Annotated in this window: 49 protein-coding genes (2 of these 49 only partly in view); 28 read left to right on the forward strand and 21 right to left on the reverse strand. The window is 68.4% G+C overall.

The features are described from left to right. Both MYA_RS10280 and MYA_RS10285 read left to right on the forward strand, forming a co-directional pair. Positions 1-4 carry the final stretch of an MFS transporter gene (locus MYA_RS10280; protein ID WP_014723394.1) on the forward strand. 1265 nt of this gene lie to the left of the window's left edge, so only the last 4 of its 1269 coding nucleotides appear in the window; its start codon lies beyond the left edge, outside the window; its stop codon occupies positions 2-4. A 37-nt stretch (positions 5-41) separates the two neighbouring features. Continuing rightward, positions 42-605: an FUSC family protein gene (locus tag MYA_RS10285; protein ID WP_014723395.1), complete on the forward strand. Its 564-nt coding sequence runs from the start codon at positions 42-44 to the stop codon at positions 603-605. Positions 606-679: 74 nt separating this feature from the next. Here the strand turns inward: MYA_RS10285 and MYA_RS10290 are convergent, their stop codons facing one another. Next, positions 680-1072 (reverse strand): RcnB family protein, encoded by a 393-nt coding sequence (locus MYA_RS10290; protein WP_011885591.1) that lies wholly within the window; start codon positions 1070-1072, stop codon positions 680-682. A gap of 101 nt (positions 1073-1173) precedes the next feature. Beyond that, positions 1174-2925 carry a lipid A export permease/ATP-binding protein MsbA gene (msbA, locus tag MYA_RS10295; protein WP_041493869.1) on the reverse strand — a complete coding sequence of 584 codons (1752 nt, stop codon included), beginning with the start codon at positions 2923-2925 and terminating at the stop codon, positions 1174-1176. Positions 2926-3132: 207 nt separating this feature from the next. Between msbA and MYA_RS10300 the strand changes: the two genes are divergently transcribed. The 3 genes from MYA_RS10300 to MYA_RS10310 all read left to right on the forward strand — a co-directional run bounded on the left by MYA_RS10300 (position 3133) and on the right by MYA_RS10310 (position 6279). Continuing rightward, entirely contained in the window at positions 3133-3885 is a 753-nt protein-coding gene (locus tag MYA_RS10300; RefSeq protein ID WP_011885593.1) for a glycosyltransferase family 2 protein, read from the forward strand. A gap of 136 nt (positions 3886-4021) precedes the next feature. Continuing rightward, the gene (locus MYA_RS10305) at positions 4022-4864 is read left to right on the forward strand and encodes a glycosyltransferase family 2 protein (RefSeq protein WP_011885594.1); all 843 of its coding nucleotides are present in this window, start codon (positions 4022-4024) and stop codon (positions 4862-4864) included. 131 nt (positions 4865-4995) lie between these two features. Then, entirely contained in the window at positions 4996-6279 is a 1284-nt protein-coding gene (locus tag MYA_RS10310; RefSeq protein WP_011885595.1) for an O-antigen ligase family protein, read from the forward strand. A gap of 228 nt (positions 6280-6507) precedes the next feature. Here the strand turns inward: MYA_RS10310 and MYA_RS10315 are convergent, their stop codons facing one another. The 3 genes from MYA_RS10315 to dnaE all read right to left on the reverse strand — a co-directional run bounded on the left by MYA_RS10315 (position 6508) and on the right by dnaE (position 12862). Beyond that, positions 6508-7686, reverse strand: a complete 1179-nt coding sequence (locus tag MYA_RS10315) for a glycosyltransferase family 9 protein (protein WP_014723397.1) — start codon at positions 7684-7686, stop codon at positions 6508-6510. Positions 7687-8011: 325 nt separating this feature from the next. Then, entirely contained in the window at positions 8012-9100 is a 1089-nt protein-coding gene (locus tag MYA_RS10320; protein ID WP_041493870.1) for a glycosyltransferase family 9 protein, read from the reverse strand. 228 nt (positions 9101-9328) lie between these two features. After that, positions 9329-12862, reverse strand: coding sequence for a DNA polymerase III subunit alpha (gene dnaE / locus MYA_RS10325; protein ID WP_014723399.1), 3534 nt, complete (start codon positions 12860-12862; stop codon positions 9329-9331). A 224-nt stretch (positions 12863-13086) separates the two neighbouring features. On the opposite strand from dnaE, the gene MYA_RS10330 reads away from it, so the two are divergent. Beyond that, on the forward strand, positions 13087-13941 hold the full coding sequence (locus tag MYA_RS10330; RefSeq protein ID WP_014723400.1) for a sulfurtransferase: 855 nt from the start codon (positions 13087-13089) through the stop codon (positions 13939-13941). A gap of 22 nt (positions 13942-13963) precedes the next feature. Further along, positions 13964-14857, forward strand: coding sequence for a tRNA glutamyl-Q(34) synthetase GluQRS (gene gluQRS, locus MYA_RS10335; protein WP_014723401.1), 894 nt, complete (start codon positions 13964-13966; stop codon positions 14855-14857). A gap of 316 nt (positions 14858-15173) precedes the next feature. Here the strand turns inward: gluQRS and MYA_RS10340 are convergent, their stop codons facing one another. From MYA_RS10340 to purT, 4 genes are all read right to left on the reverse strand, one after another. Further along, on the reverse strand, positions 15174-16721 hold the full coding sequence (locus MYA_RS10340) for a DEAD/DEAH box helicase (RefSeq protein WP_034194038.1): 1548 nt from the start codon (positions 16719-16721) through the stop codon (positions 15174-15176). A 645-nt stretch (positions 16722-17366) separates the two neighbouring features. Further along, positions 17367-17759 carry an MliC family protein gene (locus MYA_RS10345; RefSeq protein WP_014723404.1) on the reverse strand — a complete coding sequence of 131 codons (393 nt, stop codon included), beginning with the start codon at positions 17757-17759 and terminating at the stop codon, positions 17367-17369. 86 nt (positions 17760-17845) lie between these two features. After that, on the reverse strand, positions 17846-18040 hold the full coding sequence (locus MYA_RS10350) for a DUF6726 family protein (protein ID WP_011885603.1): 195 nt from the start codon (positions 18038-18040) through the stop codon (positions 17846-17848). A gap of 17 nt (positions 18041-18057) precedes the next feature. After that, positions 18058-19272 (reverse strand): formate-dependent phosphoribosylglycinamide formyltransferase, encoded by a 1215-nt coding sequence (gene purT, locus MYA_RS10355; protein WP_011885604.1) that lies wholly within the window; start codon positions 19270-19272, stop codon positions 18058-18060. 201 nt (positions 19273-19473) lie between these two features. On the opposite strand from purT, the gene MYA_RS10360 reads away from it, so the two are divergent. Continuing rightward, entirely contained in the window at positions 19474-20016 is a 543-nt protein-coding gene (locus MYA_RS10360) for an META domain-containing protein (RefSeq protein WP_014723405.1), read from the forward strand. 196 nt (positions 20017-20212) lie between these two features. Further along, positions 20213-25204, forward strand: coding sequence for a DNA translocase FtsK (locus MYA_RS32110; RefSeq protein WP_014723407.1), 4992 nt, complete (start codon positions 20213-20215; stop codon positions 25202-25204). A 131-nt stretch (positions 25205-25335) separates the two neighbouring features. Here MYA_RS32110 and MYA_RS10370 read toward each other — a convergent pair whose 3' ends face one another. Next, a complete protein-coding gene (locus MYA_RS10370; RefSeq protein ID WP_080938684.1) occupies positions 25336-26583 on the reverse strand; it encodes a lactonase family protein in 1248 nt (415 codons plus the stop codon). A 165-nt stretch (positions 26584-26748) separates the two neighbouring features. Between MYA_RS10370 and MYA_RS10375 the strand changes: the two genes are divergently transcribed. Beyond that, positions 26749-28578: a glycoside hydrolase family 15 protein gene (locus MYA_RS10375; RefSeq protein WP_014723409.1), complete on the forward strand. Its 1830-nt coding sequence runs from the start codon at positions 26749-26751 to the stop codon at positions 28576-28578. Between the two features lie 232 nt (positions 28579-28810). After that, positions 28811-30331 (forward strand): polyhydroxyalkanoate depolymerase, encoded by a 1521-nt coding sequence (locus tag MYA_RS10380; RefSeq protein WP_014723411.1) that lies wholly within the window; start codon positions 28811-28813, stop codon positions 30329-30331. Between the two features lie 102 nt (positions 30332-30433). On the opposite strand, the gene MYA_RS10385 is transcribed toward MYA_RS10380, so the two are convergent. After that, on the reverse strand, positions 30434-31066 hold the full coding sequence (locus MYA_RS10385) for a TetR family transcriptional regulator (protein WP_011885610.1): 633 nt from the start codon (positions 31064-31066) through the stop codon (positions 30434-30436). Positions 31067-31318: 252 nt separating this feature from the next. Between MYA_RS10385 and rsxB the strand changes: the two genes are divergently transcribed. Together rsxB and nth are read left to right on the forward strand one after the other, a co-directional pair. After that, positions 31319-32191: an electron transport complex subunit RsxB gene (gene rsxB, locus MYA_RS10390; RefSeq protein WP_041493871.1), complete on the forward strand. Its 873-nt coding sequence runs from the start codon at positions 31319-31321 to the stop codon at positions 32189-32191. Further along, entirely contained in the window at positions 32188-32832 is a 645-nt protein-coding gene (gene nth, locus MYA_RS10395) for an endonuclease III (protein WP_014723413.1), read from the forward strand. The genes rsxB and nth overlap by 4 nt, the downstream gene beginning before the upstream one ends. A 228-nt stretch (positions 32833-33060) precedes the next feature. Here the strand turns inward: nth and MYA_RS10400 are convergent, their stop codons facing one another. Further along, entirely contained in the window at positions 33061-33990 is a 930-nt protein-coding gene (locus tag MYA_RS10400; protein ID WP_011885613.1) for a DMT family transporter, read from the reverse strand. A gap of 135 nt (positions 33991-34125) precedes the next feature. Between MYA_RS10400 and MYA_RS10405 the strand changes: the two genes are divergently transcribed. Continuing rightward, a complete protein-coding gene (locus tag MYA_RS10405; RefSeq protein WP_374702171.1) occupies positions 34126-34674 on the forward strand; it encodes a DUF1841 family protein in 549 nt (182 codons plus the stop codon). Between the two features lie 97 nt (positions 34675-34771). Here the strand turns inward: MYA_RS10405 and MYA_RS10410 are convergent, their stop codons facing one another. Together MYA_RS10410 and MYA_RS10415 are read right to left on the reverse strand one after the other, a co-directional pair. Continuing rightward, on the reverse strand, positions 34772-35131 hold the full coding sequence (locus MYA_RS10410) for a c-type cytochrome (RefSeq protein WP_011885615.1): 360 nt from the start codon (positions 35129-35131) through the stop codon (positions 34772-34774). A 40-nt stretch (positions 35132-35171) separates the two neighbouring features. Then, positions 35172-35531: a c-type cytochrome gene (locus MYA_RS10415; RefSeq protein ID WP_011885616.1), complete on the reverse strand. Its 360-nt coding sequence runs from the start codon at positions 35529-35531 to the stop codon at positions 35172-35174. Between the two features lie 245 nt (positions 35532-35776). Between MYA_RS10415 and MYA_RS10420 the strand changes: the two genes are divergently transcribed. The 5 genes from MYA_RS10420 (at position 35777) to MYA_RS10440 (ending at position 40910) form a co-directional block, all read left to right on the forward strand. Continuing rightward, on the forward strand, positions 35777-36619 hold the full coding sequence (locus MYA_RS10420; protein ID WP_014723414.1) for an AAA family ATPase: 843 nt from the start codon (positions 35777-35779) through the stop codon (positions 36617-36619). A gap of 21 nt (positions 36620-36640) precedes the next feature. Further along, positions 36641-37816, forward strand: coding sequence for a vWA domain-containing protein (locus tag MYA_RS10425; RefSeq protein ID WP_011885618.1), 1176 nt, complete (start codon positions 36641-36643; stop codon positions 37814-37816). Positions 37817-37872: 56 nt separating this feature from the next. Continuing rightward, positions 37873-39084: a benzoate/H(+) symporter BenE family transporter gene (locus tag MYA_RS10430; RefSeq protein ID WP_014723415.1), complete on the forward strand. Its 1212-nt coding sequence runs from the start codon at positions 37873-37875 to the stop codon at positions 39082-39084. A 172-nt stretch (positions 39085-39256) separates the two neighbouring features. Further along, on the forward strand, positions 39257-40210 hold the full coding sequence (gene tal, locus MYA_RS10435) for a transaldolase (RefSeq protein WP_014723416.1): 954 nt from the start codon (positions 39257-39259) through the stop codon (positions 40208-40210). A 244-nt stretch (positions 40211-40454) separates the two neighbouring features. After that, complete coding sequence (locus MYA_RS10440) at positions 40455-40910, forward strand: VOC family protein (protein ID WP_011885621.1); 456 nt, start codon at positions 40455-40457, stop codon at positions 40908-40910. A 61-nt stretch (positions 40911-40971) separates the two neighbouring features. Here the strand turns inward: MYA_RS10440 and mctP are convergent, their stop codons facing one another. From mctP to MYA_RS10455, 3 genes are all read right to left on the reverse strand, one after another. Next, positions 40972-42522, reverse strand: a complete 1551-nt coding sequence (gene mctP, locus MYA_RS10445; protein WP_014723417.1) for a monocarboxylate uptake permease MctP — start codon at positions 42520-42522, stop codon at positions 40972-40974. Beyond that, complete coding sequence (locus tag MYA_RS10450; RefSeq protein WP_011885623.1) at positions 42519-42761, reverse strand: DUF3311 domain-containing protein; 243 nt, start codon at positions 42759-42761, stop codon at positions 42519-42521. The genes mctP and MYA_RS10450 overlap by 4 nt, the downstream gene beginning before the upstream one ends. Before the next feature lie 198 nt (positions 42762-42959). After that, positions 42960-43877, reverse strand: a complete 918-nt coding sequence (locus MYA_RS10455) for a spermidine synthase (protein ID WP_014723418.1) — start codon at positions 43875-43877, stop codon at positions 42960-42962. A gap of 167 nt (positions 43878-44044) precedes the next feature. On the opposite strand from MYA_RS10455, the gene MYA_RS10460 reads away from it, so the two are divergent. After that, positions 44045-44323, forward strand: coding sequence for a YlcI/YnfO family protein (locus tag MYA_RS10460; RefSeq protein ID WP_041493977.1), 279 nt, complete (start codon positions 44045-44047; stop codon positions 44321-44323). A gap of 5 nt (positions 44324-44328) precedes the next feature. Beyond that, entirely contained in the window at positions 44329-44628 is a 300-nt protein-coding gene (locus tag MYA_RS10465) for a type II toxin-antitoxin system RelE/ParE family toxin (protein WP_404842068.1), read from the forward strand. 24 nt (positions 44629-44652) lie between these two features. Here the strand turns inward: MYA_RS10465 and MYA_RS10470 are convergent, their stop codons facing one another. From MYA_RS10470 to MYA_RS10485, 4 genes are all read right to left on the reverse strand, one after another. After that, on the reverse strand, positions 44653-45129 hold the full coding sequence (locus MYA_RS10470; protein ID WP_014723420.1) for a DNA-deoxyinosine glycosylase: 477 nt from the start codon (positions 45127-45129) through the stop codon (positions 44653-44655). Next, positions 45129-45725 carry a chorismate--pyruvate lyase family protein gene (locus tag MYA_RS10475; protein WP_014723421.1) on the reverse strand — a complete coding sequence of 199 codons (597 nt, stop codon included), beginning with the start codon at positions 45723-45725 and terminating at the stop codon, positions 45129-45131. Before MYA_RS10475 ends, MYA_RS10470 begins: the two co-directional genes overlap by 1 nt. Positions 45726-45733: 8 nt before the next feature. Next, entirely contained in the window at positions 45734-47632 is a 1899-nt protein-coding gene (htpG, locus tag MYA_RS10480) for a molecular chaperone HtpG (RefSeq protein WP_014723422.1), read from the reverse strand. Between the two features lie 155 nt (positions 47633-47787). Next, positions 47788-49248, reverse strand: coding sequence for an aminotransferase-like domain-containing protein (locus MYA_RS10485; RefSeq protein ID WP_011885630.1), 1461 nt, complete (start codon positions 49246-49248; stop codon positions 47788-47790). 193 nt (positions 49249-49441) lie between these two features. Between MYA_RS10485 and MYA_RS10490 the strand changes: the two genes are divergently transcribed. The 7 genes from MYA_RS10490 to MYA_RS10520 form a co-directional block, all read left to right on the forward strand. Then, entirely contained in the window at positions 49442-50137 is a 696-nt protein-coding gene (locus tag MYA_RS10490) for a VOC family protein (RefSeq protein ID WP_014723424.1), read from the forward strand. 75 nt (positions 50138-50212) lie between these two features. After that, positions 50213-51121 carry a DMT family transporter gene (locus MYA_RS10495; protein ID WP_011885632.1) on the forward strand — a complete coding sequence of 303 codons (909 nt, stop codon included), beginning with the start codon at positions 50213-50215 and terminating at the stop codon, positions 51119-51121. 153 nt (positions 51122-51274) lie between these two features. Next, a complete protein-coding gene (locus MYA_RS10500; protein WP_011885633.1) occupies positions 51275-52456 on the forward strand; it encodes an aminotransferase-like domain-containing protein in 1182 nt (393 codons plus the stop codon). A 41-nt stretch (positions 52457-52497) separates the two neighbouring features. Further along, positions 52498-52956, forward strand: a complete 459-nt coding sequence (locus tag MYA_RS10505) for a RidA family protein (RefSeq protein ID WP_011885634.1) — start codon at positions 52498-52500, stop codon at positions 52954-52956. Between the two features lie 13 nt (positions 52957-52969). Further along, positions 52970-53851: a PhzF family phenazine biosynthesis protein gene (locus MYA_RS10510; protein ID WP_014723426.1), complete on the forward strand. Its 882-nt coding sequence runs from the start codon at positions 52970-52972 to the stop codon at positions 53849-53851. A gap of 220 nt (positions 53852-54071) precedes the next feature. Continuing rightward, a complete protein-coding gene (locus MYA_RS10515) occupies positions 54072-56411 on the forward strand; it encodes a bifunctional diguanylate cyclase/phosphodiesterase (protein ID WP_034194020.1) in 2340 nt (779 codons plus the stop codon). 194 nt (positions 56412-56605) lie between these two features. Next, positions 56606-57260 carry the 5' portion of a chromate transporter gene (locus MYA_RS10520; protein ID WP_014723428.1) on the forward strand. Its footprint extends 554 nt past the window's final position, so 655 of the gene's 1209 nt are visible here — the first part of the coding sequence; it begins with the start codon at positions 56606-56608; its stop codon lies off the right edge, out of view.

Here is a 57260-nt window from a genome sequence, read left to right on the forward strand (position 1 = left end):
CTGACGCCGCGCTGCTGTCCGCTGTTTCCCCGACCGACCAGATGAATACGATCAGGACATTCAACGAAGCCCGCCGGCAGATCCAGCAGTCGATCTTCGATCTGCTCAAGGGGCTGACCTTCGGCGAACGGCTCGCGCAAGGCGCGCTGATGGCGCTGCAGGCCGTCTGCAGCGCGTGCCTCGCCTTCGCGATCGGCCGCGCGCTGCACACCGAGCAGGCCGTGTGGGCCGCCATTACGGCGATCGCCGTCACGCAGCACAACTACTCGGACACGATGTCGCTGTCGCGCGACCAGTTCATCGGCGCGATGATCGGTGGCCTGACGGGCTTCGCGGGCGCCGCGCTCGGCGGCGACCGGCTGCTCGCGTATGCGATCACGGTCGCCGTTGCGATCGTCGTGTGCTGGTGTCTGAACGTGGGGAGCGCCGCACGGCTCGGCGGCGTGACCGCGACGATCGTGCTGCTGTTTCCGGGCAACGGCCCGCTGTGGGACATTCCGCTGATGCGGCTAGGCGAAGTGGCGCTGGGCACCGTGTGCGCGCTGGGCGTGTGCTGGGCGATGTCGCTGATCGAGCGACGCTGGTTTCGCCGCGCCGCGGGCTAGGTCCGGCCGCACGCGAGGCGATCGCCGGGGCGCCGGCCCCGGCAGCCTGGTGCGGCAGCGATCGGGCGAAACGGTTAGGGGCCGACCCGCAACACGATGCCCGAGCCGATCTGCACGAGCAGATAATCGCCGCCGACGCCGACCCACTGATAGCCGCGCGGTGGCGCGCTCAGATGGTAGCCGCGCCAATCGTCGACGACGTACTGGCGATCGCGGAATTCGGGCGGCAGCCGGTCGCCCCGGTGCCAGTCGCGGCGAGGCTGATCGGCCCAGCGCGGCGGTACGTCGTCGTCGCGATGCATCGCCTGACCGGGCGGCATGTGCTTCGGGCCGTGGCCGCGGTGCATGCCGGGGCCGCCGTGATCGCCGTAGTTGCCCTGGTTCCCGTGACCTTGCGCCATCGCGGCCGGCGCCGCGAAACCTGCCGCGACCAGCGCGGCCAGCATCATCCCGTGCATCTTCGTCATCGTTCTTCCCTCCGTGTCGTCATGCCGAACAGGAAACAACCGGGCCTGCACGATCAAGGCTAGCACATGGCACGCGGGGCGCACGGGGCATGTGTCGAACGTCAGGCCGCCTGCTGCTGATACTGGATTCGATGCAGATGCGCATAGAGCCCGCCGTGACGCAGCAATTCGTCGTGGCTGCCGGACTCGACGATCTTGCCGGCCTCGAGCACGAGGATGCGGTCCGCGCGTTCGATGGTCGACAGCCGGTGCGCGATCACGAGCGTCGTGCGGCCTTCCATCAGCCGTTCGAGCGCGGCCTGCACGTGACGCTCGGATTCGGAGTCGAGCGCGGAGGTCGCCTCGTCGAGGATCAGGATCGGCGCGTCCTTGTAGATCGCGCGCGCGATCGCGAGCCGCTGCCGCTGGCCGCCCGACAGGCGCATGCCGTTGCCGCCGACCAGCGTGTCGAGCCCGTCCGGCATCGCGGCGACCGCGTCGGCGAGGTTCGCGGCTTCGAGCGCGGCCTGGACGCGCGCGCGGTCCGGCGTCTGCCCGTACGCGACGTTCGCGGCGATCGTGTCGTTGAACAGCACCACGTCCTGGCTGACCATCGCCATCTGCCCGCGCAGCGCGTGGATGTCGAAGTCGCGGACCGGCACGCCGTCGACCAGGATCGTGCCGCCGGTCGGATCGAAGAAGCGCGGCAGCAGGTTCACGAGCGTCGTCTTGCCGCTGCCGGACGGCCCCGCGAGCGCGATCATCTCGCCCGGCGCGACCTTGAACGAAATGCGGTCGAGCGTCGGCCGCTCGGCCGCGCCGTAGTCGAACGACACGTCGCGGAATTCGATCTCACCGCGCGCATGCGGCAGCTCGCGGCCGCCGCCCTGCGGCTCGGCCGGCTCGTCGATCAGCCCGAAGATCAGCTCGGCGGCGGTCATGCCGCGCTGCAGCGGCTGGTTCACGTCGATCAGATGCTTGAGCGGCGAAATCACCAGCAGCATCGACGTGACGAACGCGACGAAGCCGCCGACCGTCGTCTGGTCGTTCGTCGACTGCACGACCGCGATCGTGATCACCACCGCGAGCGCGATCGACGCGAGGAATTGCGTGAGCGGCTGCGCGAGGCCGCCGGAGATCGTCATGCGCATCGCATAGCCGCGCAGGCGCTTGCTCATCGAGGTGAAGCGGTCGAGTTCGTACGCTTCGCCGTTGTGCACCTTGACGACCTTGTACCCGCCGACCGTCTCCTCGACGATGTACGACAGCTCGTTGGTCAGCGTCTGGTGCTCGCGGTTCAGGCGGCGCAGGCGGCGATTGATCTTGCTGACCAGCCAGCCGATGCCCGGCAGGATCACCGCGACGATCAGCGTGAGCCGCCAGTTCAGGATGAACAGGTAGCCGAGCAGGAACACGACGGTCAGCGAATCGCGCACGAGCGTGACCATCACGCCGGTCAGCACCGACAGGATCTGGTTGACCTCGAACACGATCGCGTTGATCACGGTGCTCGCGGTCTCGCGCTGGAAGAACGACGCGCCCGTGTGGATCATCCGCTGGAACATCTCGAGCCGCAGCTGCAGCAGGATGCGGTTCGATACGTAGTTGAGCAGGTAATTGGACGCGTACTGCGACACGCCGCGCACGAGCGCGAGCCCGATCACCGCGATCGGCACGTACCATTTCGCGCGATCGCTGCCGTGCGAACCGAACCCGTGGTCGAGCAGCGGCTTGAGCAGCGCCGGAATGCCGGCCTCGGTGGCGGCGACGACGCCCATCGTCATCACGGCGAGCACCACGATGCCGATCAGCGGCCGGATGTACGGCCACAGGCGCTTGAGGACCGTGACCGGCGACGTGCTGGCGCCGTCCATCGGTTTGCGAAGAGTGTTCTGGGTTTCCAAGGCAATCCTTCTTGAGCCGCGACGCGGCGCCCGGCGCGTCGGCGCCAGGGATTCGCCTCGTCCGGCGGGTGCCGAAAAAGGCCCAACATTATAGCTGCACCGCCCCCGCGGGCACGGCCGCTGCCGACGCGCGGGTATACTCCCGCTCACCGTTTTCTCCGCCCTTTCGACGATTTCATGGCAGAACCCACCCTCGGCGTCGCTCTCATCGCCCTCAACGCGGCCGCGCGGCTCGCGCAATGCCTCGACGCGTTGACCTTCGCCGACGACATCGTCGTGATCGACGGCGGCAGCACCGACGATACCGTCGCGATCGCCCGCGCGCACGGCGCGCGCGTGATCGTCGAGCGCGACTGGCCGGGCTTCGGTCCGCAGAAGAACCGCGCGCTCGATGCGCTCGACACCGACTGGATCCTGTCGCTCGACACCGACGAGGTGGTGAGCCCCGAACTCGCCGAATCGATCCGCGCGGCGATCCGCGCGCCAGCCGCCCAGGTCTACGCGCTCGACCGGCTGTCGAGCTTCTGCGGCCAGTGGATCCGCCACAGCGGCTGGTATCCGGACTGGGTGCCGCGGCTGTTCCGGCGCGGCACGGCGCGCTTTTCCGACGATCTGGTGCACGAACGGCTCGTGTTCGACACGCCCGCGCAGCGACTGGCCGGCAAGCTGATGCACTATTCGTACGAGGATTTCGAAACGGTCGTGCGCAAGCTCGATGCCTATTCGACCGCGGGTGCGCGCCAGCGCCGCGCGGCCGGCCAGCGCGGCGGCTTCGGCAAGGCGCTCGCGCGCGGCGCATGGGCGTTCGTGCGCACCTACGTGCTGCGGCGCGGCTTCCTCGATGGCCGAGCGGGCTTCATGATCGCCGTCTTCAACGCGGAAACGGTGTACTACCGGTTCCTGAAGCTCGGCCACGAAACGGCGCGCTGAGCGCTGCCGCACGCCGGCCGCCTGTGGCAGCCGGCGTGCGGGAATCGGGCCGACCCGGCGTTACAATGCCGGGCTGCCCGCGCGGCGCGAGCCCTGCCCCGCGCCGCCGACACGACGACCACCGACTCGACCTGCCATGTTCTCCATCATCATTCCGACCTGGAACAACCTGCCGTACCTCAAGCTCGTCGTCGACAGCCTGCGCCGCCATTCCGCGTTCGACCACCAGATCATCGTGCACGTGAACGACGGCTCGGACGGCACGCTCGACTGGGTGCGCAGCGAAGGCATCGAGCACACCGCGTCGCCGGCCAACATCGGCATCTGCCACGCAGTGAACCTCGCCGCCGCGCGCGCGACGCGCGACTACGTCGTCTACATGAACGACGACATGTACTGCTGCCCCGGCTGGGACGCCGCGCTCGTGCGCCGCATCGAGCAGATGCCGACCGATCTGTTCATGCTGTCCGGCACGATGGTCGAGCCGGTCGACACGCGCAATCCGTGCGTCGTCGTCAGCAATTTCGGCCGGGATGCCGAACATTTCGACGCGGCGGGGCTGGTCGCGGCCGCGCCGCGACTCGCCCGCGCCGACTGGCTCGGCTCGACGTGGCCGCCGACGCTCGTGCACCGCGACTGGTGGCACCGCATCGGCGGCTACAGCAGCGAGCTGTCGCCCGGGATGAGCAGCGACAACGACTTCTCGATGAAATTCTGGGATGCCGGCTGCCGGATCTTCCTCGGCGTCGGCGACAGCCTCGTCTATCACTTCCAGCAGAAGAGCACCGGCAAGATCGTCAAGAACGACGGGCGCCGTCAGTTCCTGAACAAATGGGGCATGACGCAGGCAACCTTCGACCGCTATTACCTGCATCGCGGCGAAGCCGCCGGCTCGCGCGTCGCCCTCGACACGCCGGCCGTCGAAGGGCGGCTCAAGCGTGCGCTGCTGCGCTCGCGGATCAAGCGCGCGTTCAGCTGAGTCGGCCCCGGCAACGATGCTGAGGCCCGGGCGGCTTCGCGTATACTGCGCGCTTCGCCCCCGGGTGCCGGCGTAGCGCGCGGCAACAGCGCGACGCCCGCACGCCGCATTCGTTCATTCGACAGGTTCCGATGCTTTCGTTTTCCGCCTCCGCCACGCGGCGCCTCACCGCCGCCCGCGCCTTCGCCGTCATCGCGCTCTGCATGGTGCCCGTGTCGACCGCGCTGACCAACGTGTTCTGCGGACTGTTCGCGGCCGCGCTCGTCATCTCTCCTGAATTCTGGCGCGAGCTGCGCTCGTTCGTCACCGAGCCGGCGTCGCTCGCGGCGCTGCTGATTCTTGCGGCGCTCGCCGCGAGCATCACGTACACGGTCGCGCCGCACCCGAAGGCGTGGAACTGGGTCGCGAAGTACGACAAGCTGCTGTTGCTGCCGTTTGCCGCGCTCGCGTTCCGCCACTCGAACTGGGCGCCGATCGTGCGCCGTGCGTGGTTCGGCACGCTGTGCGTGATCCTGGTGCTGTCGACGACCAACTATCTCGGGCTGACGTCGATCGGGCCCGCGCATTCGACCGAGCTGCCGCTGTCGCGCGCGTGGGTGTTCAAGAACCACATCGCGGCCGGGATGTTCGGCGCGCTGCTGTTCTACCAGGCCGCCGACCTCGCGCTGTCGGCGCGCAGCGCGCTCGCGCGCGCGGCCTACGCCGGCGTGGCCGCGTGGTCGCTGATCAACGTCTTCGTGATGCTTCAGGGCCGCACCGGGCAGGTGATCGCGCTGCTGCTGATCCTCGTCGTGGCCGTGCGGTTCGTGCTGGTGTTGCGCCGCCAGTCGCCGCTGCGCGCCAGCCTCGCCGCGGGCGCGCTGGTGCTGGCGGGCGCCGCGCTCGTCGCCGCTGCTTGTACCGTGCACAACGGCCGGCTCACGAAGGTCGTCTCCGAAGTGCAGCAGTACCGGCAGACCGACGCCGTGACGTCGACGGGGCTGCGTCTCGAGTGGTACAAGAAGGGCCTCGAGCTGTATCGGATGCGTCCGGTGATCGGTTACGGCGCCGGCGGCCTCGAGTTCGAATTCCAGAAGCTCGCGGCCGGCAAGACGGCCGCCGAAGGCCAGCTCACGTCGAATCCGCACAACGAGTACCTGTTGATGGCCGTGCAGCTCGGCACGATCGGCGTGCTGCTGTTCGTGAACCTGATCGTGCAGATCGCGCGCGGCAGCCGTGGGCTGGATCCGCGCTCGAAGCATCTGCTGCTCGCGTGGCTCGCGATTTTCACGATCGGCAGTCTCGCGAACTCGCTGCTGCTCGATTTCGCCGAAGGGCATCTGCTCGTGCTGCTCGCCGGCATCCTGCTCGGCTGCGGCGCGGCGCGCAGCGACACGCTGCCGCGCGAGACGGCGGCGCTGCGGCGCAGCGCCTGAGGCTGGGCGGTTGGCGGTTGGCGGTTGGCGACTGGCAACTGGCGACTGGCAACTGGCGACTGGCAACTGGCGACTGGCAACTGGCGACTGGCAACTGGCGACTGGCAACTGGCGACTGGCGACTGGCGACTGGCGGTCACAGAGTCGCCTGCCGCACCGTCTCGTGTACGGCGGCACGCGTGCGTCGCCACCCGTATTCAGCTCTGCAAACCGTGCGGCTGGTACGCGTCAGTCCCGACGCGCCCGATCGAGCCGCGACGTATCGATGATCACACCCGCCGGGTCCGGCGGATTCAGCCCAAGCATCTCGGCCGCCGCGGCCTTCACGCGCTGCGCGCCGAGATGGGCGAGGCAGTCGCTGCGGCTGTCGACGTGACGCTCGCAGCCCTCGTGCCGGCACGGCACGCAATCACCTTCGCCCTGCAGCAGCCACACGTTGCCGTGCCGGCCTGAGCCGCGCAACGCCCACGGATTTTCGGTCGGCGGCCAGTGCTGCGGCCACGGCCCCCAGCGCACCGGATCGGACGGGCCGAACAGCGCGATCGTGTCGGTTCCCGTCGCGGCCGCGACGTGCGTCGCGCCGGTATCGGGGCCGATGAACAGGCGTGCGCGCCGCACCAGCTCCGCGCTCTCGCCGAACGTGAGGCGGCCGACCAGATTCAGCACGTCGCCGCCCGCCTCGGCCGCGACCTGCTCCGCATATTCGCGCTCGCGATCGGCCGGGCCGCCCGACAGCGCGACCGCGAATCCCTGCCCGCGCAGCCAGTCGATCATCTCGACCCAGCCGTCGAGCCGCCATTGTTTGTAGCGGAACATCGGATACGGATGCAGCACGACGAGCGGCCTGCCGTCGCGAATCGCCGGCGATTCCGCGAGCCACGCATCGAAGCGCGCGCGCCGCGCCGGGTCGTCGCCGATTCCGGGCGCAACGACCTCCGACACCGGCTCGATGCCGATCACCGGCGCGAGCGCGAGCGTGCTGACGACCGTGTGCGCGGATTCGTGGTGATTGATCGCGATTCCGTCGAGCATCATCCGCGTGAGCCACGTGACGCGATTCGGGTCGACGAGGCCAACGCGCTTGCGGCCGGCAAACCAGCTGTAGAAGCGCGGGCGGTCCGAACTCAGTGCCGCGCAGGCGAGATCGTAGCGGCGCCAGATCGACAGCGCGTCGCGCAGCCGCTCGCTGAACCGCGCGCGCTGGGCGACGACGATCACACGCCGCACGTCCGGGTTGTGCTCCAGCACGCCTTCGGTGCCGCGAAACACCAGCATGTCGATTTGCGCGTCGGGCCAGCGCGCCTTCAGCGAACGCACGAGCGGCGTCGTCAGCAGCACGTCGCCGATCCGGCGCGGTGCGGCAACGAGAATGGTTCTGGGCGGGCGGGCGGAGGAAAACAGGGCCACGGCGATGGATCCGGCTAGCTGGCTGAACAAGGCTCGCAATGTACAGGATTTTGCGGCGGCAGGCGTGGCGTACTGGCGATGGACGGCGATCACATCTGGGCACGGTGCGGGCCTGCGGCACGCGGGCTTGGGGCTTGGGGCTTGGGGCTTGGGGCTTGGGGCTTGGGGCTTGGGGCTCGGGGCTCGCGACCCGGCGCATCCACGCCATGCCTCATCGAAGCTTCACAAGCCGCCCAAGGTGTTCCAAGTGCGGCAAGCAGCGCGATGCGCCGCACCGGCCAGCAAACGCGGCACCCGCAGCGACGCAACGCTGGCGCACCGCGAATTACGAAGCCGAGGCGCTGGCAAACTCAGCCGTTGCGCCACCCGGCGGCAGCGCACGCTCCGGCGCTGCATCAATCTGCACGGGCTGCGTCAACAGATGGCGCACCGCACGCTCCAGCGTGTCGACGCCGATCGCTTCCACCGTCGCACCGGCCCGCAGAATCATGTGCGGCACGCCGACCGGATGCCAGCGCAGATACTTCTCCGGACGGTCCTCGAACAGCGCGGCGACCGGCACACCGAGCGCCGACGCCAGATGCACCGGTGCGCTGTCGGCCGACACGATCACGTCGAGCAGGCTCGCCGCCGCCATCATCTCCGCGACCGACGGCGGCGCGACGTGCCGCGCGTCCACGTCTCGCCACGCGTGCGCATCGGCATCGTGGGCGGCCGACACGACCGGATCGCGGAACACGATCACATCGGCAATCGCGCCGAGCCGCCGCGCCAGCTCGCACCAGCGGTCGGCCGGCCAGCGGCGCTCCGCCGCCTTGTTCGACACGAACAGCCCGACACGCGGCTTGCCGCGCGGCCCGAGCAGTCGATGCCAGGTGTCTTGCAGCGCACGATCCGGATAAACGGACAGCGCGAGACCGTCGAGGTTGGTATGGCCGAGTTCCGGCACGAGCCGGAAGCCCGACAGTGCCTCATGGGCGATCGGCCGTGTCGCGACATGATCGGGCTTGCGATCGTCGAATTCGGAGTCCGCATCGTGCCAGCGGCAGTCCTTGGCGCCGAGCTGGCGCGCGAACTGGATGCTGCTGCGGTGCATGCCGCCATTGGGCACGACGACGAGGTCGAACCGCAAGCGGCGCAGCCGGCGCACGAGCCGCAGCCGGTCGACGAACGCGCGCATGCGCCCAGGACGATCGTTGCGCTCGCATTGCCGGCTATACACGTAGGTATGGACGGTATGCACATGCGGGTTGCCGGCGAGGACTGCCGCGTTGTAGCGGTTCGCGACCACGTGCAGTTCCGCTTCGGGCCAGCGCTGCTTCAAGGCACTCAGAAATGCGGTCGTGCAAAGCATGTCGCCCAGAAAATCAATCCGGATCACGAGGATCCGGCCCCTCGGCTTACCGTTGGCCATCGATGTAATGTAGCTGTCGTTTTTTATCGTTACGGCCGGAGGAAGCCCCCGCCCTACCTGCTGCCCCTGGCGCGGCGCAAAGGCTCGCGGCGCCGCCGCTGGGTGGCGAGCGACCGATTGTATAGCGTCCGGATGACGGCCCCAATCCCTGCCCCGAACAAAACGGCCCGCTGCACCGCGCGATCGCGATGCAGCGGGCCGCAGGCGATCAAGCCGGCAACAAGGCGTTCAGTACGTGATTTCGACGACGCTGCCGCCGAACGTCGCGCGCAGCTCCGCGAGCAACGCGTCGCTCGGCTTCACGCGCCACGCATCGCCCAGACGCATTTCGCCCTGCGCGCGCGCGTTGCTGTAGTGAATCTGCACCGCGAGCCCGTTCGGCAGCGGCGCCTGCGGGCGACGGCCGCCGTCGCGCCCGCCGCCGCGCGGCGCGGGGGCGTCGACCACGTTGGCGGCGCCCGGTTCATCCTTCGACACGTGCGGCTCGAGTACGCGGCGCAGCACCGCCGCATCGGCGTTGCCGTTCATCGTCAGCCGCACCGCCTGCGCATAGCGGCTGCGCGCGCGTTCGAGATCCATCACCGTGTCGGCCGTGAAGCGGATGCCGCCGGTGAACGCGTCGTTACGCGCCTGCCCCTGCACGATCAGCAGCTCGTCTTCCTTGAACAGCGCCTTGTTCGCCTCGAACTGCTCGTTGAAGATCGTGATTTCGCACTGCCCCGACCCATCGTCGAGCAACGCGATCAGCATCTTGCCGCGCTGCGTCATCTGCGTGCGCAGCGAAGCGATGATGCCCGCGACGAGCTTGTCGCGGCCTTCCTTCAAATCACCCACCTTCTGCCGCACGAACCGGCGCACTTCGTCGCGATACGCGTCGAACAGGTGGCCGGACAGGTAGAAGCCGAGCGCGCCCTTCTCTTCCTGCAGCCGGCGCTTGTCGTCCCACGCCGGTTCGTCGACGAGCGCATGCGCGTGCGGCGACTCGGCGCCCATGTCGAACAGGCCGGCCTGCATCGCGTTCGCAGCGGCCTGTTCGGCCGCCTCCATTGCAAGCGGAACCGACGCGAGCATCTGCGCGCGGTTCGGGTTCAGCGAATCGAACGCGCCCGCGCGGATCAGCGCCTCGACCGTGCGACGGTTGACGATGCGCCGGTCGACCCGCTCGCAGAAGTCGAACAGATCGGCAAACGGCTTCTCCTCGCGCGCGCGCAGGATTTCCTCGATCGCATTCTGGCCGCTGCCCTTCACCGCGCCGAGGCCGTAGCGGATCGTGCGCGAACGCGTGCCGTCGGCCTGCGCAACCGGCTCGAAGCGGTAATGCGACTGGTTGATGTCGGGCGGCAGCACCACGAGGTTGTTCGAGACGCAGTCGTCGAACAGGATCTTCACCTTGTCGGTGTCGTCCATCGCGAGCGTCATGTTGGCCGCCATGAATTCGGCCGGATGGTGCGCCTTCAGCCACGCGGTGTAATAGGCGAGCAGCGCGTACGCGGCCGCGTGCGACTTGTTGAAGCCGTAGCCCGCGAACTTCTCCATCAAGTCGAAGATCTCGTCGGACTTCTCGCGCGTGAGGCCGTTCTTCGCCGCACCTTCGGCGAAGATCTCGCGGTGCTTGGCCATCTCCTCGGGCTTCTTCTTGCCCATCGCGCGACGCAGCAAGTCCGCGCCGCCGAGCGAGTAGCCGCCGATGATCTGCGCCATCTGCATCACCTGCTCCTGATAGACCATGATCCCGTAGGTCTCTTTCAGGACGGGTTCGACGCGCGGATCCGGATAGTCGACCTTCTCGCGCCCGTGCTTGCGGGCGCAGAAGCTCGGGATCAGGTCCATCGGCCCCGGACGGTACAACGACACGAGCGCGATGATGTCTTCGAAGCGGTCGGGCTGCGCGTCCTTCAGCATGCCCTGCATGCCGCGGCTTTCCAGCTGGAACACCGCGACCGTGTTGGCCTTCTTGAGGAGCTGGAACGACGCCGGATCGTCGAGCGGCACCTGCGCGAGCGACCAGTCGGCCTTGGTCGGGTCGAGGCGACGGATGTAGCGCTCGGCCCAGTCGAGGATCGTCAGCGTCGTGAGGCCCAGAAAGTCGAACTTCACGAGGCCGACGGCTTCGACGTCGTCCTTGTCGTACTGGCTGACGACGCCGGCGTCGTCGCCCTGCGTGTACAACGGACAGAAATCGGTCAGCTTGCCCGGCGCGATCAGCACGCCGCCCGCGTGCATGCCGACGTTACGCGTGAGGCCCTCGACGCGCTGCGCGAGATCGAGCAGCTGATGTACCTCGTCCTCGTTGTCGTAGCGCTCCTGCAGTTGCGGCTCTTCCTTCATCGCGTCGGCGATCGTCACGTGCTTGCCCGGCTTGAACGGGATCAGCTTCGCAACGCCGTCGGTGAACATGTAGCCGAGATCGAGCACGCGGCCGATGTCGCGCACGGCCGCCTTCGCGGCCATCGTGCCGAACGTGGCGATCTGCGACACGGCGTCCGCACCGTATTTCTCCTTCACGTACTGGATCACGCGATCGCGGCCGTGCTGACAGAAGTCGATGTCGAAGTCGGGCATCGACACGCGTTCCGGATTCAGGAATCGCTCGAACAGCAGGTTGTAGCGCAGCGGATCCAGATCGGTGATGCCGAGCGCGTACGCGACCAGCGAGCCGGCGCCCGAGCCGCGGCCCGGACCGACCGGCACGCCGTTGTTCTTCGCCCAGTTGATGAAGTCGGCAACGATCAGGAAGTAGCCGGGAAAGCCCATCTTCGTGATGGTCCCGCACTCGAATTCGAGCCGCTTGTAGTAGGTGTCGCGCTGCGCATCGCGCTCGGCGACATCCGGGTACAGCTGCTCGAGGCGCTTCTCGAGCCCCTCCTTCGACAGCTGGACCAGGTAATCGTCGAGCGACATGCCGTCCGGCGTCGGGAACAGCGGCAGCTTCGGCTTGCCGAGCTCGAGCTTCAGGTTGCAGCGCTTCGCGATTTCCACCGTGTTCGCGACCGCCGACGGAATATCCGCGAACAGCGCGACCATGTCGTCCTGCGTGCGGAAGTACTGAGCGGTCGTGAAGCGCTTCTGGCGCCGCGGATTCGCGAGCATGTCGCCTTCGGAGATACACACGCGCGCTTCGTGCGCGGTGAAATCGTCCTCGGTCATGAACTGCATCGGATGCGTCGCGACGACCGGCAGCTGCAGCGACGCGGCGAGCGTCGCGGCCTGCTGGATGTAGGCCTCGGCGCCCGGCTGGCCGTAACGCTGCAACTCGATGTAGAAGCCGCCGGGAAACACCTCGGCCCAGCGCTGCGCGTGACGGCGCGCGGCTTCCTCGTTACCGGCCGCCAGCGCGAGCCCGATATCGCCTTGCTGCGCGCCCGACAGCGCGAGCAGCCCTTGCGACAACTCGCCGTCGAGCCAGCTCGCGTCGAGCTCCGCCCGGCCGCGGTACTGGTTCGTGAGCCACGCCTTCGACAGCAGCTCGCACAGATTCAGATAACCGGTCTTGTCCTTCACCAGCAGCAGCAGGCGCGACGGTTTGTCGCGATCGTCCGGATTCGTGATCCAGACGTCGCAGCCGGCAATCGGCTTGATGCCCTTGCCACGGGCTTCCTGGTAGAAACGGACGAGGCCGAACGCGTTGCCGAGATCGGTGAGGGCGAGCGCACCCTGACCGTCGGCGGCAGCGGCCTTGACGATGTCGTCGAGACGCACGATGCCGTCGGCAATCGAGAATTCGGAGTGAACGCGGAGATGGACGAAGCGGGGATCTGACATGGGCGATATTGTAGCCGCGTCGCCGCGACGGCTGCCCAAAAAATCCCCGTGCCTGGCCGTTCGGCCGATGCACGCGGCGCCATATCCGAACGGCCAGGTGTCGGAGCGCGACCGGTTTGCGGGATAATACGGGTTTTCGAATCACCGTCCCGGCTTCGCACCCTTTTTTGCGGGGCCGCCGTGCGTGCGCCGCACGGCCGCGGCCGTTTTCCCGTCGGACCATCATGACCATCGTCAACCTCGCCGCCTACCACTTCGTGTCGCTCGACGCGATCGAGCAATGGCGCCCGCTCGTCACCGCCCGCTGCAACGAACTCGGCCTGCGCGGCACGATCCTGCTCGCGCCGGAAGGCATCAACCTGTTCATCGCCGGCCCGCGCGAAGCGACCGACGCGTTCGTCGACTACCTCCGCCACGATCCGCTGTTCGAAGGCAAATTCGCGACGCTGCAGTTCAAGGAAAGCCTGTCCGACTCGCAGCCGTTCCGCCGCATGCTCGTGCGTCTGAAGCGCGAGATCATCACGATGAAGAAGCCCGCGATCAAGCCCGAACTCGGCCGCGCGCCGTCGGTCGACGCGCGCACGCTGAAGGCGTGGCTCGACCGCGGCCACGACGACGACGGCCGCCCGGTCGTGATGCTCGACACCCGCAATGCGTTCGAGGTCGACGTCGGCACGTTCGACGACGCGCTCGACTACCGGATCGACAAGTTCAGCCAGTTCCCCGAAGTGATCGACGCGAACCGCGCCGATCTCGAAGGCAAGACGGTCGTGTCGTTCTGCACCGGCGGCATCCGCTGCGAGAAGGCCGCGATCCACATGAAGGAAATCGGCATCGACCACGTGTACCAGCTCGAAGGCGGGATCCTCAAATACTTCGAGGAAGTCGGCGGCGCGCACTACCACGGCGACTGCTTCGTGTTCGATTACCGCACCGCGCTGAACCCGCAACTGCAGCCGACCGAGAACGTCACGTGCTTCGCTTGCCGCGCGGTCGTCACGCCGCAAGCGCAGCAATCGCCGGACTACGTGCCCGGCAAGTCGTGCCCGGCGTGCGCGCAGGCCGCAGCGGCCGCGTAAGCACGGGCCGCTGCGGCTCCCGATGAACGGCTACCGCGGCCGCTTCGCGCCGTCGCCGACCGGCCCCCTGCATTTCGGCTCGCTGGTCGGCGCGCTCGCGAGCTGGCTCGACGCGCGCGCACACGGCGGCGCATGGCTCGTGCGGATCGAGGACATCGACGGCCCGCGCACCGTGCCGGGCGCCGACGACGACATCCTCGCGACGCTCGCGCATTTCGGCATGACGCCCGACGAGCCGCCCGTATGGCAAAGCACGCGCGACGCGCGCTATGCGGCCGAGCTCGAGCGGCTGCGCGCCGCGGGCCTCGTCTACCCGTGCGGCTGCACGCGCAAGGAAATCGCCGATTCGCTGCGCGCCGCGCACGAGCGCCATACGACGCTCGCGTACCCGGGCACCTGCCGCATCGGGCTGCACGGCAAACCGGCGCGTGCCTGGCGGCTGCGCGTGCCCGACGGCGCCGACGCAATCATCCGGTTCGACGATCGCTGGCAGCACGAGCAACAGCAGAACCTCGCCACCGAAGTCGGCGATTTCGTGCTCAAGCGCGCCGACGGCCAATGGGCGTATCAGCTCGCAGTCGTGGTCGACGATGCCGACGCCCGCATCACCCACGTGGTGCGCGGCGCCGACCTGCTCGATTCGACCGCGCGCCAGATCTACCTGCAACGCTGTCTCGGCGTGCCGACGCCCGCATATCTGCACGTGCCGGTCGTCGTCGATGCGAACGGCGAAAAGCTCAGCAAACAGACGGGCGCGCTCGCGCTGGAACGCGACGATCCGTTGCCGGCGCTGCGTGCCGCCGCCGCACACCTCGGCCTCGCCGGCGACGGCGAGTTGGCGGGCGACACGCTCGAGTCGTTCTACGCGGCCGCAACCGCTGCGTGGGCACGGCGTTTCGGGCCGCGAAGCGCGTGATGCAAAGCGTGTCGGCGGCTCGCTGCGCGTAGGTCGCAGTCAGCGGCGGCTTGGTCCCTTCGAGCACGGCCTGCGGCGGACGTCGCAAGCCGCTTGTGGCATCGCGCGCCGACCCGAACGCCTCGCACACGGTTGGCAACCGCGCCGCCGTACGCCGCACTGCGGAGGACCGTCGGGAATTGTTGGGAACCGTTGCGCATCGCTGCGCCGCGCCGCCGCAAACCCTTGGCCCAATGAAAAACGGGTGCATGCGCGTCGCATGCACCCGTTGCTGCCACGGCGCTCGCGCGCCGCGGCGACTGCCTGAACCGACCGCTTATGCGGAAGGCTTGCGCGGCATTCCGAACCCGCCGAGCAGCGCGGCGACCTGCCGCTTCGGCCCTTTCTTCTCGGGCTGCTGGACGGACGTCGTCTCCTCGGGTTGCTGCGCCGGCGTCGACGGTTCGTACGGCTTCAGGAAAAAATCGTCGACCGGCGCGTCGTGGCGGCGATGATGACCACCGCGCTCGGCGCTGCCTGAACGACGCGCCGACGCACCGCGATGCTCGTCGCGGTCGCGACGGCCGCCGCGCTCGCTACGTTCGCCGCGCTCATTGCGCTCACCGCGCTCGTCGTGACGATGGCGGGCCGGCTTGTCGAGTGCGAGCGTCTGCACTTCGAGCGGACGCTTGATCAGCTTCTCGATATCGGCGAGCTGCTTGCGCTCGTTCGGGCTGCACAGCGACAGCGCGTCGCCCGTCGCCCCGGCGCGGCCCGTGCGGCCGATCCGGTGCACGTAGTCTTCCGCGTTGAACGGCAGGTCGAAGTTGATCACGGCCGGCAGTTCGGCGATGTCGAGCCCGCGCGCGGCCACGTCGGTCGCGACCAGCGCCTCGATCTCGCCGCGCTTGAACGCGTCGAGCGCCTGCATCCGCTCGATCTGCGACTTGTCGCCGTGGATCGCCGAGGCCACCACGCCGTCGCGCTCGAGATTGCGCGCGAGCCGGCTCGCGCCGATCTTGCTGTTGCAGAACACGATCACCTGCTTGAGCCCGCGCCCGCGCAGCAACTGCACGACGGCCGCCTGCTTGTCGCCTTCGGCGACGTCGTAGACGATCTGCGTGACGTTCGCGTTGGTCGAGTTGCTGCGCGCGACTTCGATCGTCTGCGGGTTGCGCAGGTAGGTCGACGCGAGCTTCTTGATTTCCGGCGAGAACGTCGCGGAGAACAGCAGCGTCTGACGCTCCTTCGGCAGCAGGTTCAGGATGCGCTGCAGGTCGGGCAGGAAGCCCATGTCGAGCATCCGGTCGGCTTCGTCGAGCACGAGCATCTGGACCTGGCCGAGGTTCGCCGTCTTTTGCTGAACGTGATCGAGCAGGCGGCCCGGCGTCGCGATCAGGATCTCGACGCCGCGGCGCAGCTCGGCCATCTGCGGATTCATGTCGACGCCGCCGAACACGACCGCGCTGCGCAGCGCCGTGTGCTTCGCGTACGCATGCACGTTCGCGGCGACCTGGTCGGCGAGCTCGCGCGTCGGCGTGAGGATCAGCGCGCGCACCGGATGGCGCGCCGGCGACGCGCTCGTGCTGGCGTGCGGCAGCAGCCGCTGGATGATCGGCAGCGAGAAACTCGCGGTCTTGCCGGTGCCCGTTTGCGCGGCGCCCATGACGTCGCGGCCGGCGAGCACGACCGGAATGGCCTGCGCCTGGATCGGCGTCGGCGTCGTATAGCCCTGCTCGACGATGGCTTTCAGGATATCGGGCGCGAGGCCGAATTGATCGAAGGTTGCGTCGGCAGGCTTGGCGACAGAATCGGACATGGTGGCGTTTCGCTCAAAAGGCGCGGCGGGGACATCGTGCGTCAGGCCGGCCGGGCCTGCGCTCATCACATTTCGGAAGTAGACGGAGCCGCGGCGCGCCGCGCGACGCCGCTCTGGCGCCCGGGGCCGGTTCACATCGAACATCGGGCGCCACAGGTCGTGCGGACTCCGTTCGGCGCGAATGCCGGCGGAAAGGGACATATTGTAGCACTGAGCCGGAATCTGTCCGTGACAACGCTGCGAATGGGCTCCCGCGCCGGTTTGTCATGTACGCCGACAAGGCGTCGCGCGGGCAAAACATTCCGATCGGGCGATGGATGAGATTCGGGGCCGTATGGGGCTCGGGGACTCGGGGACTCGGGGACTCGGGGGCTCGGGACTCTCGGGACTCTCGGGACTCTCGGGACTTTCGGGACTTTCGGGACTTTCGGGACTTTCGGGACTTTCGGGACTTTCGGGACTTTCGGGACTTTCGGGACTTTCGGGACTTTCGGGACTCTCGGGACTCTCGGGGGCGCTCCGGTCGCTGGGTCGCTGGGTCGCTGGGTCGCTGAGTCGCCGGGTCGCTGGTGGCGCTGGGATCGCTCGAACCCGCGCCGCTGCGGCCAGTCCCCGTCGCGCACCGCGCATGCCGCTGCGGTCACCTACCTTCGCGCACCGCGGCGCGCCAGGCCGATCAACCGCCCCCGCCGACCAGCAACCCCGCACCGTTCAACCCTTCTTCTTTTTCTTCTTGTCGACCTGCACGCAGTCGCCGAGCATCGGCGCGGCATTCGGATCGGCGATCTCGTCGCGCAACGTCGCCTCCCTGCCCTTCGTCCACCAGGTATAGCGGCCGGCCTGATAGCGCACGCCCGACCCCGAGACGGTGTCGACGAACAGCATCTGCTGCCCGTTGACCGGCACGAGCGCGAAGCTCTGGCCGTTGCCGGCGCGCCAATACGACACGCGCAGCGGCTGCTTCTCGTTCGCGCACTGGTACACGGTCGGCTGGCGCGCATCGGCGTCGATCTCCTCGACGGTCAGTTGCGCCGCATGCGCAGCCGAAGCAGCGGAAACGGCGGCGCCGGCCAGCGCCAGCGCGACGAAGGTTTGGCGAATCATGCTGGTCCTTGGATGAGACGGTGAGAACGCACGCACGCGGCGTGCGCTGGTCGGAGACGACGCGTCGACGCCCGACGCCCGGGCCATCATGGATCGATGACGTCGGCGCATGCGTCGGTCGGCGCGGCAGCCACATGACCGACCAGCGGGACGATCTTCAGCCCGGCCGATGCGATCCGGCACGGCGCGGCCGCGACGCCGCAGCCGGCCAGGCTCGCGAGCAGCGCGAGCGCGGCGCCGAGCGTCGCGATCCGACCGAGCCGTGACAATCTGGATGCCATCGCGCGCTCCCGGGCGGTCAGCGCGACGACACGGGCCGCACGGCCGCCGCCGCGCGCTTCGCGCGCTCGCGGGCTTCGTCGACGTTCGCCCCGGTCGCGAGCGCGACGCCCATGCGCCGCTTCACGAAGCTCTCGGGCTTGCCGAACAGGCGCAGGTCGGCGCCCGGCACGGCGAGCGCGTCGCGCACGCCTTCGAACGCGATGCCGCGCTCGTCGAGGCCGCCGTAGATCACCGCCGACGCAGCCGGCGAGCCGAGCGTCGGATCGACCGGCAGCCCGAGGATCGCGCGGGCGTGCAGCTCGAATTCCGACTGGCGTTGCGACGCGAGCGTGACGAGGCCCGTGTCGTGCGGCCGCGGGCTCACCTCGGAGAACCAGACGTCGTCGCCGCGCACGAACAGCTCGACGCCGAACAGCCCGCGCCCGCCGAGCGCCTCGGTCACCTTGTGCGCGATGTCGCGCGACTTCTGCAGCGCGGCCGCGCTCATCGGCTGCGGCTGCCACGATTCGACGTAGTCGCCCGCCACCTGCACGTGGCCGACCGGCTCGCAGAAGTAGGTGCGCGTCGCCAGCGTGGCCGGGTCGATCGCACGGACGGTCAGCTGCGTGATCTCGTAGTCGAAATCGATGAAGCCCTCGACGATCACGCGCCCGTGGTTCACGCGGCCGCCGGCCATCGCGTAGTCCCACGCGGCCTTCACGTCGGCCTCGCTGCGTACCACCGACTGCCCCTTGCCCGACGACGACATCACCGGCTTCACGACGCACGGCATCCCGATCTTCGCGACCGCTGCGCTGAAGGCGTCGAACGAATCGGCGAACGCGTACGGCGAGGTCGCGAGCCCGAGCTCCTCGGCGGCGAGCCGGCGGATGCCCTCGCGGTTCATCGTGAGCTGCGTCGCGCGCGCGGTGGGGATCACCTCGGCCAGGCCGGCCGCCTCGATGGCCGCGAGCGCGTCGGTCGCGATCGCCTCGATCTCGGGGACGATCAGATGCGGGCGCTCGGCCTCGACCAGCGCGCGCAGCGCAGCCGCGTCGGTCATGTCGATCACGTGGGCGCGATGCGCGACCTGATGGCCCGGCGCGTCCGGATAGCGGTCGACGGCGATGACTTCGACGCCGAGGCGCTGCAACGCGATGATGACTTCCTTGCCGAGTTCGCCCGCGCCGAGCAGCATGACGCGCGTGGCCGAAGGTGAAAGCGGCGTACCGAGCCGCTGACCGATCTGCATGTGATTTCCCGCTGGTTCTGTTGGAGGACGAAACGGCGTCGATGTTAACACGCGCACCGTCGGCGCTTCGGCCCGTTTCGTCGCCGCGTGGCCGGCCCGGGCGGGCGCGAACGTTTTCGCGCACGAAGTGTCGGCTCGCCTCGCGCGGGGCCGGTGCGTTACTCTTACGCCTTGATCAGAATCCGTAGAGGAACGAGGCTCATGTCCCACCTGTCCGCCGCCCGCGCACGCACCGGCCTGCTTCGCCCGTTGCGCGCGCCGCTCTGCGCGTTGACGCTTGCCACGCTTCTCGCCGCCTGTGCGATGCCGACCCACCCCGATTCCGCCGCCCCCGCGCCCGACCCGTACAATCCGGCCGCCGTCCAGCTGCTCGACGACACGAGTTGGGAACTCACGAGCTGGGCCGCCGCCGACGGCACGCCGCGCACGATTCCGCACGGCGACAACGGCGAGCCGATCAGGCTCGCGCTGTCGACCGAGTCGGGCGTGCGGCGCGCGAGCGGCTTTTCGGGCTGCAACCGCTATATGGGCACCTACGCGATCAAGAACGGGCTGCTCAGCTTCGGGCCGCTCGCCGGCACGCGCATGGCGTGTCCGAACGCGCTGGGCGGCCAGCTCGAGCATGCGTACCTCGATGCGCTCGCCCACGTGCAGAAGACCGGCGTGCAGATGCGCGAGCCGCAGCAATTGCAGATCGTGACCGAAGCCGGCGAGACGCTCACCTTCACGCGTCGGGGCGGCTGATGCGGCGCCCGAGCGCGGGCGGGCCATGCGCCGCCGCGTCGCGCGGCCTCGAATCCATGCGTCGCGCAGCCTGAACCGGCCTCGCCGTCTTCATGTTGCGCCGGCGCGCTGTCAGTCTCGTCAATCTCGTTCGTCGGCCGGTTAAACTCGGCGGATCGCGCACCGCGCCCCGCCCTTCTTCCTGTTTCATCAAAGCATGCACACGGTAGTCTTCGGCTGGTTCGGCATCTCCGCCGTCTGGTTCCTCCTTCTCTTCTGGCGTCTCGTTCAGGCGATGCTGCCCGGCGGCGGCGGCCTCGCCGGCCGCGGCTCGATTCGCCTCTGGATCGGCTTCGCGGCGGTGTTCGTCGCGAGCTGCGCGCTGACGAGCCCGTTGTCCGGCCCGGACACCAACGCGCTCGGCCATGCGCTCTCCGCCGGCTTCGCCCACGTGCTCGGCCCGATCGGCACGCCGGTCGCGATGGTCGTGCTGTTGCTCGCCGGCTTGCCGTGGCTGACCGGCATTCGCTGGCGCCAGTTCGCCGCGTGGGTCGACGCGTCGTTCGGCGTGAAGCTCGCGCGCGACGTCGCGGACGACGACGTGCGCAGCGTCGCCGACCTGCCGCGCGGCGCGCTGCATCGCGACGACGACATCGTGCAGCCGACGACCGCCCATACGGTCAATTCGATGGCGCCGCGCCAGAACGGGCGGTATTCGCGCCCGACGTTGTGGAAGCCCGATCCGCAGGCCCGGCCGAAACCGCGCAACAAGGCCGCGGCGCGCCCCCTGGCGGAGCCGGTCGCGCCGTCGGGATGGCTGAAGCCGACGCCGGCCAAGCGCATGCCGGCGCCGCCCGTCCCGGCTACGCCGAGCGCGATGCCGCCGCCGACGACCGGCAGCACCGCCAGCCTCGCGCGCGCCGCCGCGAACGCGCAGGGGCCGCGCCCGAATCCGGCGCCGCTGCCGGCCGGGTTCCAGCCGGTTCGACCGCAACCGACCGCCGCGCGGCCAGCTGCCGCTGCAGCCGCGACGGCAGCCGTGGCGGCGTCGAAGCAGCCGAGCACGCCGCGCGCCACGGTCGCGCCGCGCCCGGTTGGTGCGACGCCGCCGCGCACGGCCGCGCGTCCGGCGACGGGAGCCGCCGCCGGCCCGGCTGCTGACCCGGCACGGCGCCGCCCCGCGCCGCCGACGCCCGCCCGCGCACCGCTTTACGCGTGGGTGCAGCAGCCCGCAGAACCGATCACGCCGGCGCCGAGCGTTCACGACACGCTGCGCTCGATCGAAGCCAGCACCGCGCAGTGGGCGGCGCTGGATGGGGTGCGGCCGGGGAATGCGGCGGGTACGGCAGCAGCGGCTGGCAGTTCGGGGAGCGAGGCGACAGTCGCGGCGGGTGGTGCGGTTGGTGCGGTTGGTGTGGCAGGCGGCGTGGTTGCGTCCGAGTCGGCCTCCGTTGCCGCGTCGGGCGCCCTCGCTTCGGATGGGCATCCGGTCGCCCCGCACGACGTCGGACGGGCGGATGCGCTCGCAACCGCATCTGCGTCCACATCGGCTCCCGGTGCTTCCGCTGCTTCCGCCGACAGCGAACCGATCGTGCTGGATGCGTTCATGCCATTAGGCTCGGGCGCGCACGCTCCCATCGTGGACATCAGCTCCTGGCTCGTCGATCAGCCAGCGCAGGACGCGCCGAAAGCGCCCGGCGTCGAAACGCACGCGCACGCAGACCGTCCGGGCAGCGAACGCGAACATGCCGTCAACGGCGCTGCCGCGCCGGAATCCCATGCACCGATCGACGTTGCGCCCTGGGAAGACGTCGTCGACACGCCCAGTTCCGCATTGGATACGTCGCAGTCGCAACCGATTTCGGCACGCCAGGTGCAGGAAGGGATGGCGACTCGCGATGTCGACGGAGCTGGTTCGATCGCCGGTACGCCGTCGGCGAATGCGTCGGGTCGTGACGTCGACCGCGCGGGCGCTGGCAGCAGCGACGGGGCCGTCGCGCAACCAGCGGTTAGCGCCGATATCGCCCGATTCGTCGACGCGAACGACGGTATGGCAGGGACGCCCGAACCCGCGAAACAAATTGCGCACGGAGCGCTGAACGCATTTATGCCGGCTTCGCCGACTGCGGACGCGTCGGCGTCGCCTGCAGCGGCAGCGTCGTTGCAAGCGCCCGTCGCGCCGGGTCTGTCCGCATCTTTTGCAACGCCCGCGGCAATGGCCGCGTCGGCATCGCATGCAGCGGCAGCTCCGTCGCAAGCGCCCGGCGCGCCGAGTCTGTCCGCATCGTTTGCAACGCCCACGGCATCAGCCGCGTCGGCGTCGCCTGCAGCGGCAGCGTCGTCGCAAGCGCCCGTCGCGCCGAGTCTGCCCGCATCGTTTGCAACGCCCGCGGCACCTGCGGCGTCGGCGTCGCCTGCAGCGGCAGCGTCGTCGCAAGCGCCCATCGCGCCGAGCCCGTCAGCGTCGCTGGAATCGGCCGCGGCGATGGCCGCATCGGCGTCGCCTGCAGCGGCAGTGTCCTCGGAAGCGCCCATCGCGCCGAGTCTGCCCGCATCGTTTGCAACGCCCGCGTCGCCAATACCGTCCGCAGCATCCCCGGCGCGCGCCAGCATGCCCGGAAGCCCGTACGAATCCGGCAGCCACACGCCCAACACCGCATCGACCGTATCGACTACCCCGCCCGCCACGGCAACGACTAGCGACACCGCCGCTTCCGCGGCGCGCGCGTTCGCATCGCCGATCGCACCGGCGACGCCTGCCCGCGCACCTTCGACCGATGCGTCGGCGCAGTCCGCGATGCGCGCCGCCGAGCCGATGTCGGCCGTTGCGACCGCATCGCTCCCCGCCGCCCTCGGCTCGACGGTCTTGCATCCGACGGCAAACGTTCCCGTGACGCAGACGGCCGCATCGTTCTCGATGTCGACGGAGCGCGCAGCCACCGGCGCGTCGCCTGCATCGGCCACGGAGTCGGCATCCCACGCGAGCCGCACGCCAGACGCGCCGGCGGTCGATACACCGGCCGAGTCCGCCACGCAGACACATGCAACGCAAGCGCCAAGCGCCAGCATCGCGCCGGCTCCGTCTGCGGGCGCACTTGCTGCCGTCGGTACGGCCACGCCCACGTTCGGGTCGACCGCTGCATTTGGCGGCACATCGACGGCGAGCGGTACGCCCGCGTCAATGACATCTATGACGCCGACCGCAGCGATTGCGCCATTCGCGGCACCGCCGTCCTCGACTCAGGCAGCAGCGCCCACGTCATCCTTCACCGTTTCCCACGCGCCGCTCGACGCTGCGGCTCCGGATCGCGTGATCGCACCCACAACGACGCCGCAGGCTCATTCGTACACCGGCACGCCGGCGCCCGCTACTTCGTCGCCGACCAACCCGATGCCCGCAGCAACGATCGCGACGTCGACGGCCGCGCCCGTCGGCGCCGCACTGCCGACGCTCACCGCTGCATCGCTCCCCGGCGCCATGCTGGCCGGCACCGCGCCCGCGGCGGCGGCCGCCCAGCCTGCCGCTGCTACGGCAATGGCAGCAGTGCCCACACCGGCCACCGTCACCTTCGCCCAAGCCGTAGCACCGACCGACGCACCCGCATCGTCCGCCGCAAACGCCGCCCCCGCGGAACCGGCCACGCCACCCGACGCCGAAGCGGAAGCCGCGACCACCCCAACCCGCCCGCCGCGTCCGAACGCGTTCGAATTCCACGCGCCCGCGTCCTTCAACGTCGAGCTGCCGACGCTCGACCTGCTCGAGCCGGCATCGGACGACATCGAGCCCATCTCGGAAGAACACCTCGCGCAGACCGGCCAGGTGATCGAGCAGCGCCTGCAGGAGTTCAAGGTGCCGGTGACGGTCGTCGGCGCGTCGGCGGGCCCGGTGATCACGCGCTTCGAGATCGAACCCGCGCTCGGCGTGCGCGGCAGCCAGATCGTCGGCCTGATGAAGGACCTGTCGCGCGGGCTCGGCCTCACGTCGATCCGCGTCGTCGAGACGATTCCCGGCAAGACCTGCATGGGCCTCGAGCTGCCGAACGCGAAGCGCCAGATGATCCGCCTGTCGGAGATTCTCGAATCGCGTCAGTACCAGCATTCGACGTCGCAGCTGACGATCGCGATGGGCAAGGACATCACCGGCCATCCGGTCGTCACCGATCTGGCTAAGGCGCCGCACATGCTGGTCGCCGGCACGACCGGCTCGGGCAAGTCGGTCGCGATCAACGCGATGATCCTGTCGCTGCTGTACAAGGCGACGCCGGAGGAAGTGCGGCTCATCATGATCGATCCGAAGATGCTCGAGCTGTCGGTCTATGAGGGCATCCCGCACCTGCTCGCGCCCGTCGTCACCGACATGAAGCTCGCGGCGAACGCGCTGAACTGGTGCGTCGGCGAAATGGAGAAGCGCTACCGGCTGATGTCGGCCGTCGGCGTGCGCAACCTCGCGGGCTTCAACCAGAAGATCCGCGACGCCGAGGCAAAGGAAAAGAAGATCGGCAACCCGTTCTCGCTGACGCCCGACGATCCGGAACCGCTGTCGACGCTGCCGCTGATCGTCGTCGTGATCGACGAGCTGGCCGACCTGATGATGGTCGCCGGCAAGAAGATCGAGGAGCTGATCGCCCGGCTCGCGCAGAAGGCGCGCGCGGCCGGCATCCATCTGATCCTCGCGACCCAGCGCCCGTCCGTCGACGTGATCACCGGCCTCATCAAGGCGAACATTCCGACGCGCGTCGCGTTTCAGGTGTCGTCGAAGATCGACTCGCGCACGATCCTCGACCAGATGGGCGCCGAATCGCTGCTCGGCCAGGGCGACATGCTGTTCCTGCCGCCGGGCACCGGCTACCCGCAGCGCGTGCACGGCGCGTTCGTCGCCGACGAGGAAGTGCACCGCATCGTCGAATACCTGAAGCAGTTCGGCGAGCCGCAGTACGAGGAAGGTATCCTCGACGGTCCCGCGGCCGACGGCGCGACGCAGGACCTGTTCGGCGATGCGCCCGACGCGGAAGCCGATCCGCTCTACGACGAAGCCGTCGCGTTCGTCGTGCGCACGCGGCGCGCGTCGATCTCGTCGGTGCAGCGCCAGCTACGCATCGGCTACAACCGCGCCGCGCGTCTCGTCGAACAGATGGAAGCAGCCGGCCTCGTGTCGCCGATGGGGATCAACGGCAGCCGCGAGGTGCTCGTGCCGGCCGCCGCCGACTGAGCGAGACGGGGCGAAGAACGGGGCGAAGCCGAGCGCACCGGCGGGCCGCGGCCCGCACCGCGACGCCAGTCCACAAACGCAAAGGGCGCTGCCGACCTGATCGGCAGCGCCCTTTTTACATCGCCTGCGCGTTATTGCTCGACCGGCACCAGCTTGAAGTCGACCGGGCTACCGACCGCGACCTTCTGCGGATTCGGCCCGAGCTGCCCGCTCTCGACGTCGCGGCTGAACACGTAGAACGTGTCGCTGTCCTGGTTGCCGACGATCAGCCACTTGCCGCTCGGATCGATCAGGAATTCGCGCGGCGTCTTGCCGAGGCTCGACTGGCGGCCGACCGTCTTGAGCCGGCCGTCGGCCTGGTTCACCGCGTAGATCACGATGTCGTTGGCGTCGCCGCGATTGCTCGCGTAGACGAAGCGGCCGTCCGGCGACACGTGGATCGCGCCGCCGCCCACCTTGCCCTTGAAGCCCGGCGCGCTCATCGGCAGCGTCTGGACCGGCGTGAGCTTGCCGTCGTGATAGCCGAACACCTCGACCGACGCGTTCAGCTCGCTCGTCACGTACGCGAACCGGCCGTCCGCGCCGAACACCATGTGGCGCGGCCCCGAGCCCGGCTTCACCGGCGTGTAGCGCGTGTCGGTCGGACTGATCAGCCCGCGGCTGCCGTCGACCGTGTAGCGGTAGCCGTAGATCTTGTCGGCGCCGAGGTCCTGCACGAACAGATAACGCCCATCGGGCGAGAACACCGTCGAATGCACGTGCGCGCCGTCCTGCCGCCCCTTCACGGGGCCGGTGCCTTCGTGGTGCACGGTCAACACGGCCGTGCCGACCGCGCCGCCGTCGCGCACCGGGAATACGGCGAAGCTGCCGCCCGGATCGGCCGCGACCGAGTAGTTGGCAGTCACGACGTACTTGCCGTCCGGCGAGAGCGCCAGATAGCACGGGTCGTTCCCTTCCGACGACACGCGATCGATGAAGGTGAGCGTGCCGGTCTTCGGATCGAAGCCGAACGCGCTGATGCCGCCGCGCTGCGTGGCCGGCCCGTTGTCACCGGGCAGCTCGTTGACCGCATACACGGTGCGGCCGTCGCGGCTCGGCAACAGATACGACGGATTCACCGTCTTGGCCGACGACACGGGCGCGACGCTGCCCGTCTTCGTATCGAAGCGGTACACGTAGATGCCTTCGCTGCCGTGACCCGTATAGGTGCCGACGAGCAGGTTGTAGACGCCGTCGGCGGCGGCCGGCGCCTGCTGCGCGAACGCGTGGGTCGCCGACAGCGACAGCACGAGTGCGAAACCTTTCATCCAGTGAGCGAGCCTAAGCGGGGACCCTCGTGTCGCAGCGCGTGCGTCATGCTCGCGTAAACGGTTGGGCATTCAATCCTCCTTGCATCGAGTCGCTTCAAGTGTTGAGATAGGACGAAACGCCTGCCGTTCACGCGCTCCGCCGCCCGGCCGAGTATACGGGGCGCGGCGCCCGAACGCGAAGCGCGAGCGCCGCTGCCTGCATTGTGAACTCGAATATCCAAGGACCGCTTGCCCATGCCCGCCCTGATCGAAGACTACGCCCTCGTCGGCGACGGCCACACCGCTGCCCTGATTTCACGAGACGGCTCCGTCGACTGGCTGTGCTGGCCCCGCTTCGATTCGGGCGCCTGCTTCGCGGCGCTGGTCGGCACGCCCGAGCATGGCCGCTGGCTGCTCGCGCCGGCCGCCGACGCCGCGATCACGCACACGACACGCCGCTATCGCGGCGACACGCTGATCCTCGAAACCGACTACGAAAGCGCGGACGGCGCCGTCACCGTGGTCGACTTCATGCCGCCCGGCAACGGCTGGTCGGAGCTGGTACGGATCGTCGTCGGCCGGCACGGCACGATGAAGATGCGCATGGAGCTCGTGTTGCGCTTCGACTACGGCTTCTCGATTCCGTGGGTCACGCAGCTGTCCCGCGAGAACGGCATGAAAGCAATCGCCGGTCCCGATACGGTCGTGCTGCGCACGCCCGTGCCGCTCACCGGCCGCAATCTGCATACGCTCGCGGAATTCACGGTCAGCGCCGACGAGCGCATCCCGTTCTCGCTCGGCTATGCGGCGTCGCATCTGCGGCTGCCGCCCGCACGCGACCCGCTGTCGATGCTCGCCCGCACCGAGAATTACTGGCTCGAATGGTCGGGCCGCTGCCAGGTGCAGGGCCGCTATGCGGCCGCCGTGCGCCGCTCGCTGCTCACGCTGAAGGCGCTCGCCTACGAGCCGACCGGCGGCATCGTCGCCGCGCCGACCACGTCGCTGCCCGAGAAGATCGGCGGCAACCGCAACTGGGACTACCGCTATTGCTGGCTGCGCGACGCGACGATCACGCTGCTCGCGCTGATGCGCGGCGGCTACTACGACGAGGCGCGTGCGTGGCGCTCCTGGCTCGGCCGCGTGATGGCCGGCTCGCCCGAACAGATCCAGATCATGTACGGGATCGCCGGCGAGCGCCGGCTCCCCGAAATGGAGCTCGACTGGCTGCCCGGCTATCAGAATTCGAAGCCGGTGCGGGTCGGCAACGGTGCCGCGAACCAGCTGCAGCTCGACGTGTTCGGCGAGGTGATGGCCGCGCTGCATTTGGCGCGCGTGGGCGGCCTGCAGGCCGACGACACCGTCTGGTCCGTGCAGTGCGCGCTGCTCGACCACCTCGAGAAAATCTGGCAGGAGCCCGACGAAGGCATCTGGGAAACGCGCGGCGGCCGCCGCCATTTCACATTCTCGAAGGTGATGGCGTGGGTCGCGTTCGATCGCGCGATCAAGTCGGCCGAAATGTTCCGTCTGCCCGGCTCGCTCGACCGCTGGCGCGCACTGCGCGACCGCATCCACGCCGACGTCTGCGACAACGCGTGGCATGAAGGCAAACAGGCGTTTGCGCAGAGCTACGGCAGCGACGAGCTCGACGCGAGCGTGCTGCTGATGCCGCTCATGGGCTTCCTGCCGCCGGAAGATCCGCGCATCGTCGGCACGGTCGAGGCGATCGAACGGGAATTGCTGCACGACGGGCTCGTGATGCGCTACCGCACGACCGAATACGACGACGGGCTGCCGCCCGGCGAAGGCACGTTTCTGGCCTGCAGTTTCTGGCTGGTCGACAACTACGCGCTGCTCGGCCGGATCGACGATGCGCACCGGCTGTTCAGCCGGCTGCTGGCGCTGTCGAACGACCTCGGCCTGCTCGCCGAGGAATACGACCCCGTCGACGGCCGGCTCGTCGGCAACTTCCCGCAGGCGTTCTCGCACGTGGCGCTGGTGCACACCGCGATGAACCTGATGCACCACGAAGACGCGATGGCGCGCGCGGCCGGCCAGCCCGCGCCGGCCGTGGCGACCGGGCGCTGAAGGGGATGCTGGCGGGCGCCGACGGGCCGGGCGGCGGCTTGTTCAGAGATCGTCAATTCACAAAAATTTGATGAAAAATCAGGGAAATGTTGCATTGCGGCACGAAGGGTTGTCCGATATGATCGATTCGATTGTCCGGCCGCAGCGCAACATGGCCGGGCGCTGATCCACACGGCACGCCGCGACGCTCACGCCGCCCCTGCGCACCGTCCCCCACGCGGGAGTAGTCTGCATGCTTTATCAACTGCACGAATTCCAGCGGGCCATGCTGAGCCCGCTCACGGCCTGGGCCCAGGCCGCATCGAAATCCTTTGCGAACCCGTCGAGCCCGTTCTCGCTGATGCCCGGCGCGCCGCGGATGGCGGCCGCGTACGAGTTGCTGTACCGGCTCGGCAAGGATTACGAGAAGCCCGAATTCAACATTCACCAGATCGTCAAGGACGGCCACAACATCCCGATCGTCGAGCAGACGATCATCGAGAAGCCGTTCTGCAGGCTGCTGCGCTTCAAGCGCTATGCGGACGACGCCGACGCCGTCACGCAGCTGAAGGACGAACCGGTCGTGCTGGTCTGCGCGCCGCTGTCGGGCCACCACTCCACGCTGCTGCGCGACACCGTGCGCACGCTGCTGCAGGATCACAAGGTGTACATCACCGACTGGATCGACGCGCGGATGGTGCCGGTCGAAGTCGGCCCGTTCCATCTGCACGATTACATCGCGTACATCCAGGAGTTCATCCGCCACATCGGCGCGCGCAACGTGCACGTGATCTCCGTGTGCCAGCCGACGGTGCCGGTGCTCGCTGCGATCTCGCTGATGGCGAGCCGCGGCGAGGACACGCCGCTCACGATGACGATGATGGGCGGCCCGATCGACGCGCGCCGCAGCCCGACGTCGGTGAACTCGCTGGCGACGCAGCATTCGACCGCATGGTTCGAGAACAACGTGATCCACACGGTGCCCGCGAACTATCCGGGCGAAGGCCGCCACGTGTATCCGGGCTTCCTGCAGCATACGGGCTTCGTCGCGATGAACCCGGAACGTCACGCGCAATCGCACTGGGACTTCTATCAGAGCCTGCTGCGCGGCGACGAGGACGACGCCGAAGCGCACCGCCAGTTCTACGACGAGTACAACGCGGTGCTCGACATGGCTGCCGAGTATTACCTCGAGACGATCCGCGTCGTGTTCCAGGAATTCCGGCTCGCCGAAGGCACGTGGGACGTCGAAGGCGAGCGCGTGCGCCCGCAGGACATCAAGCACACGGCGCTGATGACGATCGAGGGCGAGCTCGACGACATCTCGGGCAGCGGCCAGACCCACGTCGCGCACGAGCTGTGCATGGGCATTCCGCAGGACGACCGCCGCAGCCTGACCGCCGAGAAATGCGGCCATTACGGGATCTTCTCGGGCCGCCGCTGGCGCACGATCATCTATCCGCAGTTGCGCGACTTCATTCGCGAGCACGCTCCCGAGCCGAAACACGGCGCGACGAAGACGCCCGGCAACGCGCCGGTAGAATCGACCGCAGCAACCGGAACGACCGCAGCGCCGCTCGCCGCCGTGCCCGCCGACAAGCCCCAGCCCGAAACGGCGACGCGCACGACGGCCGCCGCCGCGAAACGCTCGCGCCCGAAGACGCCGGCTGCGACCGTCGCCCCGGCCAAGACGGTAGCCGCGAAGGCCGCACCGGGCGCGAAGCGGGCGGCCGGCACGCGCGCCAAGTCGGTTCGCGCGCGCAAGGCCGCCTGACGCGCGCCGCGCGCCGACGCAAAAACGCCGCCGATGCTTCATGCACGGCGGCGTTTTTCTTTACACGGGTCGAGCGCAGCGACGCGGCCCGCGAGCACCGCATCAGCGGCGCAGCAAATAGGCGAGCAGCACTTCAGTGTTCATCCTGACCATCTCGGCGCGCTCGTCGGTGTCGCTGAAATCGCGGCCGAGCGTCGCCGCGAGCGTGAAGCGGTTCGACACGATGTAGTAGCCGAGCCCCGACAGCGTCACGTAAAAGCGCAGCGGATCGACGTCGTTGCGGAACAGCCCGGCCTTCTGGCCGCGCGTCAGCACGTTGCCGAGCGTCGCGACGATCGGCGACATCATCTCGCGGATGCGCGTCGACTTGTGCAGGTAGCGCGCTTCGTGCAGGTTTTCGTTGTTGATGAGGCGCAGCAGTTCCGGATGGTCGCGGTAGTAATCCCACACGAAATGCGCGAGCCGCGTGACGGCTTCCACCGGTGCGACGCCATCGAGATCGAGCACGCGCTCGGCGTCCGTGAGCGCGGAGAACGCGTGTTCGAGCACAGCGGTGAACAACTGCTCCTTGCTGCCGAAGTAGTAATAGAGCATGCGCTCGTTGGTCTCGGCGCGACGCGCGATCTGGTCGACGCGCGCGCCGAACAGCCCTCCAGTCGCGAACTCTTCGGCCGCCGCCATCAGGATGCGACGGCGTGTACCTTCAGGATCTCTTTTGATTTTTGGCTGATTCATGGTGGCGTTTTGCTATGTGAGCCGCGTGATCCGGACCGGCACCCCCACCGCCTCGGTGCCGGCGCAACCTGGAACGGTCGCACCGCGGGCGGCCGCCCTCCTGCTGAGCCCCTGCAAAAAAGCGGTTCGATTATGCGCACAGAGCGCGTCCAGCGCAATGCGGGAAATCGGCGATAATCAAGGTTTGGCAAACCTTTCCGGCCGCGCCGCAGCGGCCGAAAGCCATTCGGCGCTGCCGCGCCCGTTGTCACCGTGACCGATTCCAAGACCCTCGCGGATCGCCTCGAAGATCTGCTCCCCCAGACGCAATGCACGAAGTGCGGCTATGACGGCTGCCGCCCATACGCGGAAGCGATCGCCGCCGGCAACGCGAACTACAACCAGTGTCCGCCGGGCGGCGCCGAAGGCATCGCGCGCCTGGCGAGCCTGCTCGGCAAGCCGGTGATTCCATTGAATCCGGTGAACGGCGCCGAGCATCCGCGCGCCATCGCATTCATCGACGAAAGCCTGTGCATCGGCTGCACGCTGTGCCTGCAGGCGTGCCCGGTCGACGCGATCATCGGCGCGCCGAAGCAGATGCACACGATCATCGAGCCGCTCTGCACCGGCTGCGACCTGTGCGTGGCGCCCTGCCCGGTCGACTGCATCGCGATGGTACCCGTGACCGGCGATCGCACGGGCTGGGACGCATGGTCGCAGGAGCAGGCTGATGCCGCGCGCGCGCGGCACGATCGCCGGCTCGCCCGCCAGCGCCGCGAACGCGAAGCCGCCGAAGCACGTGCGGCGGCCCGGCGCGCGGCGAGCGCCGGCGCAGCGAAGGCGGCGCCCGCCGAAGCAGCGCCGGGCGCGGCGGCCGAGGACGCCGACGCGAAGAAACGCGCGATCATCGCCGCCGCGCTCGAACGCGCACGCCAGAAGAAGGAAGCGCTGGCCGAGCAAGGCGCGGCGCCGAAGAACACCGAACACGTCAGCGCGGCCGTGCAGGCGCAGATCGATGCGGCGGAAGCCCGCCGCAAGCGGCTCGCCGAGCAGCACGCGCAGCGCGACGGCGAAGCGGCGGCGCCCGACGCACAACACGACGACCGGAACGGCGCGTCCGCGCCGCCCGACAAGAACCGTCCATGAACGCCACGAAACGACGCGCGATCTACGAAACGCTGCAAAGCCTGAATCCGCATCCGACCACCGAGCTTGAATACACGACGCCGTTCGAGCTGCTGATCGCCGTGATGCTGTCCGCGCAGGCGACCGACGTGTCGGTCAACAAGGCGATGCGCAAGATGTTCCCGGTTGCGAACACCCCGCGACAAATCGTCGCGCTTGGCGAGGAAGGCGTGGCCGACTACATCAAGACGATCGGCCTGTACCGCACCAAGGCGAAGAACGTGGTCGCCACCTGCCATATCCTGCTCGAGCGCTACGGCGGCGAGGTGCCGGCCGATCGCGAGGCGCTCGAGAGCCTGCCGGGCGTCGGCCGCAAAACCGCCAACGTCGTGCTGAACACCGCGTTCGGCCAGCCGACGATCGCGGTCGACACGCACATCTTCCGCGTCGCGAATCGCACGGGCCTGGCGCCCGGCAAGGACGTGCGGGCCGTCGAAGCCGCGCTCGAGAAATTCACGCCGAAGGAATTCCTGCACGACGCGCATCACTGGCTGATCCTGCACGGACGCTATGTGTGCAAGGCGCGCCGGCCCGAATGCTGGCACTGCGCGATCGAGCCGCTGTGCGAGTTCCGGCCGAAGACGCCACCGCCTAGCGAGTGAACGTCGGCGGCCGGCAGATCGTACCGGCCGGCTGTGCATCACGGCATTGAACGCGGTGCGGCACGCGTGTCGCGAGGTGCGGTGTCGGGCGCTGTCGTCCGCTGTCGTCCGCTGTCGTGCCGAGTCGTTCTGGGCCGTGCCGTGTTGCGCCGTGCCGTATCGCGACATCTCGCGCCATGCCATACCACGCCGCCCCCACCCGCACCACCGCCGCCCTTCCGCCCCCCGCTACGCGTTGGACGTCGCCGTCGTATCGTCGACCGCCGCGCCGCCCGCACGCACGAGCGCCAGCACGGCCGCGAGAATCGCGATGCCGCCCGCCCACTGCAGCGGCGACAACGCCTCGCCGAACAGCAGCGCCGCGAGCGCGACCGTCACGACCGGTTCGAGCGTCGACAGCATCGACGTGCGCGCGGCGCCGAGCCGCTCGAGGCCGGCGAAGAACGCCAGCATCGCGGCGACCGTCGAGACCAGCGCTATCGCCAGCATCGACGCCCAGCCGCCGGCCGTCGCAGGCCAGCGCGGCGGCGCGCCGAACGCCGCCGTTCGCACGACAGCGATCGCGACGAGCGTCGCGGTGGCCGACAGGCAGATGATCGCAGTAGTCGCGAGCGGATCGACGCCGCGTGTCGCCTTCGTGCCGCCGACGATGTACAGCGAATAGATCACCGCGGCCGCCAGCGCGAGCCCAATGCCGAGCGGCTCGCCGTGCCCGCCGCCGACCATCAGCGCCGAGCCGGCCACGCACAGCACGAGCGCGACGGCCTTCGCGCGCGTCAGGCGCTCGCCGAGCCACCATGCTGCGAGCAGCGTGACGAAGGCCGGGTACAGATAGAGCAGCAACGCGACGAGGCTCGCCTGCGCATGCTGAAGCGCACTGAAATAGCAGAACGATTGCCCGACGTAGCCGAGCGCGCCCATCGCGACGAGCGGCGCGAGCCTACGGCCGCGCGGCCACGCAACGCGCCGCCGCCGCGCAATCGCCGCGAGGATCACGCCGCCGATCGCGAACCGCACGATCAGCAGACCGAGCACGTCGACGCCGGCCGCGTACGCATAGCGGCCGAAGATCGCCATCGCGCCGAACGCGGCGGCGGACAGCGCGACATAGAACGCGCCTCGCAGCGCGGCGGACGATGAACGGGCGGTGGCGGACATGATGGAGCGCAACGAGCGCGACGACGGCGATCGACGGAGTCTAGCGGTCCGGCGTCCGCAAGCCTAGCCCCCGCTCATCCGTTGCGAGGCGCGCGGCCAACGCGGCCTGCGCACCCAATCGCGGCCGCCCGCCGCATCCCGCAACGCGCGTTCCGCTCGCGCCCAACCGCCCGCCAGCACCGCTCGCCGACCCGGCGTACAATGCGCGACGCGGCATCAGGCCGTCCGAATCACGACGTCTCCCCGATCATGTTCAATCCGAGTCGCGACGAAGTCCGTCGCTTTTTCACCGAAACCTGGCGCAAGCAGCGCGCAGGCGAGATCCTGACGCCGCTGGAAGCGATGGCCGCCGACTGGATCGTCGAACACCCCGAATACCACGACGAGCTCGCGGACGCCGACGGCGCCGCCGCGCGCAACTACACGCCCGAGGAAGGTCGCACGAACCCGTTCCTGCACCTGTCGATGCACCTCGCGATCAGCGAGCAGCTATCGATCGACCAGCCGCCCGGCATCCGCGCCGCGCACGACAAGCTGGCCGCGAAGCTCGACTCGACGCACGAAGCGCAGCACACGATCATGGAATGTCTCGGTGAGACGATCTGGGAAGCGCAGCGCACCGGCACGCCGCCGGACACCGACGCCTATCTGCAACGCATCCTGCGCCGCGCGTCGCGCGACTGACCGCGGGCCGCAGCGCGATCGCCGGCCGCCGCGCGGACAAAAAAATACCCCGCCGCCGCGGGGTATTTCGCTGCACGGGCCGCTCGGCCCGGCACACTTACTTCTTGAAGACGAGATCGGTTTCTTTCAGCGACTCGATGTAGGCGGCGATGTCCTTCATGTCGCTCACCGACAGGTTCTGCACCTGCGCCTGCATGATCGCGTTGTTGCGGCCGAGCAGCGGGTTCGTCAGCCCCATCTGGTACTGGCGCATCGCCCACACGAGGTAGTCGGCGTGCTGGCCCGCGAGGCGCGGATATTCGGCGTTGATCGGCTTGTTCAGTTGCGCGCCGTGGCAGGCCGCGCAGTTGTGCGACTCGACCAGTTCCTTGCCCTTCGTCGTGTCCGCCGCATGCGCGGTACCGATCGCGAGGCCGGCCGCCAGTGCCACCGCCGCCGTCTTGAATGCGTTGTTCATGAATGCTCCTGTCCCGCCGGTCTGATCGGCGGCGCGCGCTTTACTTGTAGGGATTGTCCTTCGTGTCGGCCTTCTGGGCGGCATAGTAGGCCGCCAGATCCGCGATGTCCTGATCCGTCAGCGAACCGGCGATCGCATTCATCGACGGGAAGTGACGATCCTTCTTGCGGTAGGCCTTCAGCGCGTTCTCGAGATATTGCTGGTTCTGGCCGCCGAGGACGGGCACCCGGTAGACCTCCGGGTACGCCGCGCGGTAATCCTGGATGCCGTGGCAACCGATGCACATGGCGGCCTTGCTCGCCCCGTCCTTCGGGTTGCCGACCACACCGGCCGCCTGCGCGCTGCCCGCGAGCGCCACGAGCGCCGCGACAACGACGTGTTTGCCGACGAATTTGTTCATAGCTCTTGTAACCTAGCTTGAGGGGAAACTGGCGCCGAAGCGGCAACGGCCCGCGCCGTTTTGCTTATCGGTCGCCACGCAGGCCAAAAAAAACGGCCAGATTGTACCGCGTCGGCGGGGAATGCGTCCACACGGCGCCCGCGCCCGGCCCGCCGCAGCCCCGGCAACGATACGCGGGAGCGCGCCAACCGGACAGCCCTTCTGACTTATACTGGGTTTTTTTGAGACCAGAAAAGAGCGCCGCCATGCGTTTCGAAGGATCCTCGCACTACGTCGCCACCGACGACCTGAAGCTCGCGGTCAACGCCGCACTGACGCTGCAGCGCCCGCTGCTGATCAAGGGCGAACCCGGCACCGGCAAGACGATGCTCGCCGAGGAAGTGGCCGCCGCGCTCGACATGCCGCTGCTGCAGTGGCACATCAAGTCGACCACCAAAGCGCAGCAGGGCCTGTACGAATACGACGCCGTCTCGCGCCTGCGCGACTCGCAGCTCGGCGACGAACGCGTGAAGGACATCGCGAACTACATCGTGAAAGGCGTGCTGTGGCAGGCGTTCGACGCCGAGCGCCCGAGCGTGCTGCTGATCGACGAGATCGACAAGGCCGACATCGAATTCCCGAACGACCTGCTGCGCGAGCTCGACCGCATGGAGTTCCACGTGTACGAGACGCGCGAGACGGTGCGCGCGAAGCATCGCCCGCTCGTGATCATCACGTCGAACAACGAGAAGGAATTGCCCGACGCGTTCCTGCGCCGCTGCTTCTTCCACTACATCCAGTTTCCCGATGCGTCGACGATGCAGAAGATCGTCGCGGTCCACTTCCCGAACATCCGCGAGGAGCTGCTGCAGGCCGCGATGCAGAGTTTCTTCGAATTGCGCAGCGTGTCGGGCCTCAAGAAGAAGCCGTCGACGTCCGAGCTGCTCGACTGGCTGAAGCTGCTGCTCGCCGAGAACATCCCCGCCGACGCGCTGCGCGGCGCCGACGCGAAGCAGATCGTCCCGCCGCTCGCCGGCGCGCTGCTGAAGAACGAGCAGGATCTGAGCCTGCTCGAGCGGCTCGTCTACATGAACCGGCACAACCGGTAACCCACGCGCGAAGGCCCGGCCATGCTGCTCAATTTCTTCTACGCGCTGCGCGCAGCCAAGCTGCCCGTCTCGGTGAAGGAATACCTGACGCTGCTCGAAGCGCTGAAGGCCGGCCTGATCTCGCCGTCGATCGACGCGTTCTACTTCCTCGCGCGGATGACGCTCGTGAAGGACGAGCAGTACTTCGACAAGTTCGACCAGGCGTTCGGCGCGTATTTCCACGGCGTGTCCGCGCTGCCGTCCGACGCGTTCGACATTCCGCTCGACTGGCTCGAGAAGCGCCTCGAGCGCGAGCTGTCGCCGGACGAGAAGGCGCAGATCGAAGCGATGGGCGGGCTCGACAAGCTGATGGCGCGCCTGAAGGCGCTGCTCGACGAGCAGAAGGAGCGCCACGAAGGCGGCAACAAGTGGATCGGCACCGGCGGCACCTCGCCGTTCGGCCACGGCGGCTACAACCCCGAAGGGATCCGCATCGGCGGCCCGTCGAACGGCAACCGCACCGCGGTCAAGGTGTGGGAGGCGCGCGCGTATCGCGACTACGACGACTCGGTGGAGATCGGCACGCGCAACATCAAGGTCGCGCTGCGCCGCCTGCGCCGCTTCGCGCGCGAAGGCGCGGCCGAGGAGCTCGACCTGCCCGGCACGATCCGCAGCACGGCCGCGAACGCCGGCTGGCTCGATCTGCGGATGGTGCCCGAGCGCCACAACAACGTGAAGGTGCTGATGCTGCTCGACGTCGGCGGCTCGATGGACGACCACATCAAGCGCACCGAAGAACTGTTCTCGGCTGCGAAGGCCGAGTTCAAGCACCTCGAGTTCTACTATTTCCACAACTGCGTGTACGACCACCTGTGGAAGAACAATCGCCGGCGCCAGTCGGAGCGCACCGCGACGTGGGACGTGCTGCACAAGTTCACGCCCGACTACAAGCTGATCTTCGTCGGCGACGCGACGATGAGCCCGTACGAAGTGCTGCAGCCCGGCGGCTCGGTCGAATACAACAACCCGGAGGCCGGCGCCGTGTGGCTGCGCCGCTTCGCCGACCAGTTCCCCCACCATGCATGGCTGAACCCGGAGCCCGAGCGGCTATGGGAATACCGGCAGTCGATCGCGATCATTCGCGACGTGCTCGGCCAGCGCATGTATCCGCTCACGCTCGCGGGCCTCGAAACCGCGATGCGCACGCTCAGCAAATAACGAACCCACCCAGCAGACCCGCAGGCCGCACGGGCGGCCTCCCCCTCGGAGATAGCATGAATCCCTCGCCCACCGCGAGCGCAGGCCGCGCCGGCGGCCGCCGCTTTTTCGCCGATACGTCGGTGTCGGCGCTCGTCGCCGGCTTCGTCGCGATGATGACCGGCTACACGAGCTCGCTCGTGCTGATGTTCCAGGCCGGCCGCGCCGCGCACCTCACCGATGCGCAAATCTCGTCGTGGATCTGGGCGCTGTCGATCGGCATGGCGCTCACGACCATCGGGCTGTCGCTGCGGTTTCGCGCGCCGGTCGTCGTCGCGTGGTCGACGCCGGGCGCCGCGCTGCTGATCGCGTCGCTGCCCGGCGTGCCGTATCCCGAAGCGATCGGCGCGTTCGTCGTCTGCGCGCTGCTGCTGACGGCCGTCGGCGTGAGCGGGCTGTTCGATACGCTGATGAAGCGCATTCCGGCCGGCATCGCGGCCGCGTTGCTCGCCGGCATCCTGTTCGAGATCGGCATCGAGATCTTCCGCGCGGCCCAGTTCCAGACCGCGCTCGTGCTCGCGATGTTCTTCACCTACCTGATCGTCAAGCGCGCCGCGCCGCGCTACGCGATCGTCACGACGCTGATCGTCGGCACCGCGGTGGCCGGCGGCCTCGGCCTGCTCGACTTCAGCCGCTTCCACATCGCGCTCGCGCAGCCGGTGTTCACGATGCCGGCGTTCTCGATCGCGTCGATCGTCAGCATCGGCATTCCCCTGTTCGTCGTCGCGATGGCGTCGCAGAACGTGCCGGGCATCGCGGTGCTGCGCGCGGACGGCTATGCGACGCCGTCGTCGCCGCTGATCGCGACGACCGGGCTCGCCTCGCTGCTGCTCGCGCCGTTCGGCTCGCACGGCGTGAACCTCGCGGCGATCACGGCCGCGATCTGCACCGGCCCCGAAGCGCACGAGGATCACGCGAAGCGTTACACGGCCGCCGTCTGGTGCGGCACCTTCTATCTGATCGCCGGCGTGTTCGGCGCGACGATCGCCGCGCTGTTCGCGGCGCTGCCGAAGGCGCTGGTCGTGTCGGTCGCAGCGCTCGCGCTGTTCGGCTCGATCATGAGCGGGCTCGCGAATGCGATGCAGGACGTGAAGCAGCGCGAAGCAGCGCTCGTCACGTTCATGGTCACGGCGTCGGGCCTCACGCTGCTGTCGATCGGATCGGCGTTCTGGGGGCTCGTGGCCGGGATCGTCACGCAAGTGATCCTGAACGCGCGACGCCCCGCATAACCGCGCGCACGGCGCCGCCTCGTGCCGGCCGAGCGGCGCGCCATCACGTGCGCGACGCGAATCGGGCCTAGAATAGTGGATCGCAGGCGGCGCCCCGCGCCGTCTCGCTTCGCTGCCGCGCTCGCGCGGCCCGTGAGAACCCAGGCGCCTTGCGCCCTCCTCCCGAATCGCCATGACTACCGCACTCGACCAGCTGAAGCAGTACACGACCGTCGTCGCCGACACGGGCGATTTCCAGCAGCTCGCGCAATACAAGCCGCAGGACGCGACCACGAACCCGTCGCTGATCCTGAAGGCCGTTCAGAAGGACGCGTACAAGCCGATTCTCGAGAAAACCGTCCGCGATCACCGCAACGAAAGCACCGATTTCATCATCGATCGCCTGCTGATCGCATTCGGCACCGAGATCCTGAAGCTGATCCCGGGCCGCGTGTCGACCGAAGTCGACGCGCGCCTGTCGTTCGACACGCAGCGCTCGATCGACAAGGGCCGCGAGCTCATCAAGCTGTACGAAGCAGCCGGCATCGGCCGCGAACGCATCCTGATCAAGCTCGCCTCGACCTGGGAAGGCATCCGCGCGGCGCAGGTGCTGCAGCAGGAAGGGATCAAGTGCAACATGACCCTGCTTTTCTCGCTGGTGCAGGCCGCCGCGTGCGCCGAAGCGGGCGCGCAGCTGATTTCGCCGTTCGTCGGCCGCATCTACGACTGGTACAAGAAGCAGGCCGGCGCCGACTGGGACGAAGCGAAGGACGGCGGCGCGAACGATCCGGGCGTGCAGTCCGTGCGCCGCATCTACACCTACTACAAGACGTTCGGATACCACACCGAGGTGATGGGCGCGAGCTTCCGCACGACGAGCCAGATCATCGAGCTGGCCGGCTGCGATCTGCTGACCATCAGCCCCGACCTGCTGCAGAAGCTGCAGGACAGCAACGATCCGGTCGAGCGCAAGCTGTCGCCCGACGCGCTGCACGACAAGCCCACCGAATGCGTCGCGATCGACGAAGCGTCGTTCCGCTTCCAGCTGAACGACGACGCGATGGCGACGGAAAAACTTGCCGAAGGCATCCGCGTATTCGCCGCCGATGCGGTCAAGCTCGAGAAACTGATCGCCGCGCTGCGCTGAGCCTGGCGGCGCGCGAGCGCGGCGGGCAAGCATGCCGCCGCACTGGCAGCAGCCGTCACCATGCGTGCCCGACGGCCGCGAACTGCATGTTCGCGGCCGTTTTTATTTTTCGTTCGATCTCCGGGCCCGCGCACTACAATCCACGTCACGAGTGCGCCGGCCGCATCCCGGCGCGCCGTTTCGGTCAATCGTCGCAGCACCCGGCGCGGCGCCGACATGCCGCTCCGGTCAACAGGAGACAACGATGCAGGTCCAACCGTATCTGACGTTCTATGGCCGTGCGGAAGAAGCCCTTCAGTTCTACGAACGGGCGCTTGGCGCGAAGACGATGTTCAAGATGCACTTCAAGGATGCGCCCCCGAACCCCGATTTCCCGATGTCGCCGGAGATGGCCGACAAGGTGATGCATGCCAGTTTCACGATCGGCGACTCGATGATCATGTGCTCGGACGGCGACTGCAGCCAGCCGGGCGGCGGCGCGCACGCCGGCTATTCGCTGTCGCTGAACCCGGCGACGGTCGAAGACGGCCAGAAGCTGTTCGACGCGCTCGCCGACGGCGGCGAAGTGACGATGCCGTTCGGCAAGACGTTCTGGGCGCTCGGCTTCGGGATGGCGAAGGATCGTTTCGGCGTGCACTGGATGGTCAACGTCGAGGACCTGTCGCAGCGCGACGACCTCGCGAAGCACGCGCAAGCCTGACGCATATGACAACGCCCGCCGCTGCGCAGCGGCGGGCGTCCTGCCTGCGGCGCGGCCGGCTTCAGCTCTCGATCACGTCGAGATAGTCTTCGGGCCGCGTGCGATCCTCCGCATGCGCGACGCCCATCGCGCGCACCAGCACGCTCACCACCACCGACACGACCAGGTTCACGACCAGCGACCACACCGCCGCATAGCCGGGAATCGCGAGACCGAACAGATGGATCGTGAAGATCGAGCTCGCCAGCTTCAGCGAGATCGCCATCCACGTCCCGCAGACGATGCCTGCCGCCCAGCCGGCCAGCAGCCCGCGATGGTCGAGCACGCGCGTGTACAGGCCGAGCACGATCGCCGGCAGCGTCTGGATGATCCAGATCCCGCCGAGCAGCTGCAGCTGGATCGCATACGTGAGCGGCAGCCCGAGGATGAACGCGACCGCGCCGACCTTCACGATCAGCGACACCAGCTTCGCGACGTGCGTCTCCTGGTGGTGCGTCATGTTGCGGTTCACGAACTCGCGGTGGATGTTGCGCGTGTAGAGGTTCGCGGCCGCGATCGACATGATCGCCGCCGGCACCAGCGCGCCGATGCCGATCGCCGCGAACGCGACGCCCACGAACCACGACGGGAAGTAGTTGAGGAACAGCGCGGGCACCGCGAAGTTCGGGCCGAACGCCTTGAAGTACGGCGCGTATTGCGGCATGTCCTTCACGCCGGAGGCGAGCGCCATGTAGCCGAGCAGCGCGAGCAGGCCGAGCACGAACGAATACGCGGGCAGCATCGCCATGTTGCGGCGAATCGTGTTGCCCGACGACGACGACAGGATCGCCGTGACCGAATGCGGATACAGGAACAACGCGAGCGCGGAGCCGATCGCGAGCGTCGCGTAGGCGCTGTAGCCGTTCAGGCTCGTCGCGTCCGGCGCCTTGAGCAGCAGCTTGGCGGGCGGCACCGTCGCGAAGATGTGCCCAAAGCCCCCGAGCTTGGCCGGGATCACGATGATCGCCGCGGCGATCGTGATGTAGATCAGGATGTCCTTCACGATCGCGATCATCGCCGGTGCGCGCAGCCCCGACGTGTAGGTGTACGCGGCGAGGATCGCGAACGCGATGATCAGCGGCAGGTCGCCGACGAAGCCGGTGGTGTCGAAGCCGAGCGCGCCGATCACCACTTCGATGCCGACCAGCTGCAGCGCGATGTACGGCATGGTCGCGACGATGCCCGTCACCGCGATCGCGAGCGCGAGCATCCGGCTGCCGTAGCGGGCGTGGACGAAATCGGCCGCGGTCACGTAGCCGTGGCGCTTCGCGATGCTCCACAGCTTCGGGAACACGACGAACGCGAACGGATAGATCAGGATCGTGTACGGCAACGCGAAGAAGCCCATCGCGCCGGCGCCGAACACGAGCGCGGGCACCGCGACGAACGTGTAGGCCGTATAGAGATCGCCGCCGAGCAGGAACCACGTGACGATCGTGCCGAAGCGGCGGCCGCCGAGGCCCCATTCGTCGAGATGGGCGAGATCGCCGCGCCGCCAGTTCGCGGCGAGAAAGCCGAGGATGGTGACGCCGATGAACAGCAGGACGAAGACGAAGGTGGCGCCGAGGTTCATTGCGCACCTCCCTGCGAGCCGCCGGCCTTCCATGCGTGCTTGGTCTTCCGGTACACGAACGCGGTGATCACCGCGCTAATGAACACCCACAGCAGCTGGTACCAGTAGAAGAACGGAAACCCGAACCATTGCGGTTCGATCTTGCTGTACGACGGCACCCAGACCATCGCGATCAGCGGCAGCACCAGCAGCCAGAGCCAGCGCTTCGCGGCCCGATTGGCGTCGGCATCGTGAGCCATGACGTCTCCTCATCATTCCCGGTTATCGATCTTGTTGAGCGGGTACGGCGGCGAGAGGAGCGGCAAAACGGGTAAGCTGCGGCTCCCCTGGCTTCGCGCAAGTATAGGAGCCGCGGCTGCGTGGTCAAGCGGGGGCGAACCCGAGGTGATCCGCCCCCGCACGCGCGGTTGCACCGGCATGCGGCCGGTGCCTCAGCGTCAGATCGCGAACGAGGCGTCGCGTGCGCCGGTCGTTTCTTTCAAGGCTTTCACCCAGCTGCGGGCGGGCAGCTTGAGCGTGTCTTCGATCAGCTTCGCGCGTGCTTCGAGCTGCGCGAACGACACGTCGAGCGCGGGGCCGGAGAACGCGATCGCGATCCGGTTGCCGTCGTGCACTTCCGGCAGCGCGACCACGCGATGATCGAACGCCGCGTTCAGGTGCTTCATATTGCGCACGAAGCTCGGATGATCGCCGAACAGGTTGATCGTCGCGATGCCCGCGTCGGCGAGGCAGCCGCGCACCGCGCGGTAGAACGCGACGCTGTCGAGCACCGGGCCGCGGGCGGTCGCGTCGTACAGGTCGATCTGCAGCGCGCCCGTCGTGCCGCGGTTGGCCGGATCGTTGACGAAGTCCCACGCGTCGGCCTCGTGAACGACCAGGCGCGCGTCGTCCGGCGGCAGCGCGAACATCGTGCGCGCCGCGACGATCACGGCCGGGTTCAGCTCCACGGCCTCGACCTTCGCGTGCGGCAGGAAGCGATGCGCGAACTTGGTCAGCGCGCCGGTGCCCAGGCCGAGCTGAACGATGCGCGCGGGCGTTTCGAGGAACAGCAGCCATGCCATCATCTGCTGCGCGTATTCGAGTTCGATCGCGAACGGCTTCGACAGGCGCATCGCGCCCTGCACCCATTCGGTCCCGAAATGCAGGAAGCGCACGCCGCGCTCCTCCGAAAACGTGACGGGCGCGAAGCGCGGCTTGCGCGGCGCTTCGAGAACGGGCACGTCGTCGTGCTCGCCGATTTCCGGGCGGCGCTTCAGGCGCGGCGGCTGCAGTTTTTCGGAGCCGTTGTACGCGGACGCTTTGCGCTGCTTGAATGCGCGCGCCTCGGCGGACGCGCGCTTGATGAGTCGGGTCATGTTGAATCTCGTTGGATGACGCTGGATAAGCGGACGAGAGGATAGCATTGCTCGGTCGCGGGTCGGCGCGGCGTGCCCGGCGGACGGGGCGGCCACGGTGGCGACTCTTGCCGGCGACAAGGCCGTGCGCGACAATGCATCGCAACTGCGATACAGAAGAGGTCATGATGAAAACTGCGACTTTTCCGTCGATTCGGGTCGAACCGGAATTGCGAGAAGCGGCCGAGAACGTCCTTCAGGAAGGCGAAACGCTATCGGCATTCGTCGAGCAGTCGATCCGCGAAGGCATCGAACGCCGTCGCCTCCAGAGCGAATTCATCGCGCGCGGTATCACGTCGCGCGACGAGGCTCGTCGTACCGGGGAATATGTGTCGTCGTCCGAGGTACTGGAACGACTGGGCCGGCAGCTCGACACGCTGCGTGCCAGGACACGACAAGCGCGATGACGTATATGGTTCGCTTCACACCGGCGGCATCCCGTGATCTGAGCGAGCTCTATACGTTCATCGTCGAGCGCGACGATGCGGATGTCGAACTGGCCGAGCGTGCGCTGGCAGCTATCGCTTCGGGTATCGCAACATTGGAATCGTCGCCGTTCACGTGCCGCAAGGCTCATCCGTCGATGCCGTTTCTGCGGGAATTGCTCATCCCGTTCGGCGCATCGGGCTATGTCGCCCTGTTCGAAATCGACGACAGCCGGACGGTGACGGTCGTTGCCGTGCGTCACCAGCGAGAAAGCGACTACCACTGACGTTCGCCCGCCGCCCAAGCCCGTTCAGCCGACGATGCGCCGCCACTGCACCAGCTTCTGCTCGAACGACAGCATCGCATACGCCGGGCTCGACGACGGCAGCACGAGCGTCTCGTAGCCGGCCTCGCCGATCACGTCGGCAAACCGCCCGGCCGTCTTCCCGTTGAAGCACACCTTCCTCAGCAACGGCGCATGCGCGCGCAGCGACGCGAAGTCGTTCGGCTTCGCATTGCGGATTGCCGAATCGAGACTGCCTTGCCGATGGCACGCATCGAGGACGTCCCAGATGCCGACGCCGTGCGACAGCACGCGCTCGAGCCGCGCGTCGTAGGCGAGTTCGTGGAGCCCCGGCTCGCCGAGCACCGCGTCGAGCAGGCGCCAGAACTGATTGCGCGGATGCGCGTAATACTGCGCGGCGTCGAGCGACGCCTCGCCGGGAAAGCTGCCGAGGATCATCGTGTGCGTGTCGCGCGCGACGACGGGCGGAAAGCCTTGCAGCATCACGCGTCTGCCCGCGGCCCGCGCGAGCGCGGGCCGTCGCCGTGCGCGGCGAGATGGCGCCACAACGCCGGCAGCATGCATTCCGTGACCATCAGCGGCTCGCCGTGCCGCTGGAATACCGAGCGCCGCGCGGCGAACGCATGCGGTGCGCGCTCGCGCTGCAGCGCATGGCTCGCGAGCGCATACAGCGGATGGCCGGCGATCACGCGCCGGCTCACGAGCGCCGAGCGCGCGACCTGCGGGTCGCTGTACAGCAATTCTGCGAGCGGGCGCGTGCGCAGCCGCCGCATCGCCTGCCATACGCCCTTGCTGGCCGCGAGCGGCGCGATGCTGTGCGCGGCGACGTACGGCACGCCGTCCACCGACAGGATCACCTCGCGCACCCACATCGGCGCGCGCGGCGCGCGTCCGACCGCGGCAGGCTCGTCGAACCACGGGCAATCGACGGCCTCGCGCGTCACGCGCACGCTCACGCTGCCGAGCCGCGCGAGATGCGCGGTCAGCGAACCGCCGCGCGTGAGCCAGTCGCGCTGCTCGAGCGTGCAGCCGGGCCGGGGCGTTGCGCGCCAGCCCGAGCGTGCGCCGTCGAATCGCATGCGCGAGTTCACGCGGCGCGCGACAGCAGCAGCGTGTTGGTGCGCTTAACGAAGCTCGCCGGATCGTCGAGCATCCCGCCTTCGGCCAGCAGCGCCTGGTCGAACAGCAGATGGCACCAGTCGCCGAAATCGGCGCTGTCGACGTTGAGCTGCTTGATGAGCGCGTGGTCCGGATTGATCTCGAGGATCGGCTGCATCGCCGGCGCGTTCTGGCCGGCCGCCTTCAGCATGCGCTGCAGGTAGCCGCTCATGTCGTTGTCGTCGGCGACGAGGCACGACGGCGAATCGGTCAGGCGGAACGTGGCGCGCACTTCCTTCACCTTGTCGCCGAGCGCTTCCTTCATCTTCTCGACGACCGGCTTGATCGCTTCGCCCGCCTGCTCCTGCGCCTTCTTCTCCTCGTCGTTCAGCTCGCCGAGGTCGAGATCGCCGCGCGCCACGCTCGCGAGCGGCTTGCCGTCGAACTCGTGCAGGAACGACAGCATCCATTCGTCGACGCGATCGGTCAGCAGCAGCACCTCGACACCCTTCTTGCGGAACACTTCCAGATGCGGGCTGTTCTTCGCGGCCTGCCACGTATCGGCGGTCACGTAGTAGATCTTGCTCTGCTCGGGCTTCATGCGCGACACGTAATCGGCGAGCGACACGTCCTGCGCGTCGGTGTCGCCGTGCGTCGACGCGAAGCGCAGCAGCTTCGCGATGCGCTCGCGGTTCGCGTGGTCCTCGCCGAGGCCTTCCTTCAGCACCTGGCCGAACGCGCTCCAGAACGTCTTGTACTTCTCCTTGCCGGCGTCGTCTTCGGCATTGGCCAGCTCCTCGAGCATCGACAGCGCGCGCTTGGTCACGCCCTCGCGAATCGCCTTCACGTCGCGGCTTTCCTGCAGGATTTCGCGCGACACGTTCAGCGGCAGGTCGGCCGAATCGACGACGCCCTTCACGAAGCGCAGGTATTGCGGCAGCAGCTGCTCGGCGTCGTCCATGATGAACACGCGCTTCACGTACAGCTTCAGGCCGCCGCGGTAGTCGCGGTTCCACAGGTCGAACGGCGCGTGCGCCGGCACGAACAGCAGCTGCGTGTATTCGCTGCGGCCTTCGACGCGGTTGTGCGTCCACGTGAGCGGATCCTGGTGGTCGTGCGCGATGTGCTGGTAGAACTGCGTGTACTGCTCGTCGCTGATGTCGCTCTTCGAGCGCGTCCACAGGGCGCTGGCCTGGTTGACCGTCTCGTCCTCGTCCTTCAGGACCATCTCGCCCTTTTCCTGATCCCACTCTTCCTTGCGCATCAGGATCGGCAGCGCGATGTGATCGGAATACTTCTGGATGATCGACTTCAGGCGGTGCGACGACAACAGCTCGTCCTCGCCTTCGCGCAGATGCAGCGTGATCGTCGTGCCGCGCTGCGCGCGCTCGATCGCGTCGATCGTGAAGTCGCCCTCGCCGGCGCTTTCCCAGCGCACCGCTTCGTTCGCGGGCAGGCCGGCGCGGCGCGTCTCGACGGTGATCTTGTCGGCGACGATGAAGCCCGAGTAGAAGCCGACGCCGAACTGGCCGATCAGCGCCGCATCCTTCTGCTGGTCGCCGGAGAGCTTCGTGAAGAATTCCTTGGTGCCCGAACGCGCGATCGTGCCGAGGTTCGCGATCGCCTCGTCGCGGCTCATGCCGATGCCGTTGTCCTCGATCGTGATCGTGCGCGCCGCCTTGTCGAAGCCGATGCGGATGCGCAGGTTCGGATCGTTCTCGTACAGCGCGTTGTCGGCGAGCGCTTCGAAACGCAGCTTGTCGGCCGCGTCGGACGCGTTCGACACCAGTTCGCGCAGGAAGATTTCCTTGTTGCTGTAGAGCGAATGGATCATCAGGTGGAGGAGTTGCTTGACCTCTGCCTGAAAGCTCATCGTTTCGTGTGCCATGGATGCTTTTCCTCTTACTTGAACTCGAATGGTGTGGCGCGGGCGCCCGGTACGTGACGCGGGCTGGCCCGTCAAGGACGACCGCCTGGCGCAAGCGGTTTGCGCGCAAATCTGGGGACGGCCGCCCGGTTTTCAAGGGGGCGGCCGCCGCAGCGTCACGATGCGCGTCGCGCGGCCGACTCGATATAGCGCGCGAGAAACCCCGGCAGCGCCGGATCCCCGCAATTCGCGACGTTGAAGCGCGTCCACGTCGACGTCGACTGCTGCGGCGAGAACAGGCTGCCGGGCGTCAGCAAGAAGCCTGCCTCGTGCGCGGCAGCGGCGAGCGCGTCCGAATCGACGCCCGTGTCGGCCCACAGGAACATCCCGGCCGCCGGCATCGTGAAGAGCCGCAGCCCGGTGCGCTCCAGCATCCGCGCGGTCTTGTCGCGCACGCCGTCGAGCCGCGCGCGCAGCCGCTCGACGTGGCGCCGGTAGTGCCCTTCGGTCAGGATCTTGTAAAGCACGCGCTCGTTGAGCTCGGGCGTCGTCATCCCGACCAGCATCTTCTGGTCGGTCACCGCCTTCGCGATCTCCGGCGCGCACGCGACGTAGCCGACCCGCAGGTTCGCCGCGAGCGTCTTCGAAAAGCTGCCCAGGTAGATGACGCGCTTGAGCTGGTCGAGGCTCGCGAGCCGCGTGGCCGGATAGCTCGGCGGGCACAGGTCGCCGTACACGTCGTCCTCGACGACGAGGAAATCGTACGCCTCGGCCAGCTTCAGGATGCGGAACGCCTGCGCGGCCGACAGCGACGTGCCGGTCGGGTTCTGCAGCACCGAATTGATCACCAGCATCTTCGGCCGCCACATCTGCACGAGCGTCTCGAGCGCGTCGAGATCGGGGCCGTCGGGCGTGTACGGCATCCCGACGAGCTGCGCGCCCTGCGCCGCAAAACGGCCGAACATCTGGAACCACGCCGGATCGCCGACGATCACCGCGTCGCCGGGCCGGACGTAGATGCGCGAGATCAGGTCGATCGCCTGCGTGATGCCCGACACCAGCACCAGCTGCTCGGGCTTGGCGCCGATCTCGACTTCGGCGAGGCGCGTCTGCAATTGCTGGCGCAGCGGCAGGAAGCCCTGCGCGGTGCCGAAGCCGAGCATCTGCGCGCCCGACTGGCGCCCGAGCGCGCGCAGCGCGCCGGTAATCAGCTCGCCGTCGAGCCAGCGGGCCGGCAGATAGCCGAGGCCCGGCCCCTTCTCCGGGCTGACGGTGTGCAGCATGTTGCGCAGCAGCCAGACGACGTCGATCGTGTTGTGCACCGGCACGGCCTCGGCCGCGCGGCCGACGTGGTCGGCCGGTTGCGGGCCCGCGGCCGTGCGTTCCCTCACGTAGAAGCCGGAGCCGCGCCGCGAGTCCAGGTAGCCCTGCGCCACCAGCCGCTCGTACGCCTCGACGACGGTGAAGCGCGACACGCTCTTGTCGAGCGCGAGCTTGCGGATCGACGGCATCCGCATGCCGGGCCGGAACACGCGTTCGTCGATGCGGCGGCGCGCCCACTGGACGAGCTGGTCGACGAGCGTGAGCGTCGCCGTGTCGTGCGGCGCGGGAATCTGGGCGAGTGGGACGGTGGACATGGGCGGCAGCTCCAACTGTACCGAAGGCTATCGCGCCGATTGTACCGTTACTGTGCCGGTCCGGACGATTACAGTTGTCCGCAATGGCGATCGTGCGGCCATCGCGGGCGTGCCGCATCGGCGGCGCCTCCGGCCTCGGCCGGCCGTGCGACCGACCGCCCACCGTGACACCCTCCTTTCCCGACCGACGTTCATGCCCTCCCGTTCCCTGTCCATCGACCATCTCGTCATTGCTGCGCGCACGCTCGACGAAGGCGTGCGCCATGTCGCCCGCGCGCTCGGCATCGAACCGTCCGGCGGCGGCCGCCATCCGCTGATGCGCACCCACAACGCGCTGTTCGGCGCATGGGGCGGGCTGTACGTCGAAGTGATCGCGATCGACCCCGACGCGCCTGACACGGCTGCCCCCGACTCGACGCCGCCGCGCCCGCGGCTGTTCGCGCTCGACGATCCGGCGATGCACGCACGGCTCGCCGACGGTCCGTTCCTCGCGCACTGGGTCGCGCGCGTCGACCGGCCGCGCTCGCTCGCGCTGTGGCAGAGCCAGTACCCCGAGCGGATCGCGCCGGTCGTGGCGATGCGCCGCGGCGACCTCAGCTGGGGCCTGACGGTGCCGGACGACGGCGCGTTCCCCGCCTGGCAAGGCGCCGGCGACGGCCTCGTGCCGTCGCTGATCCAGTGGGACAGCGCGCAGCACCCGGCCGCCTCGTTGCCGGACACCGGCGCCGCGCTGAAGTCGCTCGAGGGCGTCCATCCGCGTGCCGAGGCGATCCGCGAGCAGCTCGACTGGCTCGGCGCCGCTCACCTGCTCGGCGTCGAAGCCGGCGACGGGCCGCCCGCCCTCGTCGCGCACTTCGATACGCCGCACGGCACCCGCACGCTGCGCTGAACGCCGCCGCGCGCCCGCTCACGAAACCCGCCGCTACAGCGATACACCGATACGCCGATAAGGAGCACCTACCTGATGAATTCCCGCGAAACCCGCGGCATGCTGCTCGGCCTCGTCGGCGTGATGATCTTCAGCCTCACGCTGCCGATGACACGCATCGTCGTCTCGGAGCTCAATCCGCTTCTGAACGGGCTCGGCCGCGCGCTCGCCGCGTCGGTGCCGGCCGGCCTGCTGCTGTGGTGGCGCCGCGAGCGGCTGCCGACGCGCGCGCAGCTGAAAAGCCTCGCCGTCGTGTCGGCCGGCGTGATCGTCGCGTATCCGGTGTTCTCCGCGTGGGCGATGAAGACGGTGCCGGCGTCGCACGGCGCCGTCGTCAACGGGCTGCAGCCGCTGTTCGTCGCGCTGTACGCGGCGTGGCTGTCGCACGAACGGCCGTCGAAGGCGTTCTGGGCCAGCGCGCTGGCAGGCAGCGCGCTCGTGATCGCGTTCGCGCTGCGCGACGGCGGCGGCACCGTGCAGGCGGGCGATGCGCTGATGCTCGTCGCGGTCGGCATCGGCGCGCTCGGCTATGCGGAAGGCGCGCGCCTCGCGCGCCAGATCGGCGGCTGGCAGGTGATCTGCTGGGCGCTGGTCGTGTCCGCGCCGGTGCTGGTGCTGCCGGTCGGCTGGCTCGCGTGGGCGCAGCACGTCGCGCACCCGGCGCCGCTCGCGCTACGCACGTGGCTCGCGTTCGGCTACGTGACGCTGTTTTCGCAGTTCATCGGCTTTTTCGCGTGGTACGCCGGGCTCGCGATGGGCGGCACCGCCCGCGTCGGCCAGGTGCAGCTGCTGCAGATCTTCTTCACGATCGCGTTTTCCGCGCTGCTGTTCGGCGAAACGGTGACGCCCGCCACGTGGCTGTTCGCGGCCGCCGTGATCGCGACCGTGATGCTCGGCCGCCGCTCGGCGGTGGCCATGGCCGCGCGTCCCGCTCGCGCCGGCTGATGAGGTGCGCCATAATGTTCGCTTTGCCTGAACGGTTCTGCCCACCCGGCCGCGAAGGCCAGAGCGCGCTCCCGCACGCCCACCCGGCGGCGGCGACGCCATCAGCCCGACCCGACCTTTCTTGACTTACCCCGATATCCGAACGAGGAGACTATGAATCCGAGCGACCTGCACCCGCCGCACTGGCAGCTTTCCGAACGCGCCCGCAAGCTGACCAGCTCGGCGATCCGCGAGATCCTGAAGGTAACGGAACGCCCCGAGGTCATCTCGTTCGCCGGCGGCCTGCCCGCCCCCGTCACGTTCCCGGCCGAACGGATGCGCGCCGCCGCCGACCTCGTGCTGCGCGACGCGCCGGCCGCCGCGCTCCAGTACAGCGCGACCGAAGGCTACCTGCCGCTGCGCGAATGGATCGCCGAGCGCTACGGCGTGCGCGTGTCGCAGGTGCTGATCACGACCGGCTCGCAGCAGGCGCTCGACCTGCTCGGCAAGGCGCTGATCGATCCGGACAGCCCGGTCCTCGTCGAAACCCCGACCTACCTCGGCGCGCTGCAGTCGTTCTCGCTGTACGAGCCGCGCTACGTGCAGGTGCCGACCGACGAGCAGGGCCTGCTGCCGGAAGGCCTGACGCCGGCCCTGACCCAGGGCGCGCGCCTGCTGTACGCACAACCGAACTTCCAGAACCCGACCGGCCGCCGCCTGCCCGTCGAGCGCCGCCGCGCGCTCGCCGCGTTCGCGCAGTCGAGCCCGTTCCCGGTGCTGGAGGACGATCCTTACGGCGCGCTGAACTACCAGGGCGAGCCGCTGCCCACGATGCTGTCGATGGCGCCGGATCACGTCGTCCACCTCGGCACGTTCTCGAAGGTGCTCGCGCCGGGCCTGCGGCTCGGCTACATCATTGCGCCCGAGGAGCTGCACTTCAAGCTCGTGCAGGCCAAGCAGGCCACCGATCTGCACACGCCGACGCTCACGCAGCGCATCGCGCACGAAGTGATCAAGGACGGCTTCCTCGACGAGCACATCCCGACGATCCGCAAGCTGTACAGCGCGCAGTGCGACGCGATGCTCGCGTCGCTCGCGCGTCACATGCCGGAAGGCGTCACGTGGAACCGCCCGGAAGGCGGCATGTTCATCTGGGTGAACCTGCCCGCGCAGATCGACAGCATGAAGCTGCTCGAGGCGGCAGTCGCCGACCACGTCGCCTTCGTGCCGGGCGCGCCGTTCTTCGCGAACGACGCGCAGCGCAACACGCTGCGCCTGTCGTTCGTGACGGTGCCGCCGGAAAAGATCGAGGAAGGCGTCGCGCGCCTGGGCAAGCTGCTGCGCGAGCGCCTTTGACCCCTTTCACCTGTCACGACTCTCTACGAGGAATCGAATTCATGGCTAACGTCTACGACAAGCTCAAGTCGCTCGGCATCGAGCTCCCGACCGCCGGCGCACCGGCCGCCGCCTACGTGATGAGCGCGCAAAGCGGCAACACCGTGTACCTGTCGGGCCACATCGCGAAGAAGGACGGCAAGGTCTGGGCCGGCAAGCTCGGCGCCGATCTGACCACCGAAGACGGCAAGGCGGCCGCGCGCTCGATCGCGATCGACCTGCTCGCGACGCTGCACGCTCACACCGGCGACCTGAACAAGGTCACGCGCATCGTGAAGCTGATGAGCCTCGTCAACTCGACGCTCGACTTCACCGAGCAGCACGTCGTCACGAACGGCGCGTCGGAGCTGATCGCCGAAGTGTTCGGCGACGCCGGCAAGCATGCGCGCTCGGCGTTCGGCGTCGCGCAGATCCCGCTCGGCGCGTGCGTCGAGATCGAGCTGATCGCCGAAGTCGCGTAACGCGCGCATCGCGATGACCGGCCGCCGCGTCCGTTTCAAACAGGTCGACGTCTTCACGTCGGTACCGTTCAAGGGCAACCCGCTCGCCGTGGTGTTCGACGCCGACTCGCTCGGCGACGACGACATGCTGACGATCGCCCGCTGGACCAACCTGTCGGAAACCACGTTCGTCTGCACGCCGAGCGATCCGCAGGCCGATTATCGCGTCCGGATCTTCACGCCGGGCGGCGAACTGCCGTTCGCCGGTCATCCGACGCTCGGCACCGCGCACGCGTTCCTCGAAAGCGGCGCGCGGCCGCGCACGCCCGGCCGGCTGATCCAGCAGTGCGGCGTCGGCCGCGTCGAGCTGCGCGAGCAGCCCGACGGCTGGGCCTTCGCCGCGCCGCCGGCGCGCTTCACGCCGCTCGACCGTTCGGACTACCCGGCGTTGGCAGCCGCGCTGCGCAGCGACGCGATCGATCCGGACGCCGAACCGTGCGCGGTCGACAACGGCGCGCCGTGGCTCGTCGTGCGGCTGACGTCGGCCGACGCGTGCGTCGGCCTCGCGCCCGATCCGGCCGCGCTGGCCGCGCTCACCCACCGCTACGGCACGCACGGGCTCGCCGCTTACGCGCCGCATCCCGACGGCGGCCCGGCAACGTTCGAAATTCGCTGCCTGATGAGCGGCGGCGGCTTCGCGACCGGCGAAGACCCGGTCACCGGCAGCGCCAACGCCGCGATCGCCGGCCTGCTGAGCCGCCAGCAACGGCGGCCCGGCGCGTCGTATACGGCGCGCCAGGGCACCGCGATCGGCCGCGACGGCCGCATCGCCGTACGCTACGACGACGACGGCACGATCTGGATCGGCGGCAACGTCGTCACGATCGTGGACGGCACCTTCTCCCTGCCCGCCTGACGTTTCGCAATGTGCGACGGCGCCGGCGATGCCGGTGCCCCCTACGATTCCCCGGCTATCGCAAAAGCGTTCCAGCCAGTAATATCGGGCCTAATCCGTCGCTTCGGCGGGTCTGTCCTTGATTGCGCATCCCGCGAACGAACAGACGCCGGTGCGCCCCAACCCTAGCCGACCATCCCGACACGGGATGACGCACGCGAGCAGAACGCCGCCCTCTTCGATGAGCTCCGCCCGGTCAAATCACACGCCGCCGACGCGGCCGCTGCGCGCGCCGCGTAGGTCGCGCCGGCGTGCGCTGTTCGCCATCCCGCTGCTCGGGATGCTGGCGCTTGCACTGCTGTGGGCGGTGATCGTCGCGCGGCTGTCGGTGGAGAAGGACAGCGCGTACAAGGAAGCGGCGGCGTCCGCGGCGATCCTGTCGTCCGCGCTCGAACAGCACACGGTGAAGGCGATTCACCAGGTCGACCAGATCACCCGCTTCGTCAAGTTCGAGTTCGAGAAGTCGCCCGCGCGCTTCAATCTCGCGAGCGCGGTCGAGAAAGGCGTGGTGCCCAGCGACACGCTGATCCAGGTATCGCTCGTCAACGCCAAGGGCGTGCTGTTCGCGAACACCACCGAGCCGCATCCGAAGCCGATCAACCTCGCCGATCGCGAGCACTTCAAGGTCCATCTCGCGCACAACGACGACCGTCTGTACATCAGCAAGCCCGTGCTCGGCCGCGTGTCGAGCCACTGGACGCTGCAGATGACGCGTCGCCTGAACAACCCGGACGGCAGCTTCGCGGGCATCGTCGTGGTATCCGAAGATCCGAGCTACTTCACCAACGACTTCTACAACAACGCGGCGATCGGCAAGGAAGGCGTGATCGCCGTCGTGTCGGACACGGGCGCCGTGCTCGCGCGGCGCACCGGCTCGTTCAGCAACGCGCCGGGCGCGTTCTCCGCGTCGGGCGTCTATCCGATCGCCGAACGCGTGACCGGCACGATCGTCGATCCGATCGACGGCGTCACGCGCATCGTGTCGTACCGCCACCTCGACGGCTATCCGCTCGCGGTGATGGTCGGGCTGTCGCAGAAGGAAGAGTTCGCGGACTACTATCACACGCGCAACGTCTATCTGCTGATGACGAGCTTCATCACGCTCGCGATGCTCGCGTTCTTCGGCGTCGCGACCGGGCTGATCGGCAAGCTGCTCGGCCGCGAGCGCGAAATGACGCAACTCGCCGAATACGATCTGCTGACCGGGCTCGCGAACCGCTACGCGACGCTGCGCGGGCTGCGCAACGACGTGTCGATGCCGGCCAGCCTGTCGCGGCTCGGCCTGCTGTTCATCGACCTCGACAACTTCAAGACCGTCAACGACACGCTCGGCCACAACGCCGGCGACATCGTGCTGCAGATGACCGCGTCGCGCCTGTCGGACGCCGTCGGCGACGAGGGCTCGCTCGCCCGGATCGGCGGCGACGAGTTCGTCGTCGTGATGAAGGGCGACGACATCGAACGCCGCGCGGTGCGGCTCGCCGAATCGGTGATCCGGATGTTCGCCGAGCCGTTCGACGTGCGCGGCAGCTCGTTCGTGCTGCACGCCAGCATCGGCATCGCGCTGCACACGGTCGCGAACGAAAGCGAGATCGACCTGCTGAAGAAGGCCGACCTCGCGATGTACAGCGCGAAGGACGCCGGCAAGAACTGCTATCAGTTCTACGCGCCGCATCTGTCGCACCGCGCCGATCACCTGATGCGCTGGGAACAGCAGCTGCGCGTCGCGCTCGCCGAAGCGCAGCTGTTCCTCGCGTACCAGCCGAAGATCGATCTCACCCACCGCACGATCACCGGCTTCGAGGCGCTGGCGCGCTGGGACCATCCCGAACACGGCATCATCTCCGCGAACGAATTCATTTCGACGGCCGAATCGACCGGGCTGATCGTGCCGATCGGCGACTTCGTGATCCGCACCGCGTGCGAGCAGCTCGCGCGCTGGCGCGACGACGGCCACGACACGCTGACGCTCGCGGTCAACATCTCGCCGGTGCAATTCTGGCGCGGCGACCTGATCGAGACGATTTCGCAGGCGCTGCAGGACACCGGCATCGACGCGAGCCGGCTCGAACTCGAGATCACGGAGACCGCGATGATGGAATATCCGGAGCTGGTGTCCGAGAAGATCGTCGCGCTGAAGAAGCTCGGCATCCGCATCGCGCTCGACGATTTCGGCACCGGCTACTCGTCGCTGTCGTACCTGCACCGCTTCTCCGTCGATACGCTGAAGGTCGACCGCTCGTTCGTGCAGGCGATCCCGAATGATCGCAGCGTGTGCGTGATGGTGTCGTCGATCGTGCATCTCGCGCGCTCGCTCGGCCTGACGGTGGTCGTCGAAGGCACCGAGACCGAGGAGCAGATCGCGTGGCTGTCGGCGCTCGGCGAGATCGAAGCGCAAGGCTTCCTGTTCTCGCGGCCGGTGCCGGCCGACGCGATCCCCGCCCTGATCGCCCGCTACGGCGTGTACGGCGGCGGGTCGAGCGGCGGCGCGCTGCGCGCCGCCGGCAGCACGGGCACCTGACGTTCCGCCATACGCGGCGCGTTGCGCTGCATGCCGATTGTTTCGGTTTCCGATCCGGTTGTTTAGTTCATTAATTAGCGTTTTCGCGCATGGCAGTGTCATGATGCGCGGCGGACAATCGGGAGGGCCATCGTGCCGGCGCTCCGCCGGCACGCCCTCACGCGCGACCGGATCCGGCGCCAACTGCACTCGTCATGACTACCGTCGAAGTCGAAGCGGCCGAACGTATCGATCAGGCTCAGGCGTCGCTGTGGACCCTGTTCAAGGTCGTCGCCGGCATTTCCGCCGTGTCCTGGGGCGGCCTGTCGATGATGGCGCAACTCGAACGCCACTATGTCGACCGCCTGCAGCGCATCGACCCGCAGGTATTCGCCGATCTCGTCGCGCTCGCATGGCTCGTGCCGGGCCCGGTCGGCTGCAATGTCGCGATCCAGGTCGGGCAGACGCTGCACGGCCGCGTGGGCGCATGGATCGCCGGCATCGCGAGCGTATTGCCGTTCTTCCTCCTGATGACGCTGTTCGCGGCGTTCTATCGCACGCCGATCGTGCGTTCGCTGACCACGCCGATGCTGATCAATCACTTCGGGATGGTGCTGGCCGCGCTGATCGGCGTCACGTGGCTCAAGCAGTTGCGCACGCTCGCTCGCACGCCGCTGGAGCAGCTGATCGCCGCGCTGTCGACGATCCTGCTCGCTTTCGCGCACAGCCCGGCCGCGTTCGTCGGCATCCTGTTCGCGGCGTTCGCCGCGGGCTGGCTCAGTGGGCCGCCGCAACACGCGGCGGTCGACTTCACGCTGTCCGCGCGCGATCGCAACCTGCTCGTGCTGCTCGCCGTGCTCGTCGCGGTGT

It is taken from the genome of Burkholderia sp. KJ006 (assembly GCF_000262695.1).
In the GTDB taxonomy this organism is placed as follows: Bacteria; Pseudomonadota; Gammaproteobacteria; order Burkholderiales; family Burkholderiaceae; genus Burkholderia; species Burkholderia vietnamiensis.

Excerpts from the sequence above, each read along its gene's own strand:
- MYA_RS10330 (WP_014723400.1), top strand. The coding sequence starts at position 13,087 with ATGACCATCGTCAACCTCGCCGCCTACCACTTCGTGTCGCTCGACGCG.
- MYA_RS10345 (WP_014723404.1), bottom strand. The coding sequence starts at position 17,759 with ATGATTCGCCAAACCTTCGTCGCGCTGGCGCTGGCCGGCGCCGCCGTT.
- MYA_RS10290 (WP_011885591.1), bottom strand. The coding sequence starts at position 1,072 with ATGACGAAGATGCACGGGATGATGCTGGCCGCGCTGGTCGCGGCAGGT.
- MYA_RS10370 (WP_080938684.1), bottom strand. The coding sequence starts at position 26,583 with ATGCCCAACCGTTTACGCGAGCATGACGCACGCGCTGCGACACGAGGG.
- MYA_RS10430 (WP_014723415.1), top strand. The coding sequence starts at position 37,873 with ATGAATCCCTCGCCCACCGCGAGCGCAGGCCGCGCCGGCGGCCGCCGC.
- MYA_RS10500 (WP_011885633.1), top strand. The coding sequence starts at position 51,275 with ATGAATCCGAGCGACCTGCACCCGCCGCACTGGCAGCTTTCCGAACGC.
- MYA_RS10415 (WP_011885616.1), bottom strand. The coding sequence starts at position 35,531 with ATGAACAAATTCGTCGGCAAACACGTCGTTGTCGCGGCGCTCGTGGCG.
- mctP (WP_014723417.1), bottom strand. The coding sequence starts at position 42,522 with ATGAACCTCGGCGCCACCTTCGTCTTCGTCCTGCTGTTCATCGGCGTC.
- MYA_RS10420 (WP_014723414.1), top strand. The coding sequence starts at position 35,777 with ATGCGTTTCGAAGGATCCTCGCACTACGTCGCCACCGACGACCTGAAG.
- msbA (WP_041493869.1), bottom strand. The coding sequence starts at position 2,925 with ATGGACGGCGCCAGCACGTCGCCGGTCACGGTCCTCAAGCGCCTGTGG.
- MYA_RS10450 (WP_011885623.1), bottom strand. The coding sequence starts at position 42,761 with ATGGCTCACGATGCCGACGCCAATCGGGCCGCGAAGCGCTGGCTCTGG.
- MYA_RS10300 (WP_011885593.1), top strand. The coding sequence starts at position 3,133 with ATGGCAGAACCCACCCTCGGCGTCGCTCTCATCGCCCTCAACGCGGCC.
- dnaE (WP_014723399.1), bottom strand. The coding sequence starts at position 12,862 with ATGTCAGATCCCCGCTTCGTCCATCTCCGCGTTCACTCCGAATTCTCG.
- MYA_RS10495 (WP_011885632.1), top strand. The coding sequence starts at position 50,213 with ATGAATTCCCGCGAAACCCGCGGCATGCTGCTCGGCCTCGTCGGCGTG.
- MYA_RS10350 (WP_011885603.1), bottom strand. The coding sequence starts at position 18,040 with ATGGCATCCAGATTGTCACGGCTCGGTCGGATCGCGACGCTCGGCGCC.
- MYA_RS10285 (WP_014723395.1), top strand. The coding sequence starts at position 42 with ATGAATACGATCAGGACATTCAACGAAGCCCGCCGGCAGATCCAGCAG.
- MYA_RS10475 (WP_014723421.1), bottom strand. The coding sequence starts at position 45,725 with ATGCGATTCGACGGCGCACGCTCGGGCTGGCGCGCAACGCCCCGGCCC.
- MYA_RS10465 (WP_404842068.1), top strand. The coding sequence starts at position 44,329 with ATGGTTCGCTTCACACCGGCGGCATCCCGTGATCTGAGCGAGCTCTAT.
- MYA_RS10380 (WP_014723411.1), top strand. The coding sequence starts at position 28,811 with ATGCTTTATCAACTGCACGAATTCCAGCGGGCCATGCTGAGCCCGCTC.
- MYA_RS32110 (WP_014723407.1), top strand. The coding sequence starts at position 20,213 with ATGCACACGGTAGTCTTCGGCTGGTTCGGCATCTCCGCCGTCTGGTTC.
- tal (WP_014723416.1), top strand. The coding sequence starts at position 39,257 with ATGACTACCGCACTCGACCAGCTGAAGCAGTACACGACCGTCGTCGCC.
- MYA_RS10305 (WP_011885594.1), top strand. The coding sequence starts at position 4,022 with ATGTTCTCCATCATCATTCCGACCTGGAACAACCTGCCGTACCTCAAG.
- MYA_RS10490 (WP_014723424.1), top strand. The coding sequence starts at position 49,442 with ATGCCCTCCCGTTCCCTGTCCATCGACCATCTCGTCATTGCTGCGCGC.
- nth (WP_014723413.1), top strand. The coding sequence starts at position 32,188 with ATGAACGCCACGAAACGACGCGCGATCTACGAAACGCTGCAAAGCCTG.
- MYA_RS10460 (WP_041493977.1), top strand. The coding sequence starts at position 44,045 with ATGAAAACTGCGACTTTTCCGTCGATTCGGGTCGAACCGGAATTGCGA.
- htpG (WP_014723422.1), bottom strand. The coding sequence starts at position 47,632 with ATGGCACACGAAACGATGAGCTTTCAGGCAGAGGTCAAGCAACTCCTC.
- MYA_RS10455 (WP_014723418.1), bottom strand. The coding sequence starts at position 43,877 with ATGACCCGACTCATCAAGCGCGCGTCCGCCGAGGCGCGCGCATTCAAG.
- gluQRS (WP_014723401.1), top strand. The coding sequence starts at position 13,964 with ATGAACGGCTACCGCGGCCGCTTCGCGCCGTCGCCGACCGGCCCCCTG.
- MYA_RS10505 (WP_011885634.1), top strand. The coding sequence starts at position 52,498 with ATGGCTAACGTCTACGACAAGCTCAAGTCGCTCGGCATCGAGCTCCCG.
- MYA_RS10410 (WP_011885615.1), bottom strand. The coding sequence starts at position 35,131 with ATGAACAACGCATTCAAGACGGCGGCGGTGGCACTGGCGGCCGGCCTC.
- MYA_RS10310 (WP_011885595.1), top strand. The coding sequence starts at position 4,996 with ATGCTTTCGTTTTCCGCCTCCGCCACGCGGCGCCTCACCGCCGCCCGC.
- MYA_RS10515 (WP_034194020.1), top strand. The coding sequence starts at position 54,072 with ATGAGCTCCGCCCGGTCAAATCACACGCCGCCGACGCGGCCGCTGCGC.
- purT (WP_011885604.1), bottom strand. The coding sequence starts at position 19,272 with ATGCAGATCGGTCAGCGGCTCGGTACGCCGCTTTCACCTTCGGCCACG.
- MYA_RS10485 (WP_011885630.1), bottom strand. The coding sequence starts at position 49,248 with ATGTCCACCGTCCCACTCGCCCAGATTCCCGCGCCGCACGACACGGCG.
- MYA_RS10510 (WP_014723426.1), top strand. The coding sequence starts at position 52,970 with ATGACCGGCCGCCGCGTCCGTTTCAAACAGGTCGACGTCTTCACGTCG.
- MYA_RS10425 (WP_011885618.1), top strand. The coding sequence starts at position 36,641 with ATGCTGCTCAATTTCTTCTACGCGCTGCGCGCAGCCAAGCTGCCCGTC.
- MYA_RS10470 (WP_014723420.1), bottom strand. The coding sequence starts at position 45,129 with ATGCTGCAAGGCTTTCCGCCCGTCGTCGCGCGCGACACGCACACGATG.
- MYA_RS10385 (WP_011885610.1), bottom strand. The coding sequence starts at position 31,066 with ATGAATCAGCCAAAAATCAAAAGAGATCCTGAAGGTACACGCCGTCGC.
- MYA_RS10360 (WP_014723405.1), top strand. The coding sequence starts at position 19,474 with ATGTCCCACCTGTCCGCCGCCCGCGCACGCACCGGCCTGCTTCGCCCG.
- MYA_RS10340 (WP_034194038.1), bottom strand. The coding sequence starts at position 16,721 with ATGAGCGCAGGCCCGGCCGGCCTGACGCACGATGTCCCCGCCGCGCCT.
- MYA_RS10400 (WP_011885613.1), bottom strand. The coding sequence starts at position 33,990 with ATGTCCGCCACCGCCCGTTCATCGTCCGCCGCGCTGCGAGGCGCGTTC.
- MYA_RS10440 (WP_011885621.1), top strand. The coding sequence starts at position 40,455 with ATGCAGGTCCAACCGTATCTGACGTTCTATGGCCGTGCGGAAGAAGCC.
- MYA_RS10375 (WP_014723409.1), top strand. The coding sequence starts at position 26,749 with ATGCCCGCCCTGATCGAAGACTACGCCCTCGTCGGCGACGGCCACACC.
- MYA_RS10320 (WP_041493870.1), bottom strand. The coding sequence starts at position 9,100 with ATGGCCAACGGTAAGCCGAGGGGCCGGATCCTCGTGATCCGGATTGAT.